At 31.5% G+C, this 57,671-nt stretch carries 68 protein-coding genes (1 of these 68 running past the window's edge); 65 read left to right on the forward strand and 3 right to left on the reverse strand.

What is annotated here, in order from left to right; translation table 11 throughout:
• From BUA82_RS17525 to BUA82_RS17535, 3 genes are all read left to right on the forward strand, one after another.
• Window positions 1-842, forward strand: an 842-nt coding sequence (locus tag BUA82_RS17525) for a Mu transposase domain-containing protein (RefSeq protein WP_423230463.1), incomplete at its 5' end; no start/stop codon positions are given.
• Window positions 839-1,597, forward strand: coding sequence for an IS21-like element helper ATPase IstB (gene istB, locus BUA82_RS17530; protein ID WP_073011422.1), 759 nt, complete (start codon window positions 839-841; stop codon window positions 1,595-1,597). The genes BUA82_RS17525 and istB, both read left to right, overlap by 4 nt.
• The gene (locus BUA82_RS17535) at window positions 1,597-2,034 is read left to right on the forward strand and encodes a hypothetical protein (RefSeq protein WP_073011425.1); all 438 of its coding nucleotides are present in this window, start codon (window positions 1,597-1,599) and stop codon (window positions 2,032-2,034) included. Before istB ends, BUA82_RS17535 begins: the two co-directional genes overlap by 1 nt.
• Window positions 2,035-2,102: 68 nt before the next feature.
• On the opposite strand, the gene BUA82_RS17540 is transcribed toward BUA82_RS17535, so the two are convergent.
• From BUA82_RS17540 to BUA82_RS17550, 3 genes are all read right to left on the reverse strand, one after another.
• Complete coding sequence (locus BUA82_RS17540) at window positions 2,103-2,600, reverse strand: zf-HC2 domain-containing protein (protein WP_073011428.1); 498 nt, start codon at window positions 2,598-2,600, stop codon at window positions 2,103-2,105.
• A 115-nt stretch (window positions 2,601-2,715) separates the two neighbouring features.
• Window positions 2,716-3,240, reverse strand: coding sequence for a zf-HC2 domain-containing protein (locus BUA82_RS17545; protein WP_073011431.1), 525 nt, complete (start codon window positions 3,238-3,240; stop codon window positions 2,716-2,718).
• A complete protein-coding gene (locus tag BUA82_RS17550) occupies window positions 3,230-3,718 on the reverse strand; it encodes an RNA polymerase sigma factor (RefSeq protein ID WP_073011434.1) in 489 nt (162 codons plus the stop codon). The genes BUA82_RS17545 and BUA82_RS17550 overlap by 11 nt, the downstream gene beginning before the upstream one ends.
• Before the next feature lie 280 nt (window positions 3,719-3,998).
• Between BUA82_RS17550 and BUA82_RS17555 the strand changes: the two genes are divergently transcribed.
• From BUA82_RS17555 to BUA82_RS17855, 62 genes are all read left to right on the forward strand, one after another.
• Window positions 3,999-4,469: a hypothetical protein gene (locus BUA82_RS17555; protein WP_073011438.1), complete on the forward strand. Its 471-nt coding sequence runs from the start codon at window positions 3,999-4,001 to the stop codon at window positions 4,467-4,469.
• 311 nt (window positions 4,470-4,780) lie between these two features.
• Entirely contained in the window at window positions 4,781-6,001 is a 1,221-nt protein-coding gene (locus BUA82_RS17560) for a hypothetical protein (protein ID WP_073011441.1), read from the forward strand.
• 17 nt (window positions 6,002-6,018) lie between these two features.
• A complete protein-coding gene (locus BUA82_RS17565; protein ID WP_073011444.1) occupies window positions 6,019-6,357 on the forward strand; it encodes a DUF3969 family protein in 339 nt (112 codons plus the stop codon).
• A 107-nt stretch (window positions 6,358-6,464) separates the two neighbouring features.
• On the forward strand, window positions 6,465-6,773 hold the full coding sequence (locus tag BUA82_RS17570) for an HNH endonuclease (protein WP_278321599.1): 309 nt from the start codon (window positions 6,465-6,467) through the stop codon (window positions 6,771-6,773).
• 179 nt (window positions 6,774-6,952) lie between these two features.
• On the forward strand, window positions 6,953-7,093 hold the full coding sequence (locus BUA82_RS20840) for a hypothetical protein (protein WP_178140775.1): 141 nt from the start codon (window positions 6,953-6,955) through the stop codon (window positions 7,091-7,093).
• A 345-nt stretch (window positions 7,094-7,438) separates the two neighbouring features.
• The gene (locus BUA82_RS17575; RefSeq protein ID WP_073011450.1) at window positions 7,439-7,702 is read left to right on the forward strand and encodes an HPr family phosphocarrier protein; all 264 of its coding nucleotides are present in this window, start codon (window positions 7,439-7,441) and stop codon (window positions 7,700-7,702) included.
• A 17-nt stretch (window positions 7,703-7,719) separates the two neighbouring features.
• Window positions 7,720-9,735 (forward strand): BglG family transcription antiterminator, encoded by a 2,016-nt coding sequence (locus BUA82_RS17580; protein ID WP_073011455.1) that lies wholly within the window; start codon window positions 7,720-7,722, stop codon window positions 9,733-9,735.
• Between the two features lie 32 nt (window positions 9,736-9,767).
• On the forward strand, window positions 9,768-10,058 hold the full coding sequence (locus tag BUA82_RS17585; protein WP_207650316.1) for a PTS sugar transporter subunit IIB: 291 nt from the start codon (window positions 9,768-9,770) through the stop codon (window positions 10,056-10,058).
• A 101-nt stretch (window positions 10,059-10,159) separates the two neighbouring features.
• Complete coding sequence (locus BUA82_RS17590) at window positions 10,160-11,467, forward strand: PTS ascorbate transporter subunit IIC (RefSeq protein ID WP_073011459.1); 1,308 nt, start codon at window positions 10,160-10,162, stop codon at window positions 11,465-11,467.
• 73 nt (window positions 11,468-11,540) lie between these two features.
• Entirely contained in the window at window positions 11,541-12,386 is an 846-nt protein-coding gene (locus tag BUA82_RS17595; protein WP_073011462.1) for a sugar phosphate isomerase/epimerase family protein, read from the forward strand.
• Window positions 12,387-12,390: 4 nt separating this feature from the next.
• Window positions 12,391-13,020 (forward strand): dihydroxyacetone kinase subunit DhaL, encoded by a 630-nt coding sequence (dhaL, locus tag BUA82_RS17600; RefSeq protein ID WP_073011465.1) that lies wholly within the window; start codon window positions 12,391-12,393, stop codon window positions 13,018-13,020.
• A 13-nt stretch (window positions 13,021-13,033) separates the two neighbouring features.
• Entirely contained in the window at window positions 13,034-14,032 is a 999-nt protein-coding gene (locus tag BUA82_RS17605) for a dihydroxyacetone kinase subunit DhaK (RefSeq protein ID WP_073011468.1), read from the forward strand.
• Window positions 14,033-14,092: 60 nt separating this feature from the next.
• Entirely contained in the window at window positions 14,093-14,938 is an 846-nt protein-coding gene (locus BUA82_RS17610; RefSeq protein WP_073011471.1) for a class II fructose-bisphosphate aldolase, read from the forward strand.
• A 13-nt stretch (window positions 14,939-14,951) separates the two neighbouring features.
• Window positions 14,952-16,286, forward strand: a complete 1,335-nt coding sequence (locus tag BUA82_RS17615) for an L-fucose/L-arabinose isomerase family protein (protein ID WP_073011475.1) — start codon at window positions 14,952-14,954, stop codon at window positions 16,284-16,286.
• 14 nt (window positions 16,287-16,300) lie between these two features.
• Complete coding sequence (locus BUA82_RS17620) at window positions 16,301-18,475, forward strand: beta-galactosidase (protein ID WP_073011478.1); 2,175 nt, start codon at window positions 16,301-16,303, stop codon at window positions 18,473-18,475.
• Between the two features lie 19 nt (window positions 18,476-18,494).
• Window positions 18,495-19,292, forward strand: coding sequence for an HAD-IIA family hydrolase (locus tag BUA82_RS17625; protein WP_073011481.1), 798 nt, complete (start codon window positions 18,495-18,497; stop codon window positions 19,290-19,292).
• A 19-nt stretch (window positions 19,293-19,311) separates the two neighbouring features.
• Complete coding sequence (locus BUA82_RS17630; protein ID WP_073011484.1) at window positions 19,312-20,475, forward strand: iron-containing alcohol dehydrogenase; 1,164 nt, start codon at window positions 19,312-19,314, stop codon at window positions 20,473-20,475.
• A 130-nt stretch (window positions 20,476-20,605) separates the two neighbouring features.
• Entirely contained in the window at window positions 20,606-22,042 is a 1,437-nt protein-coding gene (locus BUA82_RS17635) for an NAD(P)/FAD-dependent oxidoreductase (protein ID WP_073011487.1), read from the forward strand.
• 19 nt (window positions 22,043-22,061) lie between these two features.
• Entirely contained in the window at window positions 22,062-23,324 is a 1,263-nt protein-coding gene (locus BUA82_RS17640) for an NAD(P)/FAD-dependent oxidoreductase (RefSeq protein ID WP_073011491.1), read from the forward strand.
• Window positions 23,325-23,343: 19 nt separating this feature from the next.
• Window positions 23,344-23,712, forward strand: a complete 369-nt coding sequence (locus BUA82_RS17645) for a DUF1667 domain-containing protein (RefSeq protein WP_073011494.1) — start codon at window positions 23,344-23,346, stop codon at window positions 23,710-23,712.
• Between the two features lie 586 nt (window positions 23,713-24,298).
• A complete protein-coding gene (locus tag BUA82_RS20390) occupies window positions 24,299-25,012 on the forward strand; it encodes an HNH endonuclease (RefSeq protein WP_207650317.1) in 714 nt (237 codons plus the stop codon).
• A gap of 18 nt (window positions 25,013-25,030) precedes the next feature.
• Window positions 25,031-25,477 carry an SMI1/KNR4 family protein gene (locus BUA82_RS17655; protein WP_073011497.1) on the forward strand — a complete coding sequence of 149 codons (447 nt, stop codon included), beginning with the start codon at window positions 25,031-25,033 and terminating at the stop codon, window positions 25,475-25,477.
• Between the two features lie 427 nt (window positions 25,478-25,904).
• Window positions 25,905-26,114 (forward strand): YxiG family protein, encoded by a 210-nt coding sequence (locus BUA82_RS21275; RefSeq protein WP_423230465.1) that lies wholly within the window; start codon window positions 25,905-25,907, stop codon window positions 26,112-26,114.
• Window positions 26,115-26,299: 185 nt separating this feature from the next.
• On the forward strand, window positions 26,300-27,274 hold the full coding sequence (locus BUA82_RS17660; RefSeq protein ID WP_073011500.1) for a D-2-hydroxyacid dehydrogenase: 975 nt from the start codon (window positions 26,300-26,302) through the stop codon (window positions 27,272-27,274).
• Between the two features lie 281 nt (window positions 27,275-27,555).
• Entirely contained in the window at window positions 27,556-28,170 is a 615-nt protein-coding gene (locus BUA82_RS17665) for a sugar O-acetyltransferase (protein WP_073011503.1), read from the forward strand.
• 78 nt (window positions 28,171-28,248) lie between these two features.
• Window positions 28,249-28,683, forward strand: coding sequence for a GNAT family N-acetyltransferase (locus BUA82_RS17670; RefSeq protein WP_073011507.1), 435 nt, complete (start codon window positions 28,249-28,251; stop codon window positions 28,681-28,683).
• Between the two features lie 245 nt (window positions 28,684-28,928).
• Window positions 28,929-29,684 (forward strand): class I SAM-dependent methyltransferase, encoded by a 756-nt coding sequence (locus BUA82_RS17675; RefSeq protein ID WP_073011510.1) that lies wholly within the window; start codon window positions 28,929-28,931, stop codon window positions 29,682-29,684.
• 54 nt (window positions 29,685-29,738) lie between these two features.
• Window positions 29,739-29,924: a hypothetical protein gene (locus BUA82_RS17680; RefSeq protein WP_178140776.1), complete on the forward strand. Its 186-nt coding sequence runs from the start codon at window positions 29,739-29,741 to the stop codon at window positions 29,922-29,924.
• 138 nt (window positions 29,925-30,062) lie between these two features.
• Window positions 30,063-31,016: an SDR family NAD(P)-dependent oxidoreductase gene (locus BUA82_RS17685; RefSeq protein ID WP_073011512.1), complete on the forward strand. Its 954-nt coding sequence runs from the start codon at window positions 30,063-30,065 to the stop codon at window positions 31,014-31,016.
• 89 nt (window positions 31,017-31,105) lie between these two features.
• The gene (locus tag BUA82_RS17690; RefSeq protein ID WP_073011514.1) at window positions 31,106-31,765 is read left to right on the forward strand and encodes a class I SAM-dependent methyltransferase; all 660 of its coding nucleotides are present in this window, start codon (window positions 31,106-31,108) and stop codon (window positions 31,763-31,765) included.
• A gap of 168 nt (window positions 31,766-31,933) precedes the next feature.
• Complete coding sequence (locus BUA82_RS17695) at window positions 31,934-32,899, forward strand: amidohydrolase family protein (RefSeq protein WP_073011516.1); 966 nt, start codon at window positions 31,934-31,936, stop codon at window positions 32,897-32,899.
• 17 nt (window positions 32,900-32,916) lie between these two features.
• Window positions 32,917-33,621 (forward strand): 5'-methylthioadenosine/adenosylhomocysteine nucleosidase, encoded by a 705-nt coding sequence (locus BUA82_RS17700; protein ID WP_073011519.1) that lies wholly within the window; start codon window positions 32,917-32,919, stop codon window positions 33,619-33,621.
• A 121-nt stretch (window positions 33,622-33,742) separates the two neighbouring features.
• Window positions 33,743-34,210 carry a pyridoxamine 5'-phosphate oxidase family protein gene (locus BUA82_RS17705; protein ID WP_073011521.1) on the forward strand — a complete coding sequence of 156 codons (468 nt, stop codon included), beginning with the start codon at window positions 33,743-33,745 and terminating at the stop codon, window positions 34,208-34,210.
• A 54-nt stretch (window positions 34,211-34,264) separates the two neighbouring features.
• On the forward strand, window positions 34,265-34,789 hold the full coding sequence (locus BUA82_RS17710; protein ID WP_073011523.1) for a GNAT family N-acetyltransferase: 525 nt from the start codon (window positions 34,265-34,267) through the stop codon (window positions 34,787-34,789).
• A 228-nt stretch (window positions 34,790-35,017) separates the two neighbouring features.
• The gene (locus tag BUA82_RS17715; protein WP_073011525.1) at window positions 35,018-35,737 is read left to right on the forward strand and encodes a hypothetical protein; all 720 of its coding nucleotides are present in this window, start codon (window positions 35,018-35,020) and stop codon (window positions 35,735-35,737) included.
• Window positions 35,738-36,428: 691 nt separating this feature from the next.
• Window positions 36,429-36,980 (forward strand): GrpB family protein, encoded by a 552-nt coding sequence (locus tag BUA82_RS17720; protein ID WP_242949000.1) that lies wholly within the window; start codon window positions 36,429-36,431, stop codon window positions 36,978-36,980.
• Window positions 36,981-37,052: 72 nt separating this feature from the next.
• Window positions 37,053-37,859 carry a sugar nucleotide-binding protein gene (locus tag BUA82_RS17725; RefSeq protein WP_073011527.1) on the forward strand — a complete coding sequence of 269 codons (807 nt, stop codon included), beginning with the start codon at window positions 37,053-37,055 and terminating at the stop codon, window positions 37,857-37,859.
• 106 nt (window positions 37,860-37,965) lie between these two features.
• A complete protein-coding gene (locus BUA82_RS17730) occupies window positions 37,966-38,430 on the forward strand; it encodes a pyridoxamine 5'-phosphate oxidase family protein (RefSeq protein ID WP_073011532.1) in 465 nt (154 codons plus the stop codon).
• A 174-nt stretch (window positions 38,431-38,604) separates the two neighbouring features.
• A complete protein-coding gene (locus tag BUA82_RS17735) occupies window positions 38,605-39,462 on the forward strand; it encodes a PhzF family phenazine biosynthesis protein (protein ID WP_073011535.1) in 858 nt (285 codons plus the stop codon).
• 88 nt (window positions 39,463-39,550) lie between these two features.
• Window positions 39,551-40,033 carry a hypothetical protein gene (locus BUA82_RS17740; protein ID WP_073011539.1) on the forward strand — a complete coding sequence of 161 codons (483 nt, stop codon included), beginning with the start codon at window positions 39,551-39,553 and terminating at the stop codon, window positions 40,031-40,033.
• 80 nt (window positions 40,034-40,113) lie between these two features.
• Window positions 40,114-40,554 carry a hypothetical protein gene (locus BUA82_RS17745; RefSeq protein ID WP_073011542.1) on the forward strand — a complete coding sequence of 147 codons (441 nt, stop codon included), beginning with the start codon at window positions 40,114-40,116 and terminating at the stop codon, window positions 40,552-40,554.
• A gap of 51 nt (window positions 40,555-40,605) precedes the next feature.
• Window positions 40,606-41,298, forward strand: coding sequence for a DUF1905 domain-containing protein (locus tag BUA82_RS17750; RefSeq protein WP_073011546.1), 693 nt, complete (start codon window positions 40,606-40,608; stop codon window positions 41,296-41,298).
• A 22-nt stretch (window positions 41,299-41,320) separates the two neighbouring features.
• Complete coding sequence (locus BUA82_RS17755) at window positions 41,321-41,695, forward strand: VOC family protein (RefSeq protein ID WP_073011549.1); 375 nt, start codon at window positions 41,321-41,323, stop codon at window positions 41,693-41,695.
• Window positions 41,696-41,859: 164 nt separating this feature from the next.
• Window positions 41,860-42,639, forward strand: coding sequence for a CPBP family intramembrane glutamic endopeptidase (locus BUA82_RS17760; RefSeq protein WP_073011552.1), 780 nt, complete (start codon window positions 41,860-41,862; stop codon window positions 42,637-42,639).
• A gap of 75 nt (window positions 42,640-42,714) precedes the next feature.
• Complete coding sequence (locus BUA82_RS17765; protein WP_143148660.1) at window positions 42,715-43,005, forward strand: hypothetical protein; 291 nt, start codon at window positions 42,715-42,717, stop codon at window positions 43,003-43,005.
• A gap of 70 nt (window positions 43,006-43,075) precedes the next feature.
• A complete protein-coding gene (locus tag BUA82_RS21035) occupies window positions 43,076-44,257 on the forward strand; it encodes a GNAT family N-acetyltransferase (RefSeq protein WP_242949001.1) in 1,182 nt (393 codons plus the stop codon).
• A gap of 88 nt (window positions 44,258-44,345) precedes the next feature.
• Window positions 44,346-44,810 (forward strand): GreA/GreB family elongation factor, encoded by a 465-nt coding sequence (locus BUA82_RS17780; protein WP_073011559.1) that lies wholly within the window; start codon window positions 44,346-44,348, stop codon window positions 44,808-44,810.
• 157 nt (window positions 44,811-44,967) lie between these two features.
• Window positions 44,968-45,333 (forward strand): hypothetical protein, encoded by a 366-nt coding sequence (locus BUA82_RS17785; protein ID WP_073011564.1) that lies wholly within the window; start codon window positions 44,968-44,970, stop codon window positions 45,331-45,333.
• A gap of 406 nt (window positions 45,334-45,739) precedes the next feature.
• Window positions 45,740-46,288: a phosphotransferase-like protein gene (locus BUA82_RS17790; RefSeq protein ID WP_073011567.1), complete on the forward strand. Its 549-nt coding sequence runs from the start codon at window positions 45,740-45,742 to the stop codon at window positions 46,286-46,288.
• A 202-nt stretch (window positions 46,289-46,490) separates the two neighbouring features.
• Complete coding sequence (locus tag BUA82_RS17795) at window positions 46,491-46,898, forward strand: GNAT family N-acetyltransferase (RefSeq protein ID WP_073011897.1); 408 nt, start codon at window positions 46,491-46,493, stop codon at window positions 46,896-46,898.
• Between the two features lie 236 nt (window positions 46,899-47,134).
• Window positions 47,135-47,272 carry a hypothetical protein gene (locus tag BUA82_RS20845; RefSeq protein ID WP_178140777.1) on the forward strand — a complete coding sequence of 46 codons (138 nt, stop codon included), beginning with the start codon at window positions 47,135-47,137 and terminating at the stop codon, window positions 47,270-47,272.
• A 921-nt stretch (window positions 47,273-48,193) separates the two neighbouring features.
• Window positions 48,194-48,724, forward strand: coding sequence for a GNAT family N-acetyltransferase (locus BUA82_RS17805; protein ID WP_073011573.1), 531 nt, complete (start codon window positions 48,194-48,196; stop codon window positions 48,722-48,724).
• 136 nt (window positions 48,725-48,860) lie between these two features.
• A complete protein-coding gene (locus BUA82_RS17810) occupies window positions 48,861-49,334 on the forward strand; it encodes a GNAT family N-acetyltransferase (RefSeq protein ID WP_073011576.1) in 474 nt (157 codons plus the stop codon).
• A gap of 371 nt (window positions 49,335-49,705) precedes the next feature.
• Entirely contained in the window at window positions 49,706-50,182 is a 477-nt protein-coding gene (locus BUA82_RS17815; RefSeq protein ID WP_073011579.1) for a hypothetical protein, read from the forward strand.
• Window positions 50,183-50,374: 192 nt separating this feature from the next.
• Window positions 50,375-50,881, forward strand: a complete 507-nt coding sequence (locus BUA82_RS17820) for an HIT family protein (RefSeq protein WP_073011582.1) — start codon at window positions 50,375-50,377, stop codon at window positions 50,879-50,881.
• A 238-nt stretch (window positions 50,882-51,119) separates the two neighbouring features.
• Complete coding sequence (locus tag BUA82_RS17825) at window positions 51,120-51,515, forward strand: GNAT family N-acetyltransferase (RefSeq protein ID WP_083600014.1); 396 nt, start codon at window positions 51,120-51,122, stop codon at window positions 51,513-51,515.
• A 78-nt stretch (window positions 51,516-51,593) separates the two neighbouring features.
• Window positions 51,594-52,016 (forward strand): DUF3788 domain-containing protein, encoded by a 423-nt coding sequence (locus BUA82_RS17830; protein ID WP_073011586.1) that lies wholly within the window; start codon window positions 51,594-51,596, stop codon window positions 52,014-52,016.
• 522 nt (window positions 52,017-52,538) lie between these two features.
• Window positions 52,539-52,991 (forward strand): hypothetical protein, encoded by a 453-nt coding sequence (locus tag BUA82_RS17835; RefSeq protein WP_178140778.1) that lies wholly within the window; start codon window positions 52,539-52,541, stop codon window positions 52,989-52,991.
• A 387-nt stretch (window positions 52,992-53,378) separates the two neighbouring features.
• The gene (locus tag BUA82_RS17840; protein WP_073011594.1) at window positions 53,379-54,050 is read left to right on the forward strand and encodes a response regulator transcription factor; all 672 of its coding nucleotides are present in this window, start codon (window positions 53,379-53,381) and stop codon (window positions 54,048-54,050) included.
• A 1-nt stretch (window position 54,051) separates the two neighbouring features.
• Entirely contained in the window at window positions 54,052-55,065 is a 1,014-nt protein-coding gene (locus BUA82_RS17845; protein WP_073011597.1) for a sensor histidine kinase, read from the forward strand.
• A 195-nt stretch (window positions 55,066-55,260) separates the two neighbouring features.
• Window positions 55,261-56,028 carry an ABC transporter ATP-binding protein gene (locus BUA82_RS17850; protein ID WP_073011600.1) on the forward strand — a complete coding sequence of 256 codons (768 nt, stop codon included), beginning with the start codon at window positions 55,261-55,263 and terminating at the stop codon, window positions 56,026-56,028.
• Window positions 56,021-57,671, forward strand: the 5' portion of a protein-coding gene (locus BUA82_RS17855) for an ABC transporter permease (protein ID WP_073011604.1). 326 nt of this gene lie beyond the right edge of the window; 1,651 of the gene's 1,977 nt are visible here — the first part of the coding sequence; it begins with the start codon at window positions 56,021-56,023; its stop codon lies beyond the right edge, outside the window. Before BUA82_RS17850 ends, BUA82_RS17855 begins: the two co-directional genes overlap by 8 nt.

Here is a 57,671-nt window from a genome sequence, read left to right on the forward strand (position 1 = left end):
CCAATGCTTGTCTACCCATGAGACCCAGAACAAAAGGGAAAATTGAAAAGCCATTTCAGTATTTAGAAGAGCAGTTTTTTAAAGGTAGCAGCTTTTACAGTATGGATGATCTAAATGAGAAGTTAAAAGAGTTTATGAATACTTGGAGTAAGAGAATCAATGGAACAACAAAAAGAGCTCCTATTGAAATGTATGAGGAAGAAAAGAAATTTTTAGGCCCGTTGAAGGAAAAAATCATTGTCGATTCAGAATTAGAAACAAGAACCGTAAGTACCGATTCTTTCGTTACAGTAGATACAAACAGATATAGCATCCCTGTAAAGTATGTGGACAAGTTAGTTAAAATAAGGATTGTTTATGGTTATATACTTGAAATTTATGATTTCGATTTGAGACTTATCAAGAAGTATAAAATAATTCAAGGAAGAAATATGAAGCTTGAGGATAAAGAAGACTATAAAGCTATTGCACAAAAGGTTCCATCCTCAATTCCAGAAATACGAAGGGTTTTTGAGAAAACCTTCGTTTACGGTAGTGAGTTCTATAAACTTACTTCTAAAATAACAAAGCAACCACATTTTCACGCAAGAGAGCTTTTAAAGCTCACGGAGTTATACTCAATTGAAGACCTAGATATTATACTAAAACACTGCATTGAGTCTAATATACTTAAAATTGATGGAGTTAAAGCACTAATTAAGGACAAATATCTAGAACTGATAATCGAACATGAAAAATTAGAACTTAAGCTTAAAGAAAGTAAAAAGGATAGATACAGCCTAAAAAATGAAAAGGCTATAATTAGAGACCTTTCTTACTATGACAAAGGAGGTCAAAATTGAAAATCAACAAAGGCATAGATATAGAAATTCAAAGGCTTCTAAAACAATTTAAGCTTCCAGATATGCATAACAAATACGAGGAGGCCATAGAATCGGCTATTAAAGAGAAGTTAAGTTATAGAGAGTTCTTGTACAATCTCCTGATCTTAGAAGAACAAGGAAAGAAGGAAAGGTTAAGAATAAGAAACATTAAGAAGGCTAACTTTGATGGGAATAAAACACTCGATGATTTTGACTTCGCATTTTCTAAAAGTATAAACCAAGATAAAATAAGAGATCTTGCTACACTAAGATTCATAGAAAAAAGAGAGAATATAGTTTTTGTAGGGCCTCCTGGTGTTGGTAAAAGTCATCTTTCAGAAGCCATTGGAATGAGAGCCTGTGAAGAAGGAAAAACAGTTCTTTTTGCTAATGCAATTGACTTAATGGAGGACTTATCTAGTGCGGTGAGAAATGGAGCTTTAAAGCAAAAATTCTCGAAGCTTTTGAAGATAGATTTGTTAATAATTGACGACATTGGTTACTTAAAAATGGATAAAGAAAAAGAGAGCCTATTTTTTCAGCTAATCCGACAAAGATATGAAAAAAAGTCTCTCATTGTAACAACAAATTTACCATTTAACCGTTGGGATGATATATTCACCAGTGAACTTGCAGCAGCTGCAGTTCTAGATAGACTCCTACATCATTCTCACGTTATAAGTATAACAGGTGATAGCTTCAGGGTAAAGCAGAATTTTAGGGAGGGACAATAATGGCAGATATTAAGGTGGATTTCCCCGAGTTTGTTAATATATTCAACACTCAAGGGAAGGATGCAGCAAGGCTATTGGCCAGGGAAAAGTACAATCGTAGCTTTGAATACATACAAAGGAAAGTCCGATACGAAAGTGACTACTATTTTGATAGGACATTAAGGAAATATAAAAATAAAGATAAAAACATAATTGAAGCAGATTTTATGAGTCTTGATGAGCTAGACAACTATGGAAATCAAGCAGCTGTGACTAAAAATACAGAGCCCCTCCCGGGGCTTTGGAAAGATCAAAGCTTTGAGCAGATAATCAATGATCTCATTAAAGATAGAATATTAGAATTAAGCAAATATATCTCTATTAACCATGAAACAAAGCAACTCACTGTTAAGTCCAAAACTATAAAAAACGATGGTCTTAGTTTAATTATAATTTAACTGTGAGGGGGGTCAAATTTCAGTGTAAAAGGGGGTCAATTTTGCTTGACAATCTACAATAGGCTCTATCAGTATTTAATTATATTATTTACTACATAAACTAAAGAATAAATAAACAAACAAACACATATAACAAAAATTGCTATCATCCATTTTTTCTTTGTTTTTTTATACCATGAAATGCTTACTATTGCACCCAATAAAGGCAATAAAAATCTAATAATTATAATGATCATAAGTATAAAAAATAATGTCAGTGTAAAAAAGCCTTCACCCAAATTTGCTTCACTATAAAATACAGAAATTATAAAAGTAATAATACTAAGTATAATACATAGGAGTAAAATGCTCGCAGATTTCTTATGTATCCCTTTTAAATAATTTATTCTTCTTTCTTCAAAAGAATCTAAATGAATTACAGAGGTCATACTCTCATGCTCTTTTTTGCAATAAACACAGTTATCAAGGTGTTTACTCACTAATTCTTTACTCTCATTACTAAGGATACCTTCAATATAATTTGGTAGTAAATCTTGAACAATTTCACAGGAAATGCTTTCTTTCATAATAATATCCACTCCTTTCCTTTTCATTAAGATACAATCTTGGCTTTAAGAAAAGTAAATTGTGTCTTTTATTTGTATTAATAACAGCTAATTTAAACAAAGATATTCTAATTGATTAACAGACCCATAGGATAGAGAAAAATTGCCATAGTAGAAAGGATACTTGAGTAAGGACCCATATTACCAAAAATAAAATAATTACATTAGGCCAGAATTTTTTTTCTTTTTTAGGAATTGTGTTCTTCCATATGACGGCAATAAGTATTGCTAGCAATGGTAAAAAGTATATTCCTACATATAGAATTATTACTGGTACTAATTGAAAAAAACTGGAGTGAGTGTATGTTAATTTAGAATAAGAGCAAAACGCAGCTATACTTACTAAAGTAACTCCCAGTATAATGACTGTGATAAAGGAAAAAATTAATTTCTTTCTCAAGGTTTTTATGGAGGCACTCTCACTAATAACAACATCTCTTTTTTCTTCTGAAATTTTACAGAGCTTTTTATATTCATTTTGACACTGCTGACATTCACTTAAATGCTTATTAACACATATATTAGTTTCTTTACTTGCAATGCCATCTAAATATATAGGCAATAAATCTCTTATGGTATTACATGATAAATCACAACTCATCCTGCATCCTCCTAATAATTTTTGATTTTCCCCTAAAAAATGTAACCCTAGCCCAATTTTCTGTTTTATTAAGTATTTCTCCAATTTCCTTAAAGCTTAAATCACCTGTTAACCTAAGGTACATAACTTCCTTAGTGATACCGTCTAGAGCTTGTATATTTTTATAAATTTCTTTTTTACCTTCGGAGGAAATAATTAGTTCTTCTGTAGAGCATGTACTAAATTCCATATTATTATCAAGAGGTGTTGTCTTGTTTTTATTTTTCTTTTCTAATTCTTGATATAAAAGATGCTTGGCAATCTGGCAAAGCCAAACTGAAATTTTACATTTGCCATTATATTTATTAAGGGATTTCATTGCTCTTATAAAAGTTTCTTGTGTCAGCTCTTCTGATAAATCTGCATCATTTATATAACTATACAAGAAACGATATACTGTTTGGGCTTGTTCCCTATAAATCTCCTCTATACTCTGCACTATTTCATCCCCTATACTATATATCCGTTTTTTTGCAATTTCGTTACAAAGTAAATATCTTTTAAAATAATAATATTATAAAATATACAATAAAGTAAAATTATTGGATGTATACAAAGAACAGAAAATGGTTAGAAGTATCTGTTTCCCTTTCCAATGAAAAGTAGAATAAATGAGCAAATTTGGAGGTGGTTAGAAAATAAATATGAAATATGGATATTGTTAGTATATAATTATGGTAAATATTTGTATTTTTAATGAAAGTAAGAGGAGCGTAACAATGGATACTAACAATATAAAAATAATGGTTAATCCTCAAATTACAGCAGATCAACTATGGGATTTTTACGTAAGAAATGATATTTGTGAGGTTGGTTTTGGAAAGGAAACTTCTGCAATACCTTTAAAACATAGCAGTTTAATTGTAGGTGCTTTCTATGAGGATAAGCTAGTTGGAATTGCTAGAGCTATGTTTGATGGACTTTCAGCAGCAGTTATGGAATTTTGTATGGAGTTAGAATTGCAAGGTAATAATCTTGAATATTGCAACGGTTCCCTTATAGAGAAGGATGATTTTGATATTGGAAAGCATATGGGAGATATTTTCCTTAAAGAATTGAGAGCTATGGGAGCGAATTTTATATTTCTTTATATTGTTCAGAATTGCGAAGAAAATTTTTATAAATCTTTAAGATTTAAAGAAAATAAAGGACACTTATGCTACTGTATAGATGAAAGGTCTTATGTTTAGAAGTTATTAAATTTAGAAATTTCTTACCATTAGTTTTCTATGTATATTGCAATAATGTAAAGGCAGTAGATATTTGAGGAATTTTCTTATCTATACTTTATAATGAGGATATGAAATAAAGCTTGATGCTACTAACAGAAAAGTAACAATTTTAAGAGAATGGCATCAATAATATATTATTAGTCTTTAATTTAATTGGATGCTATATTATAATTATTACATATAGTGGGAAAAATAAAATTGAATAATAAATTCAATAACTATGTTAAATATGTGATGTTATCATATAAATCGAGGAGAGAACTGAGGCTATGGTTATACGGGTAAATATATCGGAGTTAGAAAGTAAAGCAAAGTATGCAGACTCTCTTGCAAAGGAGTTAAAGTTAAAGGCTGAAGAAATTAATAATATATACTATAATCTAGGTGGAAAAGTAAAAAGCAGGAATGGAATAGGACAATCTATACTGAACCATAAAACGAAAATAGAAGCTGCATATGAAAAGATGTATAATATTAGTAAGTTCTTGTTTAAAGCAGCAGAGAACTATAGAAATGCAGAAACACAGGTGGAGGATAAAGCTAAAAGTCTTGAAGCCATGTTTAACTTTAATAATTATAATGTAATGGATTCTCTAGCAGGACTAGACATAGATGCGATTAATGCTTCAGAAATAAGCAATATAGATAACTATAATGTAGGAACAGAATATAGTACCGGAAAATCAAAATCTTCTGGATTCTTAGGTGGCCTTTTTTCAGCAGGGTTAGGTATAGGAGTTTCTATAGCGAAAAATCTATATTATGATCCAGCAGCAATGGCTATAGCAGTATCATCTAATTTCTTAGAGAATTTAGGGGTTCTTTCTAAAGGAACAGCACAATCTCAATACTCAAAAATTAAGAGTTTGGAAAGAAATGCTGAAGAGGCCTTAATTAATAAATACGTTTCTAATAAAGCGTCTTATTATGGAGCAGCTACTATAACAGACTTCGTGTCCATGGGGATTGGCATGGCAAAAGCAGCATTAGGACTTAAACAAATATTTGCTGGTATGAATGGAGTTGGCACTGGTATTGTAGGAGCACCTCTTACGGGAGGAAGTTCCTTCGTAATTTCTGTAGCAAGTGCAACTGCTGTGGCGGTAGGATTAGTGCAAACAGGATATGGAACATCGGTGTTCTTTAGCAGTAGGAACAATTTTAAGAATAATTATGAGAAGTTTAAAGAGGCAATTTCTGAGGGGGCTACTGAGACTGGTGAAAGTAGTATTAGAAGTATATATGATTCAATAAAAAAAGCACCTCAGTACCCAGAAGGATTTAAAGATGCTTCTAATGGAACTAGGAAAGTTAGTGTTAAAAATGGTGATGTCTTAGATGAATTAAGAAAAATTGAATCTGGACAGTGGAAAAAAGTATATAAAGATGGATATGATGCCAATGGAAAGAAAATATCAATTCATTATTTTCAAAGTCAGTCAGGAAAAGTTTTTAATGTAAAAGTTAAGCCAGGATGGAGTAATAAATAAAAGAGAGGGACTATTTAATGGATGAAATAAAAATTAGTATAAAGAATAAAATTGAAATTGAAAGATTTATATTATTAAGTATAATAGGACTAATGGATTCATTGATTGCTGGAGCAATATCAATAGAAGAGTGCGAGAGGTATATTTTTTCACCGTATTCTATAGAAAAACTGAATAATCTAAACCTAAATGAGAGTATAGTAGAATTGGTAGAAATGGGGTGTGAATTAGAGGATATTGAATCTCTTATTCCAGAAAAATTAAATAAATCAATAGATGAAATTAAATTAAAGGCAATTGACCTATTAATCAATTTACCTAAAAGTGAAGGAGAAATAAAAAAATGGATTGATTAATATGAAATAAAATTAAATAGTTATTTAAAATTCTGGAAGGATGAATATGGCAGGTAAAATTCACCCTGTATCATATCAGGAGTTAAAGTTGATAACAACGGATTTCTATTTTTGAATCAAAGTATGATATGTATTTAGAACCAAGTGATTATACTAAATCAAGGACTACGCATTTTAGGCGAGCAAGTAAAGATTTATATAATTCAATACAAAAGGATTCAAAACTGGCTAGTCAATTTACAACTGAAGAAATTAACTTATTTAAGGAAGGGAAAGTGCCAGAAAATTATACATTGCATCACCATCAAGATACAGGAAGAATGCAATTGGTAGATAGTAATTTGCATAGTAAAACAGCTCATGATGGAGTATATCCCATGCACAGTATGTTGTTGGAGCAATTAAATGATTCATAAGTAAAAATACAATAAAGTGGTACTTACAAAACTATTTAAAAACTATTAAATATGATTATTTGGAATTAAAAGTCATACAATTGATTAAAGAAGGTAATAGAATAATATTAAAGATAATTTAGCTGTTGCTGGTACACTTTGTACTGGCAACATTTTTTAGGTTAAGAAATAGTAAGTTCATGAAAATTATACAAGGAAAAAATTTAGAAAAGGGCATTGAAGCCCCCCTCCCCTTTGTCCATGAAAATCTATATGGACAAGGAAAGTTGGAAGTGGTAAAGATGGTTACCGAGGATTTAAAAAAGTTAATAGAAGAGTAGATAAAATGCAGAGGGCTGTACTAAGTTTAGTATTGCTCTTTTTTTATATAATTTCATGGAAGATATAGATATGTAACAAGCGATTTCGTGGAACTTATATACTTTACCGTTATGGGTGGCATACTTTTAAATATAGTGAAAAGTATGATTTTATAATTATTTCATTTTAAAGTGAAGTGATTTAAACTGGTATAATGTCGAATAAAGTGATAATTTAGTATTAACAGATATGAAGGTAAAGGTTTTCTTAGTTGCAAAACTTATAGTATGATATTAAGTTTATAAGAACCTTAATGTTAGCATAATTAGCACTTGTTGAAGAAAAATATAAATGGAGGATTATAAATGAAAGAAATGTTAGTAACAATAGTAAATGACACTGGTTTACATGCAAGACCTGCAGCGCAATTTGTTCAAAGAGCACAAAGATTTAAAGCTGATATAAGTGTAAAAAAAGAAGAGATGTGTGTTAATGGTAAAAGTATGATAGGAATATTAACATTGGGTGCTAATAAAGGTTCCCAAATAAAAATTATTGCAAATGGAGAGGACGAAGTAGAGGCTGCTAAACAATTAGCTGAATTTGTAAACAGTGGGCTTGAGGAATAGTGATAGGAGGATAATTCATGGTTTGTTTAAATTCAAGGCAGATTGATATTATTGAATGGTTAATAAAAGAGTTTACACCTGTTTCCATAAAAGAAATGGCATTAAGTTATGAGGTTAGCTCAAGAACAATTCGTTATGACCTTGAATTAATTGAAAATTGGTTAAGTGAAAATAAAGCAACTTTGGTTAAGGTTCCTAAAAAGGGAATAGAGCTAAAGAGCATTTGTGAAAGAGATGTTTTATTGGAAAAATTAAAATTTCTATCAGTAGAAAATCGAGTGCTTTCAGATAAAGAGAGAATTAAGTACGTAGTTTTAGAATTATTAATGAGTGACATACCTTTAACTATAGAAAATATAAGTAATAAGATATTTTTAAGTAAAAATACAATAATGAAAACTCTTAAAGATATAAATGTATATTTAAGCAGATATAAGCTGGAACTGTCCAAAAGTACAAAGGGTGGTTTTTACATTAAGGGAAGCGAAAAGAAGATTCGCAAGCTTCAATTATCTATATTTTTAGATGTGTTAGATAGCAATAATATCTTAAAAATATTAAGAGAAACAATTGAGTATGAGGATATAAGTGATTTGATACTCAATTATAATAACTTTATTGAAATCGATGACATGAAAAGGTTTTCCGAACATTTAATCTTAATTCAAGATAAGTATAACTATTTTTTTACAGATGTAGATTTCATAAAATTAATTTTTTATATAGCAATAATGGTTAAAAGATTCTATAAGGGTAAGAAGATTGAAAACACTAGCAATTTATTAAAAGATACCATTGAATACAATATGTCAAAAGATTTGATTAACAGGATATTTGAATCTAACGCTGTTAATTGTGAAGATGGAGAAATAAATGAACTAGCAAAATATATAATTGAATCAAAATCCTTTAATACAATAAATGAACTTAAAGAACTATCCGTTGAAGAAGTTGCTGATAAAAAAACAATTGAAATTACACAAAGGCTAATAGGTTACGTTGAGGAAAAGATTAATGTTGATATTAAAGATGATACTCAGTTATTTAATGGGCTAGTACTTCATCTGAAAAGTGCAGTAGCCAGAGTTCAGAATAACTCTCAGATAAATAATATATATACAGACTATATTAAAGTAAATTTTCCCTTTGTATATCAAGTTGTAGAAGAAGCAATAAGAAAGATGCCTGATATTTTTGGGGTAGATGTCAGTGATGATGAAATTGCTTATATTGCACTTCATATTCATGCTGCTTATGAACGAATAAGTGAAAAATCATCAAGGTACACAGCACTGCTTATATGTCCAGAAGGTATATCTTTTTTAAGTATTTTATCAACAAGAATAAAAAGAGAAATTCATAATTTGAATTTAATAGAAACCTGTTCTGTATATGATTATAAGCAGTTTAAGAATAATATTGATTTTGTTATTTCCACAATTCCATTAAGTATTGAAGAAACGGATGTTGTAACAGTTAGCCATTTTATGACTAATGATGACATATATAAGATAAAGCAAACTATACTACAGTTAAATAAATTTAGATTTATCTATAAGTTTAGCTATGACAACATAGAAAGGAAGATGCTTATGTTGAAGGATATACTAAAAAAAGAATCAATTAAGCTTCAAGTTGAAGCGGATAATTGGGAGGAAGCAGTTAGAAAAGCAGGTGATATTTTAGTTAATGAGAATAAAGTTAAGGACTTATATGTTGAAAATATGATTCAAGCAATTAAGGATTTAGGACCATATATTGTAATTATGCCTGGTATAGCATTTGCACATGCAAGACCAGATGAAACGGTAAATGAAACATGCATGAGTATGATTACTTTGAAAAAACCAATAGAGTTTGGAAGCAAACAAAATGACCCTGTTAGTATTGTTTTCGCATTTGGAGCAAATAGCCAAGGAGAGCATCTAAAAGCTCTTCAGGATTTAGCTAAATTTCTATCAGTAGAAAAGAATTTTCAAATGTTAATTAACACCAAAGATATTAATGAAATTTATAATAGAATCATTAATTAATAGCTATTAATAAAAAATTAGGGGGAATTATAATGGCAAAGAAGATTAAGGTTTTAGCTGTATGTGGTTTCGGAGTAGGAACAAGCTTGCTTCTAAAAATGAATATTGATGATGTTTTCAAGAAAAATGGTATAGATGCTGATGTAACAAATGCGGACATTACAACAGCTGCATCATGCCCAGCAGACATAATTTTTACATCTAATGAGCTTTATAATCAGCTTGAAAGTAAAGTAGAAATACCTTTGATTAAGATCGATAACTTTATGAACTTAGATGAGATTGAGGAAAAAGGAGTTCCTGCTATTAAAAAATTACTTTAAGTTAAAAACTAAAAATAATTTTTGTTTCTTTCTTAGTAAATAAAACCTAATATCTAAAGATTTTAGGATTTATTATAAAAATATTAAAAGGGGGTTATTATATGGGAATTATAAGTTACTTAACAAACAACATTTTCAAACAACCGCCAATTTTATTAGGATTAATAGCAATGGTAGGCTTACTAGTCCAAGGGAAAAGCTTCAGTGACATAATAAAAGGTACTTTTAAGACAATCATAGGAGTTATTGCATTATTTAAAGGTGTTAATATTATTGCTTCAGCAATTTCACCATTAGCAGGTGCATTTTCAACATTATATGCTCTACCACAAGGAAATCAGTTTAATCCGGATGCATGGGTGAATTTCATTGGTGAACATGGAAGCGAAATCGGTATTGTAATTCTTTTAGCATTTATAATCAACCTAATTGTTGCAAGAATATCACCCATGAAGAATATATTCTTAACAGGCCATATATTCTTTTGGATGTCATATATATTTGTAGCAGTGGGGATTGAGGGAGGTCTATCAGGAACAGGATTAATTGCATTTGCTACCATATTCCTATCAATTTATATAATCGTAGTTCCAGCATTGATGAGACCTTTAGTTAAAAAAGTAACTGGAAGTGACAAATTTACAATTGGCCATTCAACTTCTATATTCTGTTTCTTAGGTGCTGGAATAGGCAAGTTATTAGGTGACAGTAAAAAATCTACTGAAGATTTAAAAGTTCCTTCATATTTAGAATTCTTTAAAGAAACTACTATAGCTACATCTTTAATTCTATTCTTTACTTACATAATTGTAGGCTTGATTATTGGTGGAGAAGCTAGAGTAAAAGTTTTTGGTTCAGCTGTAGGAACTATAGGAACTATAGGCGGTATGCAATATGATTTATTTACCTTCAGTTTAATGGCAGGATTAACTTTTGGAGCAGGTCTTACAGTATTACTCACAGGCGTTCGTCTGATGCTTGGAGAAATTGTTCCAGCCTTTAAGGGTATATCTGATAAATTAATACCAAACGCAGTTCCAGCATTAGATATACCAATGGTATTCCCATACGCACCAAATGCATTAACAATTGGTTTTTTAGTAAGCATGATTACAAGTATATTAACTATAGTAATAATGGCTTCAACAGGTACTATGACATATGCAATAATTCCTCTTACGGTTGCATGTTTCTTTGATGTTGCTCCAGGTGCAATTTTTGCTAATGCTTATGGTGGCCGTAGAGGTGCAGTAATTGCCAGTGCTGTAAGTGGTGTATTAATGGTTCTATTAGTTAGCTTAGCAATGCCAGCTTTATTTAATACAGTAGCAGGATTTAATCAGGCCTTCGGTGGTAATGATTTTTCACTATGGTCAATAATAGCATCATTCTTCTCTAAGTTATTTTAAGCAATGTTAATATAAAAATATGACATACACATTGTGTATGTCATATTTTTACCAAAATTTGCGGAGGTGCAGTATGAAATTTGGTATACACTTATCAACATTTACAAGAGAATGGTCTGAGGATGTATTAGAATATGTACCTGTAGTAAAGGAATATGGATATCATGGATTTGAATTACCCTTAATGTCACCAGAGGAAATTGATTTAATAAAGGTGAAAAAAATGTTAAATCGATATAAACTTCAATGTACCTGTGGCACAGGAATGAATCCTAATAGAGATATATCATCAGAAAATATAGAAATTAGACAAAATGGTATAGATCATCTTAAAAAATGTATTGATATCTGTAGTGAATTAGAAAGCGACTGCCTGGGGGGAGTACTTTATGCTCCTTGGGGTCAGCTGAAAATGAGAAGTGAGGCAAAGGATAATATAAAAATGAGCCTTGAAGCTTTAAGTGATATGGGTGAATATGCAGGAAAAAGAGGAGTTGTACTAGCAATTGAAATTTTAAATCGTTATGAATCTTATTTCGTTAATACAGTAAGTGAAGGAAAAGCGTTTCTAAAACAAATTAATAATAAAAATATTAAACTTCACTTTGATACCTTTCATTCTAATATAGAGGAAAAAAATATGTATGGTGCTATTGTGGAAGGTGGTAAGGATATTTATCACATACATTTCTGTGAGAACAACAGAGGAGTTCCAGGCAGTGGAAATATTAATTGGAATGAAGTTAAAAGAGGTATTTGCGATATCGGTTATGATAGATGGATTACTTTGGAAAATTTCGTTATGGCTGAATGTGAAGTAGGCAGAGACGTTAATATATGGAGATATATAGAGAAAGATGGTAATACTGCAGCATGTGAGGGCATTAAGTTTATGAAAAATTTATTTGGGGAGGTATAGTAGAATGTTAACATCAAATGAAGTGAAGGAAATGTTAATAAATATTGCTGATATGTATATAGAAAAAAAGGAAGAGTTATCAAAATATGATTCTGTAATAGGTGATGGTGATCATGGAATCACTATGGCAAGAGGAGCTAAGGCAGCAAAAGAAAAGTTAATTTCTATGGAAGAAGGAACATGCAGAGAATACTTTAAAGCTTATGGTAGAACTTTAGTATCTACTCTTGGAGGAGCAATAGGGCCTTTATTTGGTTCAATCTTTATAGAGTTATCTAAGGCTTGTAAAGGTACTGAAACCTTTGACATAAATGAATTAAGTGATGGAATAATTGATGCTGAAATAAAGGTGTGTGACTTAGGTGGAGCAAAAGTCGGAGACAAAACAATGGTGGATGCCATTCATCCTACTGCAGAAGCTTTATTAAAATCTAAAGAAGCTGGAGATGATTTGAAAGCTGCTATTAAAAAGGCAGTAGAGGCTGCAAATTTAGGCGTACAAGCTACAATTCCATTAATAGCTAAAAGAGGACGTTCAAAATATCTTCAGGAAAAAGCTATTGGACACCAGGATGCCGGTGCTACATCTTTTTATTATTTCATTAAGGAAATGGATAAATATATAAATAGATAAAGGAGTGGTAAAGTTGAAATCTAAAAAAATTATTAATGATGTAGATAATATAGTTTTTGATACAGTAGAGGGTTTTGTTAAAGCATATAAACATAAAGTAATAAAACTTCCTAATAGTAATGTAATTGTTAGAAAGAATCTAGAAGCAGGAAAAGTTGGGGTAGTAATTGGAAATGGCTCTGGTCATGAGCCAGCTTGTATTGGCTTTGTTGGTAAGAATATGCTAAGCGCAAATGCTTATGGTGGAATATTTGCAGCACCAGGACCAGACACACTATATGATGCAATAGAGGCAGTAGATAGTGGATGTGGTGTTTGTGTACTTATTTCAAATCATGCTGGAGATGTAATAAATTCAAAGATGGCCATAGATATGGCAAAGGATGATGATATAAATTGTAAAGGCGTAATTCTATATGATGATATAGCTTCTTCACCAAAGGGACAGGAAGAGGAAAGAAGGGGCACGGCAGGGACATTGTTTAGCTACAAGATTGTGGGTGCTTATGCGGAAGAAGGTCATAGCCTTGATAAAGTAGTAAAAATGGCTGAGAAGGTTAGAGATAATACTAGAACATTAGCAGTGGCAACTATATCAGGAACATCACCTATTACTGGTTATAAAATGTTTGAAATTGAAGATGATGAAATAGAAATAGGAATGGGGGTACATGGGGAAGCTGCTGCTCACACAATGAAAATATGCACAGCAAAAGATATTGCAGAGGTTATGTGTGAAAAATTAATAGAAGATAAACCTTATTTAGAAGGTGATGAAATTACTGTATTAGTTAATGGATGTGGACAGACTACTTATATGGAACTTTTAATTTTCTATAATGAAGTGGAAAAAATACTTAATGATAAAGGTATAAAGGTTTATAAGCCAGCAATAGGAAGCTTCATTACCACACAAGAGATGGGTGGGATAGCTCTTGCATTTTGTAAGCTTGACGATGAAATGAAAAAAATGTGGGAAAAAGAAACGGATGCACCAGCCTTTAAGATTTAAAAGATTCATTTAATTCTTAATAAGATATAGTTATAAAATACAGGATAAGTAGGTGGATATATGAATTTAGTTTCAATGAAAGCTTTACTATGCAAGGCAGAAGAAAAAGGGACAGGTATTGCAGCAATTAATGTAAGCAACATAGAAACAATTAATGCTGTTATGGAAGCAGCAGAAAGGGTTAATTATCCGGTTATACTTCAGGTTGCGCCAATACAATTGAATATACAAAAAATTTCTTATAGTGAAATAACTGAAATAGTAAAAATATTAGGTAATAAATACAATATTGAAGTTGCACTTCATTTAGACCATGCAGAAACAATTAATGAATGCATAGAAGCTATTGATGCAGGTTTTACTTCAGTAATGTATGACGGGTCTAATGTATCCCTTGAAGAAAACATAGAAAACTCAAAAAAAGTTGTAGACTATGCAAAAGATAAGGGGGTAACTGTTGAGGCCGAGCTGGGTAGGGTTGCAGGAGCGGAGTCAGGAGCAGATGATTCAATTAAAGGACTAATGACAATCCCAAAGCTTGCTTCATTTTTCGTAAAAAGCACAGGGGTTCATTGTTTAGCAGTTTCCATTGGAAATGCTCATGGACATTATAAATATGAACCAAAGCTTGACTTTGAAAGATTAGAAGAAATAAGAACACAGGCGAAAATTCCATTAGTACTACATGGAGGTACAGGCATACCTGATACGGATATACAAAGAGCTATAGAATTAGGAATTAGAAAGATTAATTTCTTTACAGAGATAGATAATGAATTTGTTAATGGTTTTATAAATTCATATGAAAAGAATAAAAATATATATATGATGGCAGCTCAAGAAGCAGGAAGGCAGAGAATGCTTACAAAGGCAATAGAAAAAATTAAGTTATGCATGAAGTATTAAAAGGAGGTAAACTATGAAAATTGGATTATTATCACTGGGTTTTCCAAACTTTAGGTATGATATTGCACAAGATTATCTAAGAATTTCCATAGAAAGATTAAAGAGTAACCAGTATGAGCTTGCATATAAAGAAAATATTCTAATTGAAGAAGAAAAAATAGAAAAGGCATTAAATGATATAAAGAATGAAAATGTGGATTTGTTGATTATTCAGTGTGGCACTTACTCCTTTGGAAGTGCAATGATAAAGGTTATTGAGCTTTTTAGAGAAACACCATTGCTATTATGGGGTTTTAGAGAACCGTACATTGAAGGCTTTAGAGGCTTACCACTAAATTCACTATGCGGACTAAATATGTTTGGAAGCTTTCTTAAAAAGGCAGAAAAGGAATACAGTTATGTCTATGGAGATGTTAACGAAGATAAGGTTTACGAAAAAATAAATAGAGTAATAAAGGCAATTGATGTTAAAACAAAATTGAAAAAAAGCAGATTTTGTATTATAGGTGGAAGAGTTCCAGGATTCTATCTTTCAAACGTTGATGAGCTTCGTTTTAGATTTGAAATAGGACCTGAAATAAAATATTATTCTTTAGCTAGCCTTTTACAAGAGGCAAATGAAATAAATTGGGAGAGGGTAGAAGAAGAAGTTGCAAAAATGAAAAATGAAGCAGCTATTGAAACTACTGATGAAATGCTTGAAAAATCAGCTAGAATTTATTTAGCAATAAAGGATTTTAAAGAGGCAAATAAAATAGATGCATTTACTATTAAGTGTTGGCCTGAATTTCAGTCTCTATATAACTGCAGCGTATGCGGTGTTGTAGCTAGATTAAATAATGAAGGCATTATGACTTCCTGTGAGGGGGATGTAACAGGGCTGGCAACAATGTATATTCAGCATCTAATTACAAATGAGCCAAGTTTCTTTGCTGATTTAGTTAATGTTAATGAAGAAGGTATTGCAAAGGTATGGCACTGTGGTCCAGCTCCAATTTGCCTTGCCAAGGATAAATGTACAGTAAAGTATATTGAACATCCAACTATTAAGAATGGAATGGGTTTTGCTACTGAGTTTAAAATGAAACAAGGAAGATTATTAATGTTAAAGCTTAAAGAAGGAAAAGAAGACTATGTTTTATTTATGGCTAAAGGCACAGGGGTTGAAGAAGACAGGGATTTAGTTGCAAATCAAGCAGATATAAAGTTTGATACACCATCGCAAAAGGTTATAGATATCATAATGGAAAATGGAATAGAGCATCATTATGCAATTGTATATAGGGATATAGAACAGGAACTAATGGAAGTATGCAAATGGATAGGAATCAAAGTACTTAAGTGTTAGTAGGAGGGAAAAGTATGGAACAAGATAGATTTATATATGCAGCTGGATACTATCCGCTAATGCATGAAAAGCAAGATTGGGAAAAAGACTTAAAGCTAATGAAACAGTCAGGAATACAGTTAATAAGGACTGCAGAGCTGTTTAATACTTGGGATCGTATTGAACCAGAAAAGGGTAAATTCAATTTTCAGTTTTTAGATGATTTTTTTGATTTATGCGTAAAATATGAACTGAAAATATTATTAGGTACAGGTACAGCTTCGCCACCGTACTGGATTCACAAAGAGTACCCAGATGCTAATATTGTTAATAATCATGGAGAACAATATCCTAACAATGTGTCCTATACCTGGGCTTGTATAGATCATAAAGGGTATTTAGAAGAAAGTGAAAGATATATAAATGCATTGATAGGTCGTTATAAAGATCATCCAGCGCTTTATGCATATCAAATTCATAATGAAATTGGATTCCCATTTATGCCTTTAAAGAATGGAGATATAGATATTTATTGTTATTGCCAAAATACACAGAATAAGTTTAGAAGCTGGTTGAAAGATAAATATAAATCACTTGACCAGTTAAACTATGCATATAGATGGGGAGCTACAAATACATGCCATACAACCTGGGAGGAAATTGAACCTCCAAAAACCAAACCTACAAGCTGGTCAAGCGTAACTAGATGGCTTGATTGGAGACTTTTTTCAATGCAAAACTATGTTGATTTTGTAAGTTGGCAGGACAAGCTTATAAAGAAAATGGATTCCAAGCACCCGACAACCACAAATATTTTCTTCTTAAAATCTCAAGATCCATTGGGAGTTTTAACAGCACTAGATCAATTTGAAATGGCAAAGGTTGTTGATTATATAGGTTATGATTTATACCCTGGAAGTGGAAATAAATTAGAATCTACACCAGAATTTTCATCAATGTTTTTGGATATGGCAAGGAGCACATCAAAGCCCCTTGGAAAGGACTACTGGCTTTTGGAGACTGAAAGCGGTCCAATTAATGGTTGGGTAATGGGGCCAAGTAGAAATGTTAAGGGCTTTGATTTAATAAGAAATGTATTTGAAGCTGTTGGGCATGATGCTAAGTTAACATTATATCAGGGATGGAGGGAATGGGATTTTCAACCGCTTCATTGGGGAGCTATTGTAGACTTAGATGGTAATCCTACTGAGAGAACAAAGGCAGCAGAAAAGATCGGTTCCATATTAAAGGAGAATGGAAAAGAAATTTTTCAAGCTAAGAATTGTGTAGGCGAAATTGGAATACTTATTTCAAAGGAGAATTCTATAGTTCTTAATGGTATGGGTCAGGAAAAATATCTTATGGATGCTATGAGAGGAGCATATAGAGTATTTTGGGAAAAGGGCTATACAGTTGATTTTGTAACTCCTGAGCATCTGCAAAATGGTTATGCAAATAAGTATAAGGTTATTTATATGCCCCTAATGGCTGTTATAGATGAAGAATTAAGTAAGAATTTAGATAGCTATGTAAAGCAAGGTGGTATGCTAATTGGAACTCCAAGATGCGGTATGTTAGGTAAATATGGTTGGTACAATCATCAAATTCCATGCTTTAACCTATCAAAGGTGTTTGGAGTAAAAGTTGAAGATACCTATGCAGCTACCAATCCTAATGTGACATTCAATCATAAAAATTATTGCGGCTGCTGGCATAAAGAAGTAATATCCATAGAACCACACAATACAGAGGTAATAGCTAGATTTGATGATGATACCCCAGCAGTTACACTTAATTCCTATGGCAAGGGCTATGGTTTATTTTTTGCAACACACCCAGATGGTGCTTATTTGGAAAAGCAGTCTTATTTATTGTGGGATGTAGTTGACAGTGTATTGTTAAAACAGGGAATTGAACCAAAGTTATCTTTAGACTATGCAAATAGAAGCTGTAAGGAAATAGATGGACATTATCTTGAGGGTGAAAAATGTGGATATGTAATTATAACAAATTATGTTTCAGAGAAGCATCCTAATTTCTTTATTAATGGTAAGAAGAATGTGAGGGTAGCTTTAAAAATGAACAAGGATTACAGTAAAGCAGTAAATATAGTAAACGGTGATGTTTATCAATTAATACGTGAGAATGAAACATTAAAATGGAATATTACTATAGATAAAAATGAAGTTTTATTATTGAAAATAATATAGTGGACAGGAAGGTGATTTAATGAAGGATATTACAGAGATTAAGTGCTTTGTATTGGATATGGACGGTACTTTTTACTTAGGCAACAGGTTAATAGATGGAGCACTTGACTTCCTTAAAACATTGAAAGCACAAAATAAAGAATTTCTGTTTTTAACAAATAATTCATCAAAAAATAAGTATGCATATGTTACAAAGCTTAATAATCTAGGATTAGACATTGAACCCAATCGCATATTTACCTCTGGTGAAGCAACAACTATATATTTAAACAGTAAAAAAGCTGGTGCAAAGGTGTTTTTATTGGGAACAAAAATGCTAGAAGAGGAATTTATTAATGCAGGTTTTAAACTAGTAAAAGATAGAAGTCAGCGTCCGGATTTTATTGTTCTTGGATTTGACACTACGTTAACTTATGAAAAGCTATGGATTGCCTGTGATTTTATAAGAGATGGTGTTGAATACGTTGCTACACATCCTGACTTTAACTGCCCCCTTGAGGACTCTAAATTTATGCCAGATGCAGGGGCTATGATTGATTTTATAAGTACCTCTACAGGAAAAAAACCTTATGTTGTAGGAAAGCCTAATAAAGCAATAATAGAAGCTTTATGTGAAAAATATGCTTATGATAAGGAGGATATAGCCATTGTAGGAGACAGGCTATATACAGATATAAAAACAGGAGAGAATGCAGGTATTACTTCCATTTTAGTATTATCTGGTGAAACAAGCATTGAAAGCTATAATAATTCAGAAACAAATGCTGATTTTGTATACCCTTCACTAAAAGAGATAAACGAAGAATTAATAAAATAGCATATTGAGGAGGTAAGCCATGAAGGAATTTCAATTTTATCTTAGTACAGCCGTTGATTTTGGCTGTGGAAAGATTAAAAACTTAAGAAATTATATAAAACAATATAATGCTAAGAATGTAATTGTTGTAACAGATAAAAATTTACAGGAAATAGGTCTTCTTGAACCAATTATAGAAGAATTACAAAAGTGTGATGTTTTATATAAAATTTTTAATAAGGTTGAGCCTAATCCCGAGATTCATATAATTGATGAGGGTGCAGCTTTTGCAAAAAAGGAATCTTCCAATATGATAATTGCGGTTGGTGGAGGAAGTAGTATAGATACAGGTAAGGGGATATCCATAATGGCTGTAAATGAAGGAAGTGTATATGACTATTTAGATGGTAGAGGAGAAAATAAAAAGGAAATAAAAAACCAACCTATACCTTTAATAGCTATACCTACTACTTCTGGAACAGGTTCAGAGGTTTCAATGTATTCAGTTATAACAGATGAAAACACAAGAATTAAGGATTCATTAACCAGTGTTTTAATATATCCAAAAGTGGCAATTGTAGATCCAGAAATGACTATTAAGTTACCGCCAAGGGTTACAGCACATACTGGGTTAGATGTATTAGGTCATGCCTTAGAAGCATACACTTCATCAATTCAAAACCCTTTAACAAATGTATGGGCCTTAGAAGCCATTAAGCTTGTGTTTGAAAATTTACCTGAGGCAGTAAGTAAAAACACTATACAATCAAGGGAGAATATGGCTTTTGCGTCTGTTATGGCAGGAAGTGCTATGAGCCATTGCGGAGCAACAATACCCCATGGATTAGGATGTCCATTATCTGGACACTGTAACCTGCCACATGGATTAACTGTAGGAATATTGCAGATTCCAATGATTGAATATAATAAAGAGGTATTGAAGGATAAATTCTTAGATGTAGTAAAATATGTAAATCCTACAATAGAAATCTCAGAAAATATGGCAGCAGATAAACTTATAGAAATGATAAAAGATTTATTTGTAAAAATAAGTGTAGAGGAAACCTTGGATAAGAAATTAATAGATGAGGAGACCATAAAAGCAATGGTAAAAGATGCAGCAATACATGGTTGTACAGGTTTAAATATAGTGCCATTAAATAATGAAAATATCCAAGGAATTTATAACAAAGTTATACAATAATAACTCTGGCTTATAAATACAATTATATTAAAAGTTATATAATATTAGGCTAAGTATAGGAGAGCCGTAACCACAAGGTAATTTACCTATTGTTATGGCTTTTTTTATTTAAATTTAGGAGGGAAAATCTATGTTTGATGTAGCAATTATAGGTGCGGGTGTTATAGGATGCAGCATAGCTAGAGAACTTACAAGATATAAGCTTGAGGTATGTATTATTGAGAAGAAGAGTGATGTTGCGGAGGGAACAACAAAGGCTAATAGTGCAATAGTTCATGCAGGATATGATGCAGAGCCTGAATCTTTAATGGGAAAATTAAATGCAAAGGGAAATTCAATGTTTGATAAACTATCTGAGGAATTGGATTTTCCTTTTAAAAGAAATGGTTCTTTAGTTTTATGTTTTGATAAAGAAGATATAGACAAGCTATATAACATTAAAGCAAGAGGGGAAAAGAACAAGGTTCCAGGACTAAGGATATTAAGTAGAGAAGAATTAATTAAGATGGAACCCAATTTGTCAGATGGCATTGTAGCAGCACTTTATGCATCTACAGGAGGAATAGTATGTCCATATGAAATGACAATTGCCTTGGCAGAAAATGCCTATGATAATGGAGCAAAATTCTATTTTGACAATGGTGTTACTGAAATAGAAAAGAATAATGGATATTTTAAGGTAAAAACAGATAAAGGTGACTATAAGGCAAAAATAGTTATAAATGCAGCAGGAGTATATGCTGATGATATAAACAACATGGTTAGCCAAAACAAAATCCACATTATACCAAGAAAAGGCGAGTATTGTTTATTTGATAAGGCAGCAGGAAAAATGGTTAAGAGTACAGTGTTTCAGCTTCCAACTAAATTAGGTAAGGGAGTACTAATAACTCCAACTGTTGATGGAAATCTTTTAATTGGACCAAATGCAACTGATATTGAAGAAAAAGAAAGTCTTATAACAACTGAGGAGGGTTTAAATGATATTCTAAATAAAGCAAAAATGTCAATTAAACAAATACCAATGAGACAGGTTATTACTTCATTTGCAGGGTTAAGGGCTCACAGGCCTGAACATGATTTTTTAGTTAGTGAGGCTTGCGATGTTTCTAATTTTATTAATGTGGCTGGAATAGAATCACCTGGATTATCAAGTGCACCTGCAATAGCAGAGCTGACAGTTGGTATTGTAAAGGAAAAGTTAAATCCAGAAGTAAACAAAGACTTTAATCCAATAAGAAAAGGAATTCCTAAATTCAGAGAAATGAGCAATGAAGAAAGAAAAGGACTTATTGCTAAGAATTCTTCTTATGGAAAAATTATATGTAGGTGCGAAACAGTTACTGAGGGTGAAATTATTAATGCTATAAGAAGATCATTAGGAGCAAGAACATTAGATGGTGTTAAGAGAAGAACTAGAGCTGGAATGGGAAGGTGCCAGTCAGGGTTCTGTTCAACTAAAATAGTAGAAATTCTTTCAAGAGAACTTAATATTTCTCCAATGGAAATTACTAAATACGGTGGAGATTCAAAACTACTTATAGGTAGAAATAAAAAAATAAAGTAAAGGAATTGGAGGATATGATATGCTAAATTACGATATAGTTATAATTGGCGGAGGGCCAGCAGGTTTAGCTGCAGCTATAAAAGCTAGAGAAGAAGGAATAGAAAATTTAATAATTTTAGAAAGAGATAATGTTCTTGGAGGTATTTTAAATCAGTGCATTCATAATGGATTTGGTCTTCATACCTTTAAAGAGGAATTAACAGGACCAGAATATGCTAGAAGATTTATAGATAAGGTTGCTGAAATGAAAATTCCATATAAGCTTAATACTATGGTGCTTGATGTGAATAAGGACAAGATTGTAACAGCTGTTAATTCTGAGGATGGGATTATAGAAATTAAGGCAAAAGCTATTGTACTTGCTATGGGATGTAGAGAAAGACCAAGAGGTGCAATAAATATTCCTGGAACCAGAGCTTCTGGAATATATACTGCTGGAGCTGCTCAGAAGTTTGTAAATATAGATGGGCTTATGCCAGGAAAAGAAGTCGTAATTTTAGGATCAGGTGACATAGGACTTATTATGGCTAGAAGAATGACATTAGAAGGTGCAAAGGTAAATGCAGTTATTGAATTAATGCCTTATTCTGGTGGATTAAAGAGAAATATCGTTCAATGTCTAGATGATTATAATATACCACTTAAGCTTTCGCATACAGTTACCAATATAATAGGAAAGGATAGAGTTGAAGGAGTTACCGTTGCTAAGGTTGATGAGAGTAGGAGACCTATAAAAGGTACCGAGGAATTTATAAAATGTGACACCCTCCTTCTTTCAGTAGGATTAGTACCAGAAAATGAACTTTCAAGAAATGCAGATATTGAATTGTCCGATATAACAGGCGGTCCAATAGTAAATGAAAGCTTACAAACCAATACTGATGGTGTGTTTGCATGTGGAAATGTTCTCCATGTACATGATCTTGTTGATTATGTTACATCTGAAAGCTATAATGCAGGGAAAAACGCTGCTAGGTACATAAAAGGAGAAACCTTTGAAAATAAGAACAGTATTGAAATAGAAGCAACCCAAGGTGTACGATATACTGTTCCAAAATATATCGCCCCTAATAGCATTGAAAAAAGTATTGAACTACGATTTAGAGTTGGACAGGTGTATAAGGATAGCTATATTTCTGTATATTTTGATGATGTACGAGAAGTGCATAAAAACAAAAAAATACTTACTCCTGGTGAGATGGAGACTGTAATACTTACTAAGCAAATGTTTGAAAAGTACACTAATTGTTCAAAAATTATAGTAAAGATTGAAGAAGAATAATTTAAAGGACGTGTAGATAATGAGTAAAACAAGAGAATTAACATGCATAGGCTGTCCAATGGGATGCTCTTTAGCTGTTGAACTTGAAGATAAAAATGTAATAAAAGTCACAGGGAATCTTTGTAAAAGAGGAGAAATATATGGTGAAAAGGAATGTACAAATCCAACTCGTATTGTAACCTCAACTGTATATGTTCAGGATGGAGAGATAGATGCAGTATCAGTTAAAACCCAAAATGATATTCCCAAGGATAAAATTTTTGAAGTAGTGGCTGCTTTAAATGAGGTTAAGGTTAAGGCTCCTGTTAAGGAAGGAGATACTATTGTAGAAAATATTGCAAACACAGGAGTTAATATTATTGCTACAAAAAATGTTCAAGCAAAGTAAATAAGGAAAAGTATAAAGGGCTGTACTAAATTTAGTATGGCCCTTTATTTAGTGTGACCAGATGGGTGCAATCTAACGGGTGAAAGTCCCGAGTGGGGGTTGATAGTACCAAGCACATGGCCAAGAGCAAGGGTGTCCACCGTGAGGGGAATCTGAAGGAATCTGGAGGCAAACTTCTGGTATGAGAAACAGAAACTAAATGTGTGGACTGTACTTCAACTGAAAGAGTATGCAATAGTATTTCTATCATTGAGAGACAATCTGTAAAAGGTAGAATTAAGGTGTTTATTGTTAATGAAGATTTAGGATTTCCACCTTTAAAACATAGCAGTTTAATTGTAAGGCTTTCTATGAGGATAAGCTAGTTGGAATTGCTAGAGCTATGGGAGCGAATTTTATATTCCTTTATATTGTTCAGAATTGCGAAGAAAATTTTTATAAATCTTTAGGATTTAAAGATAATAAAGGACACTTATGCTACTGTATAGATGAAAGGCCTTATGTTTAGAAGTTATCAAATTTCTTAGAGAATTTAGGGGTTCTTTCTAAAGGAACAGCGCAATCTCAATACTCAAAAATTAAGAGCTTGGAAAGAGATGCTGAAGAGGCCTTAATTAATAAATACGTTTCTAATAAAGCCTCTTATTATGGAGCAGCTACTATAACAGACTTCGTGTCCATGGGGATTGGTATGTCAAAAGCAGCATTAGGACTTAAACAAATATTTGCTGGTATGAATGGAGTTGGCACGGGTATTGTAGGAGCCCCTCTTACAGGAGGAAGTTCCTTCGTAATTTCTGTAGCAGGTGCAACTGCTGTGGCGGTAGGATTAGTAGAAACAGGATATGGAACATCGGTGTTCTTTAGCAGTAGGAACAATTTTAAGAGTAATTATAAGAAGTTTAAAGAGACAATTTCTGAGGGGAAAGATAATGCTGGAAGGATGAATATGGCAGGAAAAACTCACCCAGTTTCAGGTGTTAAATTTGATAACAATGGATTTCCTATTTTTGAATCAAAGCATGATATGTATTTAGATCCAAGTGATTATACTAAATCAAGGCGTACGCATTTCAATAGGGCAAGTAAAGATTTATATAATTCAATACAAAAGGATTCAAAACTGGCTAGTCAATTTACAACTGAAGAAATTAATTTATTTAAGGCAGGGAAAGTGCCAGAAAATTATACATGGCATCATCATCAAGATACAGGAAGAATGCAATTGGTAGATAGTAATTTGCATAGTAAAACAGGTCATGATGGAGGATTTAGTATTTGGGGACCAGGTAACAAATAAAGAAAGGAAAGATAAAAGATGAATAATGAAATAGAATGGATTAATAAAAATGAAGAATTAGATGAGAATGAAATAAAGTATGTTGAGGATATACTTTATATAAAATTTCCTGAAGATTATATTAGTTGTATTAGGAATAATGATGGAGCATATCCAGTACCAGATACATTTAATATTCAAAATGACGAAGAAACTCTAAACAACTTGTTAAGTTTGCATAAAGATAAGGGGAATTTTCTGTTGCAAGTATACGAAAATGTGAAAGATAGAATGTTAGAGAAAATTATTCCTTTTGCTAGAGATCCATTTGGAAATCTGTTGTGCTTTGATTATAGAGATGATGTTCAACCTACAATTGTATTTTGGGAACATGAAAGGGCGTTTAATAATAAAGAAAATGCTATTAGTTTTATATGTAATACATTTTCTGAGCTTTTGAATATGTTACATGAATCAGAAGAATAGTAGATGCCCTTACTGCAACCAAAGACTTCTTGATACAGAGTATTTTGTTGGAGCAATTAAACGATTCAGATGTAAAAATACAATAAAGTTGAAGAAGGTAAATTAAAATTGAATAAAGAGAATAGAGGAAATAGAATCCTCATGAGAATCTACCGCTAGTAATGACAATAAATTTTAACTCTATGTTTAAAAAAGCGCTTGAAGACAGTCTGTTTTAATATTATTAATTAAAGATTAAAATAAGCAAAAGAAGTGTTAGAAGTAGTGTAGGATATCTATTGGGATATATTTCTAAAAATAATTAGGCTTGATATAATGGTGGTAACAAAGAGTTGCCACCTTAAATTTTTATGAATCCAACATTATAAATCATACAATAACATTTAAAGTTACTGTTATTGAGAATAGGAAAGAAGCAAAATAGGATATTAAATTTAAAGGCGTATCTTCATACCACTTTTATGAGGATAGTGAGGAACAAAGGATTAATACTATAGAGCCAGATGATGGAGATTATTTGGAACTAACATCAATACAGTTTTTTAAAAATGGCGTAGGGGATATAACAACTAAATCAAAAGCAGAAAAGTGGGCAGAGCAATATTATTCTAATGCAAATTTTGTTTTAGAAATATAGAATTCAATGTTGTTTATAGAGGCAAGTAATATTATTATAAATGACGTTGAATATGAAGTGAAATATCCGAACAACTAATTAATTAAAGCGCTTATAGAACTTGTTTTATTAGTTTTATAAGTGCTTATTAATTAAAATTAAGATAAAATATGAATATAAGTATAACCTTGATGGAGGAATTATAAATGAAAATAGTAGTATTAGATGGATATACATTAAATCCTGGTGATATAACCTGGGAAGGCTTTGAAAGACTTGGACATGTAACAGTATATCCTCGTACAGATTATACTCTAAATGGAGGGAATTCAATATTAGAAAGAGCAATGAATGTAGATGTACTCCTCACAAACAAAACTCCATTGTCAAGAGAAATTATAGAGCAGCTTCCTAACTTAAAATACATAGGCGTGCTGGCCACAGGCTACAATGTGGTAGATGTAGCAGCAGCTAAGGAAAAGAATATAGTAGTGACTAATGTTCCTACCTATGGAACTGATTCTGTTGGACAAACAGCCATTGCACTCCTTCTTGAGATGTGCCATCATATAGGTGCTCATAGCCATTCTGTACTGAAAGGTCAGTGGGAAAACCATGAAGACTGGTGCTATTGGAACTACCCACTTATTGAGCTTTCAGGAAAGACTATGGGAATTATTGGTTATGGCAGAATTGGCCAATCCACAGGAAGAATAGCTCAAGCATTAGGTATGAAGGTTCTGGCTTTTGACTCATATCAAAATAAAGAATTGGAAAGCGAAACCATGGAGTATGTAGAACTAGATACTCTCTTATCTAATTCAGATGTTATAGCTCTTCACTGTCCTTTGTTTGAAAGTACAGAAGGAATAATAAACAAGAACACCATAGCTAAGATGAAGGATGGTGTGATGATTGTAAATAACTCTAGAGGTCAATTAGTAGTTGAGCAGGATCTAGCTGATGCATTAAACGGTGGAAAGGTTTCTGGTGCAGCGCTGGATGTGGTTTCAAGTGAGCCGATAAAAGGTAATAATCCATTGCTAAAGGCTAAGAACTGTATAATAACACCACATATATCCTGGGCAGCAAAGGAATCAAGGCAGAGACTTATGGATATCTCTGCTGATAACTTAGAGAAATTCCTCGCGGGTACACCTGTAAATGTTGTGAATAAATAACTATTAAGATATAACTGAAGTTAAACCAAAAGCCACTGATATTGTACTATATCAGTGGCTTTTACATTTACTATGTATTGAAAATATATGTAATATAACCATAATTAGTATATAATAAAGGTAAGTGTTATAGTGTGTTTTCATTTTAAAAGGAAATTTGATATGAAAAGCTATTTGAAGGAAAATAAATGAAATATGGTAAAATAATTGGATTAGGTAATATAGCAACTATAGTATGATGAAGCGAAATCAAATAATATGATTGAAAGGTGGAGACAACCATGAATCAGAAAGATAGAATGCTGGCTGGGCTGCCATATAAAGCGTGGTTAGATGGATTAGCAGAAGAACGAATGGAGAATAAAAAGAAGATTTATGAGTATAATCACTGTTTACCAGATGAAGGTGAAAAAATTGATAAATTAATAAGAGATATACTTGGAAAAGCAGGTGAAAGCATACATGTTGAAGCACCCTTTCATTGTGATTATGGGAAGAATATTGAAGTTGGAGATTGTTTTTTTGCAAATTACAACTGTACCATTTTAGATGTGGGAAAAGTAATAATAGGTAATAATGTACAATTTGCTCCCAATGTTTCCCTATATACAGCAGGACATCCGATACATCCTGATTCTCGAAATTCTGGATATGAATATGGTATTGGTATAACAATAGGAAATAATGTTTGGCTTGGTGGAAATGTTGTTGTAAATCCTGGAGTTCACGTTGGAAATAACGTTGTTATAGGTTCGGGAAGTGTGGTTACCAAAGATATTCCGGATAATGTGATAGCAGTAGGAAATCCATGTAAGGTTATTCGTGAAATTACAGAAGGAGACCGTAAGTATTATTATAAAAATTACGAGTTTGATGTTGATGATTACAAGCGTTAGTTCCTTATGCTTATAGCAGTTATGACTCGGAATATTTTACTATGAAGAAGTTATCTGATTAGAAGGAAGGTATTAGTATTGATATTATTTAAAAAAATTACAAGAGAAAACTTTTGGGATTGTATTGAACTTTCTGTTACAGAAGAACAAGTTAATTTTGTCACATCTAATGCAGTTTCAATTGCACAATCTAAGGTTCAGCCAGAGTGTATACCCCTTGCAGTATATGACGATGACTTAATGGTAGGATTCATAATGTACTGCATTGATGAAGATGATGGCGAATATTGGATTTACCGTATAATGATTGATAAACAATTTCAATCAAAGGGATATGGCAAAAAAGCTCTAGGCAAACTTTTAGAAATTATTAAGCAAGATAAAACTCACAATAAGATATTTCTTGGCGTACATAAAGAAAGTGCATATGCTGTGAAATTGTATAAGAGTTTCGGTTTTGACTTTAACGGACAAGTATTTGATAGTGAAAATATAATGAGATTAGATTACTGATAACCCAAGAATTTATCTGGTGTAGCGACTAGTAGAGGGTTAACTTTACTGAATTAAATGAATTCTAATATTTATTTTATCCGATAGCTAACCGCCCCTAACACCCACACTTCTTTAAGTGCAGGGATAAGGGGCGCTAAGCTCCTGGATAAGTTCTTCTAAGCTTCAGCTGGAGTAAGTATTCCTTTTAAGCAAACTCCATCTGAAGCTAAGAATCACTTGATGATAAGGGAGGTTATATTTATATGGATAAAAAGTATACAGAAGTAAATTCCAATATTATTGATCAGTGGGTTGAGAAAGGTTGGGAATGGGGACAACCTGTTAGCCATGAAGCTTTTATAAAAGCAAAAAATAATGATTGGTTTGTATTATTAACACCTACCAAACCTGTACCAAAGAAATGGTTTTGTGAAATGAAAAATGCTGAAATACTGGGGTTGGCTTCTGGCGGTGGTCAACAAATGCCTATATTTACTGCATTAGGCGCAAAGTGTACGGTATTTGATTATTCGGAAAAACAATTGCTAAGGGAAAAAGAGGTAGCAAAAAGAGAAAACTATGAGATTAAAACAGTTAAAGGGGACATGACAAATCCTTTGCCCTTTGAAGATGAATCCTTCGATTTAATTTTCCATCCAGTTTCTAATTGCTATATTGAAGAGGTTCTTCCTGTTTGGAAGGAATGTTATAGGGTGCTGAAAAAAGGAGGAATTTTATTAGCAGGGTTAGATAATGGCATTAATTATATTTTCAATGATGAAGAAACAATGATAGTCCGCAAACTGCCATTTAATCCCTTGAAGGATAAAGAATTATATGAGGACTCAATAAAAAATGACTGGGGTATTCAATTTTCACATACTATTGAAGAGCAAATTAGTGGTCAATTACAAGCAGGATTTGTACTTACAGATATATATCAAGATACAAACGGTATAGGAAGGCTTCATGAATTTAACGTCCCATCTTTTTATGCCACAAGAGCAATTAAAAAGTGAGATTATGAGATTAACATAAGGTAAATATATTCTTCAAATTATAGGAGGTATAAGATGGCTGAAGTTCTTGTACATGAGATGCAATATTACGGTGGAAAAGTACCTTCTGATATAGAGTTAGTCAATTATAGCGATGAATATTACCATGATTATCGGCACATTTGCTGTGATTGCTTCCGTAGTTTGAGTATTGCAACAAATTTAAACCCAGTTCATTTTATACAAGAGAAGAAATCATGAAAAAGAAATCTAAATAGAAATATAAGAGAAAATCAGTAAACTATTGGAAATAGGAAAGGAGTTAACGCCAAGGGTGATGGTTATCACTGCCTCATAACAGTCTGAACCATTGAGTTAGGGAAAAGAGGAAAGGAAATTATGAATGATAAAATAGTAATAGTCACCGGTGCAAATTCAGGTATAGGTAGGGAAGCAGCAATCCGGTTTGCAGAAGAAGGATACACGGTTATTATGGCTTGCCGCAATCTTGAGAAAAGTAAAAAGGTACAACAGGAAATAATTGAACTGACAAAAAATAATGGTGTAGATTTACTTAAACTTGATGTATCTTCCTTTATGTCAATAGAAGATTTTTGTTCTGAGTTCAAAGAAAAGTATAAAAAGCTGGATATATTAATTCATAACGCTGGATATTTCAATCATGGTGAAAAAAATTATCAGCTTAGCCCTGATAATATAGAACTATCATTTGCTACCAACGCATTTTGCCCATTTCTAATGACCAAATTGTTGACTGATATGCTTAAAAAATCGGAGGATGCAAGAGTTCTTAATGCTTGCACTACTAATATCAGGCACTTCTTTGACCCAAAGCGGAAAATAGACTTTGATAATTTGCAGGGAGAATTTATGGATAGCAGGCCTTATAATATTTACAAAATGTATGGTGACTCTAAAATGGCATTATTGATGTTAACATTCAAAATGGGGGATATATTTAAAAAAGATGGTATCCAAGTAAATGCAGTTCAAATACCTGCGATAAAAATGTCAAAAGAAACCATGGAAAAATTCAAATCAGTGTGGAGAATTGCCGCAATGGTTCAAAATATTCATAGCTCTTCGCCAGAGACCATGGCAGATACCTACTTTCATATATGTACTTCCGAAGAATTTAAAGATATTACAGGTAAACTTATCAACGATAAAAGGGAAATTATGCAATCATCGCATTATACCAGGGGATTAATGCAAGAAGTAAAGCAGCTTTTTGATAAGGGTGTCTACCCTAAATATGCTGATAATATAGAAAATATTGAAAGAGTGTGGGATTTAGCTGTTAAATTGACTAAATCTATGATGAAAATATAAGACTAACAGTCACGACGGGTTTTTCTTTTTATTACTATTTGCTTGTACTATTCGTGTACAAAAATATATTAAAATTTTGAGGTGAAAATATGATAGATAGATATGAAAAGTGCAAGGTTAAGTGGAATAAAGTATTTGGGAAAAAAGAAATAACTATTCCTACTAAAATTGACACTGGTAATGAAGTAATTAATAAAGCACTAGACTGGACATGTTTTGAAACACATACTATTTTGGATTTTGGTTGTGGCAATGGTAGCATGCTTTTTTATTGTGCCCTACGTGGTACTAAAAAACATATGGGGATTGATTTATCATCTAGTGATATTGTACAAGCAAAAATCAGGCAACAAAAAATGAATTTTGGATTGTATGATTTTATAGAAGGAGGTATAGAGGTATTATCTGATATTGAGAGCAGTTCTGTTGATGCAATTATTTTATCTAATATAATTGATAACTTATATCCAGAAGATGCTAATAAACTTATGAGTGAAATTAAAAGGATACTAAAAAATGAAGGGAAAGTATTCATAAAGGTTAATCCATACATTAATGATAAACAAATAAAAGAATGGAACATAAAAATCATTAATAAAAATTTGCTTGATGATGGATTGTATTTGTGGAATCAAAACACAGAAGAATGGAAGTGCTTTTTACAAGGTTTTCTAGTCCTTGAAAATTACCAAGAGGTTTATTATCCGGAGCATGATCAATATAATAGACTATTTTTAATGGTTAAGTGATCTTATATGAAACGTATTTGTATCTATATTAATACCAGTAACAAGATATAAAATATTCACATAAACAAATCTTTAAATGGAAAAAAGAAACCTAAAATATATAAGAAATATTATTTTTTATTACCTAATAACTGCAAAATTTTATGAATCAATATCGGGAGGAGAACTATGAAAGACAAGTTTATTAAAGCTTTAGAAAGTAATAACCTATACGTAGTGAGGAAGATTCCCAAAAGTGATTTGCATAATCATATAACAAGAGGCGGTAATAAAAGATATATTGAAAAATGGGTAGATGTTTCTATAGCAAAATGTCCAAAGCTTAAAGATTTAGGGGAAATGAATAAATGGATTGCAGAAAATATAAAGCCTCTGTGTCAAGGAAGGTTAGGGTATGAAAAACGTATAGAAGCAGCTTTTGTTCAGGCTAGAATGGATGGTATTAAAGTGCTTCATATGAGTGTAAGTATAGGTGAAGAGCAATTTTATGATAATTCTGTTGAGAATCTTGTGCAAGCAGTAAAAAGAATACATAAAAACTTTGCTCCAGAAATTAGCTTTATACCAGAGATTGCATTTTTATCAAATGTATCTCCTGATGAAATTAGTGAGAAATTAGATGAATTTTTAGATCAGGATTATTTTAAGTCCATTGACATGTTTGGAGATGAATTTGTTGCACATAAATTTAAAAAGGTTTATAGAAAAGCTAAAGAAAAAGGATTGATTTTGAAAGCTCATGTTGGTGAATTCGGAACAGCCGATCTTGTTAAGCAGGCTGTTGAAGAGTTGGAACTTAATCAAGTACAGCATGGAATAGCGGCAGCAAACTCTAAAAGTATTATGAAATGGTTATGTGATAATAAGATACAACTCAATGTATGTCCAACAAGTAATGTTTTACTCAGCAGGGTTGATGACTATAAAACACATCCAATTAGAAAGCTATATGATAATGGTGTTAAAGTAACTATAAATACTGATGATATGATTATTTTTGACCAAAGCGTTTCTGAGGAATTTCTTAATCTATATAATTCAGGTTTATTTAATGCTATAGAATTAAATGAAATAAGAGAGAATGGGCTGGCGCTGAATAATAGTGACTATGATTATGCTTTAGCCCTCTATTAAGATGGGAGATGAATTTTATGAGAATAGGGGTAATAGGGCCTACAGAGAAAGAAATAATGCCTTTTATAAGTAAAATATCAAATAGTAAAATAAGTGAATATGCCATGTTAAAGTTCTACTCAGGAGTTTATGAGGGAATTGAGGTAGTATCAGTACTTTGCGGAGTGTGCAAAGTAAATGCTGCTATTGCTACGCAAATTCTAATTGATAAATTTGAAGTTACTCATATTGTATTAACAGGTGTTGCAGGAGCGCTAAATAGGAATCTTGGTATTGGAGACATAGTTATTTCCAGTGAGGTTTGCTATCATGATGTGGCGCGTGGAATCTTAACAGAATACCATCCCTGGATGGAAGACATATATATTAAAGCTGATACTAGGCTAATGAAGTTATGTAAAGATGTTGCAAAGTCTATATTAAACCCAATCCAATGGCATATTGGAAGGATTATTACTGGTGAAGCATTTATTACCCATAATGAAAGAGAAAATTTAATAGAAAAATTTGATCCGCTATGCGTTGATATGGAAAGTGCTAGTGTCGCTCATACCTGTTATGTGAATAATATTCCTTTTATAATTATTCGTTCAATGTCAGATAATGCAGATGAAAATGGATCAGAAGCATTTGAAAGCAACATGGAAAGGGCAGCACTAAATTCCATAAAATTAGTTGAAGGACTTCTTAAAAAGCTAGGTAGATCTTTAAATGAAGAATAAAGATGAATAATACACTTTAGAAATTTACATCCCTGAATTCTTATATTTTGTAGAATATTAAAACTCATTAAATCACTGAAATTACTTATGAAGCTTAGAATCACTTGATGGAGGGAATAAAATGATAAATTATTTCAATGAAGCTATTTTGGTTATGAATGAACTATATGGAAAGGATATACCTATGTCTCTTGCAACAGTGAATGATGATAAAGCCAACATAAGGGTTGTGGATGTCTACTACAAGGAAAATGCATTTTATGCTACAACATATGCATTAAGCAATAAAATGAAAGAAATTTTAAAGAACCCAAATGTTGCATTGAATCACAATTTGTTTGTAGCTCATGGTATTGGTAAGAATATAGGCAATCCGCTAGATAAACAAAACAGTGAGTTAAGAGAGGAATTAAAGAAGGCGTTTGTTACATTTTATGATAAACATGTGAATGAGCAAGATGAAAACACTTGTATTTTAAAGGTTTCTTTGATTGATGCTCTTGTTTTTGCCAATGATTATAAATATTTCATTAACTTTGAAGAGCAAACAGCAACACGAGAAAAATGTGTAGTTGATATTGTGTTTTGATAAAAAATAATTAGAATATACAGTAACTATATTTATTTAATTGGAGGAAAAGGAATGAACAGATTAAAATTGGTTTTACCTACGCCAGAGTATGAAGAAAAGCTTATGGATTATAAAAGAGAATTTATTGAAAATGGAGACAGTATGGACGGTTCTGCGGGTTTGAATAATGCTGAAACTTTTGAAGAATGGTATTCTGTATTTCTTGATAATTTGAAAGAAGAAACCGTAAGAAAGGGGTTAGTTCCTGCCACTACATATATGGCTATTTCTACTGATAACGGCCGATTAATTGGAATGATTGATATTAGACATATATTAAATGAGTATCTGTTAAATTACGGTGGTCATATTGGGTATAGTATTAGAAAATCAGAAAGGAAACAAGGATATGCCACTGAAATGTTAGCATTAGCCTTGAAAGAATGTGCAAAACTAAATATTAAAAAAGTGTTGATTACTTGTGACAAAGAAAATATTGCATCGGTAAAGACAATGATAAACAATGGAGCGAAGATAGAAAATGAAATACCAGAAGGAAATAGAATTACTCAAAGATATTGGATAACTTTAGATTAAAAAGAATAAACAAAATATAATATTTAATATTTTTGATATAAATACTATTAATATTTGTTTTGGATATGCCATTCTCCTGTGGCAAATAATTGAATATTAATGAATAAAATTACATTTTTATTGACACATGGTAAATTGCCCTTTATACTATAATATGTATTTTGTAACATATTATAGTATAAAATCCATGCAGAAATATATTTTGCGTGTAAAGGGGGATTTCAAATTTTGAAGAAATTAATATCAAGTATTTTAATAGTTTCCCTTGCTATGTCTTTTTCAGCTTGTGGAAAAAGTCCTAAAAAAGAAGTGGATAAAGGTACAGTAAGCACTACTTCTAAGACAGAAGATAAGGATTCAAAATCAGATAAGAAAATTGATTTAGGAAAGAGTGAAGGAAACATCTATAAGAATGAGTACTTCAATATGACCATCAACATACCAGATAAGTGGATAGTGGCAGCTGATGATGAAAAAAATGCTCTTATACAAAGCGGTAAGCAAGTGGTTGCTGATAATGATAAAGATAAAGAAAAACAACTGGATTATAGTCTTGAAAAAACAGTATATCTTTTAGCTATATCTCAAAAAGGATTAAGTGTTAATGATACATCAAATCCAATTTTTATGGCATTGGCAGAAAAGTTAGATTTAATGCAGGGTGTTGTTATTTCTGATGGTAAAGGATATTTGGAGCAAGTAAAAAAGGGTTTGCTAGCTGTAAATCAGATTCCTTATAAGTTTGATAAGGAAATTTATACTCAGAAAGTTGCAAATAAGGATTTTTATGTTTTAGAAGCAACAGTTAATAATGGAGATGTAAAAGCAGTTCAAAAGTATTATGCAGCAAAAATGGGTAACTATGTATTAGCATTTATTGGTACAAGTTATAATGAGGACCAAGCAAAGAATATTGAAACTATAATTAAGTCAACTTCTTTTAAGTAGAAAAATATTATTTTATATAAAGTTTATCCGCATCGATGCCATAGAAAATATATTTATGTGGATTTTTTTATAAATAAAGTTGAAGTTACTGCTCTATGTGAAAAATTACAATAGAAATATTAGTATAAGTAATAGAATATACCATATTACAAATACAAAATATAATAAGTTTAGCAGTGATAATTTACAAAATATATTATAATTGAAAGAGCTCAAATAAATTTATAATCATAGAGATGAATAAGGAAAGCAAAAATGACTGTACTAAATGAATGTTTAGTGCAGTTATTTTTTATAGTACTATATTTGAAAATATATGTAATATGACCAAAATAAGTATATAATAAAAGTATGTAATTTTAAATACTACTATTAAATTCTATTAATCAACGAATATATAAAATTATGGGAAGAAGCACAAAAGTATTTTAGAGAAAATTCTATTACGTTTATTGAAGTTTTTCATGTAAAAGATAACTTGGCATGCCAGGAATTTTTTAATTAAATAAATTTTGAATATTGGTATTCAGTATATGGACTATCTTTTGAAGGAGAAAAGTTTTGTGAGTCGAGTATCATTGTTTCAAAGTATGAGGACAAGTATTATGAGGATAAAATCAGACTTGAAAGCAAAGCATTTTCTATTATTGAAAAGTATTTTACGAGAAAAATGTACAGATGAGGTGATGGTGTGTCAGGCAATTCAAAGGATATAGAAATATCTCCATATAGGGAAATTGAAGTAGTCCCATATAAAACAGAGTGGAAGAAGGATTATGCTAATGAGGAGAAAAAGATAAAAAATGTATTTAAAGATGAACTTATAAATATTCATCATATAGGAAGTACAGCTATTCCAGGAATATGTGCCAAACCTGTTATAGATATCATGGTAATCGTAAAAGACATATGCAAAGTAGATATGTTGAATAATGAAATGTTAACTATAGGCTATTTTTCAAAGGGCAAATATGGAATAAAAGGCAGAAGGTTCTTTGTAAAAGGACAAAATAACAGAACACATAATGTTCATGTTTACCAAACAGGACACTATGAGATTTTAAGACAATTGAATTTTAGAGATTATCTCATTGCACATCCTAATGAAGCAAAGAACTACCAAAATTTAAAGAAAGAACTATCTGAAAAATTTAAGTTTAATATTGATAAATACAACAAAGGTAAAGATTCATATATAAAAGATATTATTAACAAGGCGGATCAGTGGGCAAAAATTAAATAGATTAATTCGCACTTTTTTATGAATGGTCTTAATGAAAGAAAACTGTGATTTTAAAAAGGAAAGGAGTTCAAAATGGAAAGAGTTTTAATACTTGGAGCAAGTGGATTAGTAGGAAAAGCTTTATTAAAGGAATTAAATAAGAAATATGATGTTTATGGTACCTATAGCAGCAATAAAATAGATTCGGTAAATTCCGTTTACTACGATATAAGCAAAGTAAATGAGATAATTGATATTCTTAATAAAGTTAAGCCTACAAAAATAGTGTACTGTTTAAGGGGAGATTTTCATACTCAAATAGAGCTTCTTAATGAGCTTGTAAAATATTTATTACCCATTAGTGGAAAACTTTATTTTTGTTCTACTGGAAATGTTTTTGATGGGGATCCAACTAAACCTCATTTAAAAAATCACGAACCAATTGCTGAAAGTGATTATGGTAAGTTTAAGATAGAGTGTGAAAAAATATTAAGAAAAGGTTTAAATGACAATGGTATAATTTTAAGACTTCCAATGATATGGGGGAAAGACTCACCAAGGTTAAATAGTATTCTAACCGCATTAAAAGTTAATGAAAAAGTTGATGTTTACACAAATCTATATCTGAATAATAATACAGATGAAATGTTAGCAAAACAAATAGGTTATATAATTGGAAATGATTTGAGAGGAATATTTCATCTTGGTAGCAGCGAAGTTATAAATCATTATGAATTTATAAAAAAAGTTATTACTAATTTAGAATATAAGGATGTAAAATTTAATGAAGAAACGCTTCCAGGAGAAAAGTATTATTTAGCTGTTTTACCCACTGTTGGGGATCTGCCTAAAGAATTTAATTTTTTAAATGAGTATGTTATTAATCAAATAACAAGTTAGGTATTTCATATAAATGAATCTTTAAATACAAAAAAGAAATCTAAAGAAAATAAGTCATAGCAGTATTATATTATGGCTTAATTATATAAGAAAGAAAGGGATAACTATGTTTAAGGAAATGAGAAGAAAAGATAGGGAACTTGAGGTTACAGAAGCAATAGAGATATTGAAAAATTGTGATTACGGTATTTTATCAACAGTAGGTGAAAATGGGTATCCATATGGCGTACCAGTAAGTTATGTTTATATAAATAATTCAATATATTTTCATTGTGCTGTAGATGGACATAAATTAGATAATTTAATGCACAATAATAAAGTATCTTTTTGTGTAGTTGGACAAACTTGTATCTTACCTGACAAATTTAGTACAAATTATCAAAGTGTAATCATATTTGGAATAGCAAATGAAGTTTTTGATAATGAAAAAAATACAATTCTTTTGGAAATATTAAACAAATATTCCCCAGATTATATAGAAAAGGGTGAAGCGTATATTTCAAACTCAAGCACAAAAACAAAAGTAATAAAAATAAGTATTGAGCATATTTCTGGTAAAGCAAGAAGATAATTTATGTCAGTTTGCTACGCATAAAGTATCACGCTTTTCGTAAATAACGCTCAACTGCAAAAGATATAGATAATTTGTGAGAAACTATATTTCCCATATGAAGAAAATTTATAATAAAATAATATCAAAAATAGAAGTTAGCATTTTATAGTGTAAAATTCAGGAGGAATTTCAATGTTATATTATGTAATCGATGCCTTTACTGAAACAAAATTTGGTGGAAATCCGGCTGGGGTAGTTATACATGAAAATTTAAATGAGAATTTTATGCAAAAGTTTGCTGCTGAGGTTAGATTTTCAGAAACAGCCTTTATTAAAAAAATTGATTATTTAAATTTCGAAATAAGATTTTTTACTCCAACTTCGGAGGTTGATCTTTGTGGACATGCTACCATTGCTTCTTTTAAGGCTTTATTGGATAGTGGAATTATTAATGACAACAACAGATATTTTATGAAAACACTTGCTGGAACATTGCCTGTTTATGTTAACGATTCATTTATAATGATGGAGCAAGCAGAACCAAGGCTTGGAAAGACCTTTAAGGACTATCAAACTTTGTCTAAAATATTTAAAGTTAATAATAATGATATTGGTGATATGAAATATAATTTAGTGCCACAAGCTGCAAGCACCGGATTTTGGGATATAATGCTTCCAATAAAATCACAAGATGCATTATATGCTCTTAACCCAGATTTTAAAGAACTTGCTAAGTATTCAAGTATAAATGATGTAGGAGGAGTTCATGCATTTACTCTTGATACTAAAGAGGGAGTAGCATTATGCAGAAATTTCTGCCCTCTATTTGGAATTGATGAGGAAGCTGCTACTGGAACTTCAAATGGCGCTTTAACATATTATCTATTCAAAAACGGTATTATAAACAATTTTGACTGTGATTACATCTTTCTTCAGGGGCATAGCATGGGAAGACCTTCTAATATAATTACAAAACTCATTAATAAAAACAACCCAAGAATTATGGTTGGAGGGAAAGCAGTGATCTTAACAAAGGGTGAATTAATTTAAGATTCCTCATGAAAAGTAGAGAAAATATACCGACCTGCTTAGTATGAATTAATTTTGAATAATAGTTAATTTAGAATTGAGGTGTTTTATGGAAAAGAAGAATAAAATTTTATGGATTACTGGAATTGTTATAGTTGCAGCTATTGTAGTATTAATTACTATTAATCCCTTCAAAAGAGATGTATGGGATATAAATGCTGATAAGTTAAAAAACTCATTTAATGCTATAAGTGGCAATGCGGTTATTGATGATTTGTCACAATGGACACCATTTGAATGGGATACACTCTATAGTTTTACACCATATACAACAAAGGATAAAATATACGAAGTCATTGGATATAAGTGGGATAACATAAGCGAAACTGTAAACGAAAGTATGAACCAAATTGTATTTGTTAAGGATGGCAAGGTAGTTTGTTATTTATATGGCTATCCTGAAAATATTAAATTAGGATTTAACTTTGGGAAATATGAAGGTAGTCATATAAAACTTACATCAGAACAAAAATTATCCTTTGAAACTACAATTTCTTATAATGGTGTAAGGTATTTCTATTATATTAAATAAGTATGTCAAACAGTAGTTAGTTGGGGTTGTATTATATTGGGAATGACTAATATGTTGTTGAATATGAAAGGAGAATGAAAATGGAAAATGTTCGTATTTACGAAATTCCTTCTTGTAAAATGGTATCCTCACAATGTGGCATGTTTGGTGATGGCAAACTTGAACAATTTAATGAATGGTTCAGCTCATTACCAAGAACGATGTTTCCAAAAGATTTTATGTTTTATGACAATGAACAAGGAGGATTTATATGGTATTACATGTACAGTGAAGGGATGAATATACCCGATGATTTTAGTATCATTGATTTCCCAGGCGGTCTATATGCTGTCGCTTCTGAGATAGATGGACAGGATTCTTCAGAAGTTATAAGTGTAATAAAAAATTTCATTAAAGAAAAAGGCTGTTTTGAGGAAGATGCCTGTCGCACATATTTAGGCAATATTCCAACCCCTCCATCTGCTTGTGAAGCCATGGGATATGAGCAAATGGATTATTATGTACCAATAAAAGTTAAATAGTATATATCAAATGAGCGTAATTCTTTTAAGTACTTCATAAGGAGAAAAATTATGTGTGAATATAGATTTGATTTCATAGTAAATGATGAGCAGCTTTTAAAAGGGAGAACATTAATTGATTTGCCATTCAATGTATGGGAAGTATTTGGTGTTAAAGGGAGTGTTTCAGTTAAAGCAGTAATAAATCAAGTTGAATTTAAGTTTAATCTTTTACCTAGGGGAAATGGAAATTATTCGTTTTTTCTAACTGCTGCAATGAAAAAAACATTAAGTATTCAAAAGGGTACCTTGTTGAATATTTCAATAAGTATCGTAAATGATAAAGTGAAAAATGCAGTAGATATAAATAGCAACGACAAATCTAATAAGCTATATCACAAAATTGATAGCATATCTTATGTTTCACAACCTACCCCATTAATGTGTGGGCAAGCATGTATAGCAATGTTGGCAGGTACAAGCATTGAAGAAGTAGCAAAGGTGATGGGCACAAGGAGTTCTACTTCTATAGGGCAGCTAATAGATGCTTTAGATTATTATAAAATTAGACACTCAGAAAAAAACCTTAGATTATCAAAAAAGAATCCATGTTACTCAGATATAAGCATTCTTACTGTACATATGCCAAAATATACTCACTGGGTACTATACTATAAAGGTAAATTTTACGATCCGGAATTGGGAATTTTAGATGAATGCCATCCTGAAGGGAAAATTACATCTTTCCTTGAAATAATTCATTAAAATATTGTTGTGGAGGTATATTATGAAAAGAGCAATGATGCAAGTTTATGTAAAAGGTAGCGGAGAGGCTGTAGAGCTTTATTTAAAGGCTTTTAATGCCACCTTGGGTTTTAACGTAAAAAGTTCTGATGACACATTTTATCATGCAGAACTTAATATTTGTGGTAATATCTTAGCAATAGCTGAGGCCAATGATGATATGGATAAAATTATTACAGGCAACACAATGCAGTTTTGCTTTCATTATGGCGAAGGAAATGAGGATATGGTTACACAAGCTTATGAGGTACTTAAAGAGGGTAGTGAAATCTTATTTCCCTTAGGTCCTTGTGATTTTAGTCCATTGTTTACAGATTTTATTGATAAGTTTGGCGTTAGATGGTGTCTGTTCGTATAATTGATTTCACAGATTATGAGCATAGAACAAGAGAACCTAATCCCAATTTACCGCTTAGATTATGAGCATAATGTGTAAGATATTAATGTCTTTTTTTAAAATTAGACTAAGAATCACTTGATTAATATAAAAATGAAATATTAATTACATTTTGAGGGGGATGTATGGACAAACGAATAATCAGAAATTATTTATTTGGAACTTTTTTAATAACTTATATAATGTGGGGAAGTATTTTTGCTGCAAATCAAATAGGATATCTTAAATATGGTACACCTATTTCAATGATATTATTTGTAATTGGAGGCAATGCACCACCAATTATAGCCTATGTGGTATTGAAAAAAGAGCATTTAATAAGTGGATTCAAAGAATTTTTAAGAGAGGCATTTGCCATTAAGCAGAAGCCAAGGTTTTATGCTGTGTTGATAGCTTTCTTAGTGCTGTATTTTGGAGTCCCTGCTCTTATGCAAGGAATCTCAACAGGGGCAGAACTTTATATTGGTTTTCTATGTATTCCCTTGATGATTATATTTGGTGGCTTAGAGGAACTTGGATGGCGATATATTTTGCAGCCTGCATTAGAAATACAATTTTCCTTTGGAATTGCAACTTCACTTACGGCATGTATTTGGTCAGTATGGCATCTGCCCTTATTTTTCATTACAGGAACAGTACAAAAGAACTTGAGTTTTGGCTTATTTACTATTATGGTATTGGGGATGTCATTTGCTCTGGCAACAATATTTTATATAAGCAAAAGTATTTGGCTGTGCATTCTATTTCATAGCATGACAAATGCACTTGCTTCATCGTGGATTATTGAAGAAAGTATAAAAATAAAGGGCTTAACTTCCTTGTCTATGATTATCTTATCATTCTTAATAATTATTTATTACAAAAAGAAAATGGATATACACATGATGAATAAATTAGAGGTGTGATAATATATTGCTTTATACTGATTCTATTTCAGCAATTATAGACTTTGATAGATTTCAATATATATATATCCAGAATTGGATATATCAAGGGCAATACTTTCCTTTGCGTTAGATAATAACTGTTTAAGGATGGATGCAGTAAAGGAATTCATAGATGGTTACAATCAGTTTGGAAATATTACTGCTGATGATATAATTCGTTCATTAAAGCTATTGTATTGTTTAGAGAGCTTTTGGTGGCTTAATAACGATAGTTTTAATAATGAAGGTCCACCAAGAAGGTTTGCTGACGAAATGGTGTGGTTATCAATTAACTGGCTAAATCTAGAGAAAATATTGGGAGAACTAAAAAACGATAACGGATGATTTTATATAAAGTGAGCAGAACTAGAGGGCGTTAAGACAATAACTGATATAAAAAAGAGAGGATAAAGATATGGAATATAAAATTATACATTTACCAAAAGAGAAATGGAAGGGAACTATAATTCCAATAAAGTATACAACAGATAAATATTATGATGTTATAGTAAATAAAACAGATAAAGGATTTGCTATTGACATAGAAAAGAAAGACTTTACAGAGCCAGTAACTCATTCACCGGAAGAATATGATTTTCCAGATAAGTTATATAAAGATCACTGGGAGAATGCTTATGCTTGGGGAGTTTTAGTTAATGATGAATTAGTTGCTGCAATTGAAACTGATGAAGAATTATGGTCTAATCGTCTAAGGATTACAGAACTTTGGGTAGATGAAAAATATCAAAAGCAAGGAATAGGACATGCGCTAATTGAAATGGCAAAGGAGCAAGCAAGAAGAGAACGTCGTCGAGCTATTATACTAGAAACACAATCTTGTAATGTTAATGCAGTAGATTTTTATCAGCATGAAGGCTTTAACTTGATTGGTATGGATACTTGCTGCTACAAGAACAATGATTTACAAAGAAAAGAAGTAAGGTTAGAATTTGGATGGTTTCTAGAAGAAAAGAAAAGGTTAAATCGTGATGAAATAGAAATTAGAATGGAAACCAGGGATGATTGGTACAATGTAGAGTTAATGGCACAGCATGCCTTTTGGAATAAACATCATCTTGGATGTGACGAACATTACCTTGTGCACAAATTACGTCAAGATAAAGACTATCTTCCAGAACTAAGCAGAATAGCAGTAAAGGATGGAGAGGTAATAGGATGTATAATGTATTCAAAGGCACGAGTTGTTGATGGTGCAGATACACATGAAATTATAACCTTTGGCCCTCTTTGTGTAGAGCCTAAATGGCAGGGCTGTGGAGTTGGCGAGCTGCTATTAAGGGAAACAATGAACTTAGCTGCAAATAAAGGGTATAAAGGTATTGTAATTTTTGGAGAACCAGATTATTATCCTAGAATAGGGTTTAAAACCTGTGACAACTTTAATATTACAACTGCTGATGGTAAAAACTTTGATGCATTTATGGGAATTGAATTGGCAGAAGATAGTATGAAAGGCATAAAAGGAAAATTTTACAAATCAGAAGTTTTTGAAAATCTTCCAAAGGAAGAAGTGGAAGAATATAATAAAAAGTTCCCACACCTACAAAAATTAAGATTTCCAGGACAATGGGATTAATCATCATTTGCAGCAGCTATGGAGAATTTTCCATAAGCAACGGAGGTTTTATAGATGGACTCTGCTATAATCAAGGAGGAAGTTATTAATGAATAATATACTAACAGAAGAAAATATGAAAAAATTAAAAGAAGAATTGGAATATAGGATGACCACAAAAAGAGCTGAAATTGCAAAGGAAAAAGCAGTAGCTGCTGCCCATGGTGATAGATCAGAAAATGCAGAATACAAAGAAGCTTGTGCAAACTATAGGGAGAATGACAATAGAATTCAATATTTATTAACTATGATTACAACAGCAACTGTAATAGATGATAAAAATGTGGATAAATCAGTATTGGGGATTAATAGTAAAGCTAGGATTAGGTTTGTTGAGGATGACGAGGAATATATAGCAACATTAGTAACTACTTTAGATTCAGATCCTGCTAGTATGAAAATCAGTATTGAATCAGATTTAGGAAAAGCATTATCAGGTAAAAAAACTGGTGATATAGTTGAAGTTAATTCTCCAGGTGAAAAATATACAATAGAAATATTAGAAATATTATAAGAAGTAAGAGCTAAGAGGTAAAAAATAAGAGGTAAGAAAATAGGTAAAAGGTAAGAGTTTTTGAAAAAAATCCAGCAGGGCTGAATTTTCACTACAACTATTACTTCTTAGTTCTTACCTCTTACTTATATAAAAATTCCAATTGAGGTGAAATTTTATGGATAAATATACAAAAGAAGAATTGATAGAAGCACTACAAGTTGTATCCTCAACTATCAGTAAGTGTGAAAAAATACAGCCCAAATTTGCGGAGGGAACCTCTCAGCACACGCTCCTTAAGAACAGGATAAAAGCGATGTATATTTCAAAATCATTAATAACAGATGAAAATGTTATGGACAAATATACAAAACAGGAACTGATAGAAGCACTACGTCCAGTATCCTCAGTTATCAGCAAATGTGAAAAAGCACAGCTAAAATTTTCGGAGGGTACCTCTCATCACAAGCGCTTTAAGAACATAATAAAAGCCATGTATATCTCAAAATCATTAATAACAGATGAAATTATTAAAAGAGGTTAATTGATACTAAGAAGTATATCTGTGGAGAAGCAAAATTAGTATATAAAATTAAAGTAGTTTTTATTATTGAAAAAGAAAGAACAATTAGTGATAGATCTAAGGAATTAGTTCTAGAAATAAATAAAGGAGCTAATTTTAGAGCTGTTCTACTATGGAAGATGTAGAAAAGTGGCTATTATATATTGTAAACTAAAAAATAGCAGCTGTATTAGATGTTAAAATTATCTAAGGTAGCTGCTATTTTGCAGGTAAAAATACCGTATAATTAAGTAATAGTACTCTTACAAAATATGTTACAATGGAAATGTAAGTATTTTTTAGTACAAGATAAACAGTTATATGAAGATTATAAACATTAATTAGAAGTTTATGTGTATTGTATAGCAAAGAAAGGCTGGTAATTAATATGAGACAAAAGGTTATATTGCTTAATGGTCCTTCAAGTAGTGGAAAATCAACGCTATCAACTGCGTTGCAAAAAGCTCTCGAACATGAAACAGGTGAAAAATATGGCATCATCTCCATTGATGATTTTCTTGATATGAAAATAAATGAAGGAATATACGAAGATGATGTGTTTGAAATATCACCAAAACTTTGTAAAGCTGCTGTAGATATGGCCTCATCTCAAAAAAATATCATTATTGACCATGTGATTACTAGTAAACGTATTTTTAAGCAAATAATTAAAGCTTTAGAATTTTGCAATATATATTTAATTAGTGTCACTTGCCCCTTACAGGAACTAGTTAGACGGGAACAACAAAGAAAAAATAGATGTTTAGGTTCTGCGGCAGCTTCATTTCAATACTTATTTCCACAAGAAACTTATGATTTAACCATTGATACTTTCCAAAATTCTATAGAAGAGTGTACGTTACAGATTATTAAGGCTTTGCAAAATGAACCTAATGCGGTTTATATAGTTAAGAATAAAATCAAAGCAGAAGATTAACTATCGTAGAGAATATAATCTTGCTTACAAACTCTACTTTTAGATTGGATAATAAAATAGAAATTTGTTATTTAGGTAATAACTAATAGGTAAAAAGTAAGAGTTTATGAAAAAATTCAGCAAAGATGAATTTTCACCACAATTATTACTTCTTACCTCTTACTTAACCATAAATTTCAATTTGTGAGGAGGTGCTAGTGTGATGATTAAGTATAATGAAGTTAATTCATCAATGATTGAATCAATAAAAGAAATTTATAGAAAAGAATCTTGGAATGCTTATTTGAAAGATGATGAAAAATTAATCCGAGCGTTTGATAATTCGTTATATATTTTGGGTGCATTTGATGATCGTAAATTAATTGGTTTTATTAGATGTGTTGGAGACGGAGAACATATTTTAGTAGTACAAGATTTAATTGTTGACCCAGAGTATCAACAACGTGGCATAGGAACATATCTTTTTAATACTATACTGCAAAAATACTCTAAAGTAAGAATGTTTATGGTTGTAACTGACATAGAAGATATAGTGGATAATAAATTTTATCAGTCATTTAATTTTAAAAAATTAGAGGATATGAATATGATAGGATACATAAAAGCTTAATAAGAAGAAAGTTAAGTTTATTTACATACAATAAAAAAAGAAACTTTTTCAGAAGAGGAGTTTACTTAGATATAAATTTAGAGCAACTATTATCAAAGGTTATTATGGTAACTTGAAAAATATTGATAAGGGAAAGAGTTTTATGGACAACTTACAAAAGTATAGAAATATTAGACAAAGGCTTGAAATTGCGTCAAGCATTATTGCACTTATAATAGGTCTGGGAATAAGTTCTTTTGGGGGTTTACAAGAAGAAAATCATATCATTAGATACTGCGCTAAGCCTTGCTATTGTAGTAGGCATTTCTATTGTATTATGCAATGTCTCTATAAAAATTGCAGATAAATGGTACGATAAAAATAAGAATAACTAGAATGAAATTAACCTCTTTGGGTAATCAAGTCAATATTTGTTTTAATGGGATTTGCTGATGATAAATCTAATTAAGCAGAGGAAAACACTATATTTATCCGATAGCTAACCGCTCCTAATACCTCGATTTCTTTAAGTGGTCGTATAATGAGCGCTAAGCTCATGGATAAGTTCTTCTAAGCTTCAGGTGGATTAAGTATTCCTTTTAAGTAAACTCCACCTGAAGCTAAGAATCACTTGATTTTATATAAATCCTCAAGCAGGCTCAATATATAGAGGCTAGGATTTAAGAAAATAGGTTTGTGGAGTATGTATATGGAAAGGAAAAAATAAAAAAGTATTAAGGACTGTGCTAAATAAAATGAATGTTTAGTATAGTCCTTCTTTATAGTATCGTTATTGAAAATATATGTAATATAACCAAAATTAGTATATAATAAAGACAAGTACTTTAGAATAATATTTTTATCATCATCGTCAAATAAAAACATAGCTTTTATGAGAGGTTTGTAAAATGAGAAAAATGTCTTTGTGGATTGTATGCTTAATTCAGTTCATCGTATACTTCGTACTGTGCACCTTGTTCCTCACTAGCTTTCCCAGTACGCCTAAGTGGGTACCAGACACCACTGAGATGCAAATGTTCTGGGAACTGTGTAGGTTAAACGCACTTATATGGGTAGCTTTGAGTGCAGTATGTTCTGGTGTTGGGACAGCGCTTTATGCGCTGCTACGGCGGGCTATTGGTTATAGATATTAGTATCGATAAATTTTCGATTTAGGGTTGAGTAATATAAATTAGTAATTTGTACGGCAAATTATAAAAGAGGGTTATCATATTAAAAATGTAATTATAGTTACTTTAAATAAAAACATGAGGGAGATAATCTTTTAACGTTCTTTGTATAATAAGGAGGATTTTATGTTAATTAGATATAAAAATTTAACTATTAGAAATGCAACAAAAGATGATGCTGCTATTCTAAGCAATTGGTGGAATGATGGTAAAATTATGGCTCATGCTGGCTTTCCTAAAGGGCTTGGAACTACTCCAAATGAAGTTGAGTTACAATTATTACAAGATTCTGATGATGTGCGTCGTAGTTTGATGATAGAATCTGATAATATTCCAATAGGTGAAATGAGTTATAGAAACAAAGGAAATGGAACAGCTGAAATAGGAATAAAAATCTGTGATTTTTCAAAGCAGGAAATAGGGTATGGGAAAAGATTATTATCTATGTTGATTAACTTTTTATTTGAAGAGATTGGATATTCCAAAATTATTCTTGATACAAATCTTAACAATCGAAGGGCACAGCATGTTTATGAAGAACTTGGATTTAAAAAGGTAAAAATAAATATTGATTCTTGGAGGAATCAACTTGGAGAATTACAATCATCAATTGATTATGAAATGAATAACAATGATTTCATAAATTTTGCTAAATGAGCATAATACAAAGTTAACAAATTTCCGATTTATTATTGAGATTATTAGCATAATCTTTACTACACAATATTCTTATATTGTAATACATGAGGGGTATAAAACGTTTCACTAAATAGGAACTTGTGGAGGGAATATAGTGAATATAAGATTTGGAGAAGAAAATGACTATTTGCAATTAGCTGAACTGAAATGGCTTCATATGGAAGAAGATGATATGGATTATAACGAAATAAATTTGCTTGGTGTAGATAGACAAGTATTTATTTCAGAATATGTATCTTTTCTCAAAATGAATAGTAGTTATCAAATATTTGTCGCAGAAGAGGATGGAAGTATTATATCAGCAATGTTTATATGCATTATACCTAAATTACCAAAGCCTAATAGAAAATCAGAGAGTATTGCGTATTTAACCAGTGTCTATACAAGAAAAGAATATAGAAACAAAGAGATTGGAAGTAAGTTGCTTGCATTTATAAAAGATTACGCTATAAAACAAAAATGTGAACTTTTATTTGTTTGGCCCAGTGATAAATCAGTTCATTGGTATGAAAGAAATGGATTTTCAAACGAGAATGAGATTTATGAATGTGGTTTGCTTGGAGAATGACAAATTTCCGATTGAATCAATAAAAGAAATTTATAGAAAAGAATCTTGGAATACTTTAGAGGAATTAGAGAGAATTATTCATTGAATTAGGAGAAGAAATGAATATAGAGTTTAATGTTATTGCTGCTTTTGATAGCACTGAAGATCGTACTCTCTAATGGAACATATATCTTTATCTAAAGAGATACTCTTACATAGATTCTAACACAACAAAATTAGAGTAGTATTATTACATTAAATTACAGTATAACTGTGAAATAATGTGTAGCAAAGTTTGCTGATATGTCTTTTAAGAACCGAAGGAGCAATAATGTCAGCAGAAAGAAATAAGATGACTTAATAAGAGATATAAATTTATAGGAAGGTGTAAAATGAAGAAAGGTATTTTTTTTATTTTTTTGTTGTTAATGATGATTGTTTTGGGTGGATCTAGTCAAGTCTTTAAAAATTCATCTAATTCTCTAAGTATTACAAAAGATGATGAGAAAGAAATTCTTAAATACCTTGATACAAAGACAAATGATATTCTTGCACCTACAAGTGGAAAAGTATACAGTGCATTTTATATTTTAGGAACTGATAATGACAAGATATACACTTGGGTGATTAAAAAAGAAGAGATTATTGGGAGCTCAGTTTCCTTGCCTGTGGTTCTTAATGTTGAAACTATAGACGGTAAAATAAAAGTTATAAGTCATAAGTTTCCTAGAGATGGACATGATGGTGCTGAAGATATAAAAAAATTATTTCCTGAAAATGTGAGAGATATAATGTACGACAAAAATCATAATGAACGTATAATTCAATTGCAAGATATTATTGAAAATAGAATAAAACAACACAGATAAAGTAAGAAAGCTTGCTTGTTCTTTTCAATCAATTTAAATTCTACTTACGCTGGTAGAAGACTATATGAAAAATATGGTTTTAAAGATGTAACTGGAGAAATGTATTATAAGTTCATGTAGTTCTAATATTGTGATCATGAGAGGTATAAAACAATTCACTAAATAGTAATTTCGATAGAGAGGAGTATATGTATGTACGTAAAAAAATTGGATGAAAATGATGAATTATTATTAAAACAAAGAAGAGAAAAAATAAAAGAATTCCAAGAAAAAGGAGTATGCTTTTCATGTCAAAACTTTATTACTGGTGATATATTTCCTGATGATGGCTTAATTATTTATGAGGATGAATTGGTACGATGTCAATTTGAAAAGTTTCCAAGAGCAACTGGACAAACAATTATGGTTTCAAAAGAACATTATGAAGATATTTCTGAAATGCCACTTGATTTGGGAGTACACATATTAAAAATATCAGATGTTATTATAAAATTACATAAAGAGATTTTAGGTGCAGAAAAAGTATATATGTGTACTATATGTGATGGTAAAAGAAATCATTTGCATTTTCAGCTTTTCCCTAGGTTAAAGGGAGAAAAAATAGGTTATCAAAATTTTGTGAGAGAAGAAGGAATTTTAATGGATTATCAAGAAACAGCAGATTTATATAGAAAGGCTTTAAAAAATATCAAATTATAAGCTGTTACTTATACTGAACAAATCTCAGGTTTGATGAGGGGTGAATTAAATGAAATATATTATGGAAACAGATCGATTACGCCTTAGAAGATTTGAATTATCTGATGCAGAAGAACTGTACAAGCATAATCAATTCACGATGTTAAGAAAACAGAGTTATCTCAGCAATGCAAATCAGACCTAAAAGATTTTTATAATTTACATAAAGGCAAATAGTAATTTGATGAGGTTATATAGAATGGATTATAGATTAAATGAGAAAATATCAGCTTGGACTTTAGCAGATTTACGTCAATCGGTTGGTTGGAATAGAATGGAGCAAGAATTAGGAAATCCTAAACTACAAGATTTTCTTACAATTGCTTGTTATGATAATTCAGAATTAATTGGATATGTGTCTGTGGTGAGTAATGGGGTATTAGATGCATATATTCAAGATTTAATGGTTAGACCTGACTATCAAAATAAAGGAATCGGAACAGAACTGATGAATAAAGTAATTAGTCATATAAAAGAGAAAGGAATTTATATGATTTCTGTGATTTATGGTGAAGAAGGATTAAAAGGTTTTTATGAAAGATTTGGTTTTTATACAATGCTTTGTGGGCAAATGGAAACCTATAAAAGCAAATAAATTACAGTTTAACTAATTGGATAATCGGAGTTTGATTCTGGTAGTATATCTTTTGTATAAGAAGTGAGGGAGGGTACTATGTTTGAAAGAATATTAGATAAGCAAAAGAAACCATCTTTAGAAGAATTTATTTCCTATTGTGGGAACAGAAAGGATTTGCTTGTCAATCTTGATACTTTTTTAACTGAAGAAATGATGTTAGAAAGACTATTGCGATTTCCCTATGGTAATGAATATGGCTGGGGTATTAAATATTTTATAAAGAACAAGCATATTTGTGATGTATTCGCAGAAAAGGATGCTTTTACAGTTATGTTGAGATTAGATAATTCGCAATATGAAAAAGTCTATAATGGTTTATTATCATATACGAAAGAATTTATTGATAAAAAGTATCCTTGTGGGAAAGGCGGATATATACATTATCGTGTTTTGACTGTGGAGCATCTAAAGGATATTAAAATGTTATTACAGCTTAAAGCAAAACATAAGAAAGTATAGTGCAAAATCGTAAAATTTCAATTTAAGGTTAAGTATTATAAAATAAGAAATTTGCCAGAAGATGAATTAAAAAATCCATACTTTAAAAAAGGATATATTAGAACTGATAAGATGGCACTTAGGTACATTACAGGAATGATTGACAATGATTATGAGCAACTATACAATAAGGACATAGGTATGGAGATGATGTTGTCATATCTATCTCTAGGTATTTATATGCTTTTAGATTTATTGAAAAAGCCATTTCAATATAAAATTATAAAAATTTCACGAAGTGTGACCGATTGTAGAAAAGATTATTGCTCCAATCATTCCTGGACATATTTTGTAAAATTTCACTGGTAATAGGCTAACAGCAAGAGAATTTGGAATTAAGGCTTTGTGTTCTGCTGAAACAATCAATAAGCGAATTGCGGATGCAAGAATATTAGAGGTAGTTTTGGTGAAGACGATGATTAACTGTATGGTGACTGTTAGATTAAGTTAAGATTATAATAAAAAAATAGGAGGATGATGGAAATGAAAATGAAAAAACTGGCGATAATTAGCCTTTGCGTGGCTCTGCTCATAACAATATTTACTGGGTGTAGCTCCAAGCCGACAAGCACGGGCAATGGCGGTAATACCCCTAAAAAGCAAATACCTGACTTGGCTGGTGAATGGAAACAAGAAAATAGCAAATCTGATGACTCTTATCAAGCTGCAACAATAAGTGGTGATACAATTACAATTTACTGGGTAACTGATAAAGGCAACACAAAATCACTTTATTGGGCTGGTTCTTTTGTCGCTCCAACAACTGCTGACGAACCTTATACATGGACTTCGAAAAATGACCATAGTAAAACTGAAGGTGCTTTACTCGCTTCAAGTGATGATACTAAAACTATGACATATCAAAACGGCGTATTAAGCTATGAAGCTTCCGCTATGGGCACGACTACAACGGTTAAACTGAAAAAGCAACAATAATGACAACAAAAAGAGTGGAGGGTTTTCATGCATAACCTCCCCAAATAAGCATAATGTTACAGTTAATTCTAATTTAAGGTTAAGTAATATAAATAGTAAATTCGAAAAGAATATGGAATAATGAATAAAGTTACATTCATATGCTTAGGGGTAATAAATATAGAGAAAGCTATAAATATTAAAATGCATAGAACATTAATTTATAAAGGTTTGATGATAAAGACTTGCACTGAGATGATACTCAATGCAAGCCTTTTTTTATAGTAAATATATAATTATGAAATGCGTACTTGTACACAGCCTTAAGCAAAACTATAATTGATTATATAATAACTAGTAATGGTAGTAAGAAAGTAGACCAAACTAAAAACGTAGGGAGAACAGTAAATGTATAAGATTCTTATAGTAGAAGATGATTTAATAATTGCTAAAACAGTAAAAAATCATATAAAGTCTTGGGGATTTGAGGTAGAGTGTGTAAATGATTTTAAGGATGTGTTAGCGACTTTTGTTTCTTATAATCCTCAGCTTGTTCTTTTGGACATCGCCCTGCCATTCTTTAATGGCTATCATTGGTGCAGCGAGATTCGCAAGGTTTCTAAGGTTCCTATTATTTTTATCTCATCTGCTTCAGACAATATGAATATAGTCATGGCTATGAACATGGGCGGAGATGATTTTATAGCAAAGCCTTTTGATTTAAATGTTTTGACAGCCAAGGTTCAGGCATTGCTGCGCCGTACCTATGATTTTACAGGACAGACTAATTTACTTGAGCATAAAGGCTTGATACTTAATATTAGTGATTCAACTTTAAATTTTAGTGACAGAAAAATTGAACTTTCAAAGAACGAAAATAAGATAATGCAGATTCTTCTTGAAAATAAAGGCAAAGCTGTATCTAGGGACACTATTATGACAAGGCTTTGGGAAACTGACAGCTATATTGATGACAATACCTTAACGGTTAATATAACAAGGCTACGTAAAAAGCTTCAAGAGGCAGGACTGTCTAATTTTATTGCTACTAAAAAGGGTGTAGGATATATGGTGGAATGAGATGAAAAAAACAGAAACTCTTAAGCTACTAATGATTTATTTTAAAATGCAGCTTAAAGTGATTATTCTTTTAGGCTTGTTTTGGGTAACTTTTGCATTTGTGTTCTTTTTATATAATTTGTCTGTAGAACCAGTGGTCTATGCTATTGTGCTTAGTGCAAGCATGGGGACTGTTTTCTTTATAGTAGATTTTATAAAGCTATATAAGAAGCATAGTCTGCTTTTAGATTTAAAAAGCAGCATTACCTTAGGTTTTGATAAACTACCTGAGACTGAGGGTATAATTGAAGAAGACTACAGGGATTTGCTTATTTCTGTTTATAAGAAAAGCACTGAAACTGCCTACGCTGCAGAGATTAGCAGAAGCAATTTGGTGGACTACTATACATTATGGGCACATCAAATAAAAACTCCTATTGCGGCCATGAGATTAGTCCTTCAGTCAGAGGAAAGCGAGCAGAATGCAGAACTTTCCATGGAGCTTTTTAAGATAGAGCAATACGTAGAATTTGTATTGCAGTATTTAAGGGTTGAAAGTATGTCTTCTGATCTTTTATTAAAAAAATACAGTCTTGATGATATCGTTAAACAGGCAGTGAGAAAATATGCAAGAATGTTTATAAGAAAGAAAATAAAGTTGAATTTTAAAGAATTAAACTGTGAAGTTTTAACTGATGAAAAATGGCTTGTATTTGTTATTGAGCAGCTGCTGTCAAATGCATTAAAGTACACTAAAGAGGGAACGATTTCTATTTATATGGATAGTTGTTCAGAAAAGACTCTTATTATAGAAGACACAGGTATCGGCATAAGGGAAGAGGATCTCACTCGATTAGCTGAAAGAGGTTTTACTGGTTATAATGGGCGCTCAGACAAGAAGTCTACAGGACTTGGGCTGTATCTATGCAAGCAAATTTTAAACAGGCTTTCTCACAGCATAGCTATAGACTCAAAAGTTGATAAAGGTACAAAGGTAATGATTGATTTAAAAACTATTGAAGTGGGCGTAGAATAAGTTTTTACTGCAACCTTACAAAGACGTAAGGTTAGGGGAAGAAATGTAAGCCAAAGTTAAGGCAGTCATTTCTTCCTTTTGTTATACTGAACAGGATAAGAATTTAGGGGGTAACAGTCCTAAATGGGCTGTTACGGGCAGTTTGCCAATGGAAATGAACATTTTAAACTACCCGTGCTCCGAAGGAGGAATTTCATGCCAATATTAGAAGTAAAAAAACTTAAAAAAATATATACCAGCCGTTTTGGAGGAAATCATGTTCAGGCTTTATCCGATGTATCCTTTTCGGTAGAAAAGGGTGAATACGTAGCCATCATGGGGGAGTCAGGTTCAGGTAAAACCACGCTTTTAAATATTATTGCAGCACTTGATAAGCCTACAAGTGGTGAGGTAGTGTTAAGTGGGATAAGCAGTATGAATATAAAAGAAAAGGAAATTTCCAAGTTTCGCCGTGACAATTTAGGCTTTGTCTTTCAAGATTTTAATCTGCTTGATACTTTTTCATTGCAGGATAATATATTTTTACCTCTTGTTTTATCCGGCAAATCCTTCAGTGAAATGAACAGTCGTTTAAAGCCTATAGCAAAGAAGCTTGGTATTAGTGACCTTTTACAAAAATATCCCTATGAAGTTTCCGGCGGGCAGAAGCAGAGAGCGGCAGTTGCCAGAGCTTTAATAACTAACCCACAGCTTATTCTTGCGGATGAGCCTACTGGAGCTCTGGATTCTCATTCCAGCGATGAACTTTTACGACTATTTAATGATATAAACAAAGAAGGACAAACAATAATAATGGTTACTCACAGTACTAAAGCAGCCAGCCACGCAAGCCGTGTACTATTTATAAAGGACGGAGAAGTTTTTCATCAGCTTTATCGAGCTTCTATGTCTCATGAAGAAATGTATCAAAAGATTTCTGACACACTTACTATAATTGCTACAGGCGGTGGTAGATGTGAGTAAGATGTTCTATCAAAAGCTGGCTGTAACTAATATTAAAAAGAATGGAAGGACTTATTTTCCATATATCTTAACCTGTATCTGTACCATTGCTATGTTTTATATAATGCATTTTATATCAGTAAATGATGGACTAAACAGTATGTCTGGGGGAAGCCAACTTAAAATGATACTCATTTTAGGAACGTATGTTATTGGTTTCTTCTCCGTCATTTTTCTGTTTTATACCAACAGCTTTCTTATTAAAAGGCGTAAAAAGGAGCTAGGTTTATATAATATACTAGGCATGGAGAAAAAACATATTGCCAAAGTACTCACCTGGGAAACCTTTTTTGTATGCATTATAAGTATGACTTTGGGACTTTTTCTAGGAATTGCAGTAAGCAAGCTTATGTTTTTGGTACTTCTTAAGATTTTAAACTTTAAGGTACCAATGGGCTTTTATATATCCACTAATTCACTAATTAAAACAGTTATTCTCTTTGGTTTGATTTTTATATTAACTCTTATGAACAACCTAAGGCAGATTCATCTTGCAAAGCCTGTAGAGCTTCTTAAGGGCGGTGAGGTTGGCGAAAAGGAACCAAAGACAAAGTGGATTCTTACTTTAATTGGAGTTCTCAGCCTTGGAGCAGGTTACTATATTGCCTTAACTACAGAGTCACCTTTAGCTGCTCTTAATATGTTCTTTCTGGCAGTCATTCTTGTAATGATAGGAACCTGGGCGTTATTTACTGCAGGAAGTATTGCTCTTTTAAAGATGCTTAGAAAAAATAAGGGGTTTTATTATAAGACTAATAATTTTATAAATGTGTCTGGTATGATTTATAGAATGAAACAGAATGCGGTAGGACTTGCTAACATTTGCATTCTTTCAACTACTGTTCTTGTTATGGTATCTACAACAGTGTCCATGTATATTGGTATGGAAGATGTGCTTAGAACGAGATATCCAAGAAATATTTCAATAAGCGCAAAAAATGTATCTAAAGAAAAGGCAGAAAGCATTAATAATCTTATAAAAGAGCAGGCAGATAAAGATAATATTGCTGTGAAAAATATAGTCAAATACCGATCCTTGTCTCTAGCTATGATACAAGATAAGAATTCTTTCACAGATAACCGTAATGGTATGAAGAACATAAACAATTTAGGCTTTTTAGAATTTATACCATTAAGTGAATACAATGCTGTGGAAAATAAGTCTATTTCTTTAAAGGAAAATGAAGTGCTACTCTTTACTTATAGAGGGAAAATAGCTGAGGATAGCATTAATGTTCTAGGAAACGAGTTTAAAATAAAGGAACGCATAAATAATATGACAGTGGATGGAATAGCCTCTGCAGTAGTTAGTAATGGCTACTTTATTATCGTTCCTGATGAAAAGACAATTGAAAAAATATACACTTCCAGCACTGAAGCTGAAGGAAATATGGGCGAGTTGTCTTATTACTTTGCCTTTGATACTGATGGTAATGCAGAAAAGGAAATTGCCCTAACTAGTGAAATTAATAGCAGAATAAAGCAATTATCTATCGATGGATATTGTGAAGGTTTGGAAGAATCCAGAGAATCTTTCTTTTCCGTGTACGGAGGACTTTTCTTTTTAGGTATCTTCCTTGGAGCACTGTTTATTATGGCTACTG

It is taken from the genome of Clostridium amylolyticum (assembly GCF_900142075.1).
GTDB classification, from domain to species: Bacteria; Bacillota; Clostridia; order Clostridiales; family Clostridiaceae; genus Clostridium_AA; species Clostridium_AA amylolyticum.

What these genes read in the sequence shown, in the direction of transcription:
- BUA82_RS17535 (WP_073011425.1), top strand. Translation starts at nt 1,597, where the DNA reads ATGGCAGATATTAAGGTGGATTTCCCCGAGTTTGTTAATATATTCAAC.
- BUA82_RS17540 (WP_073011428.1), bottom strand. Translation starts at nt 2,600, where the DNA reads ATGAAAGAAAGCATTTCCTGTGAAATTGTTCAAGATTTACTACCAAAT.
- BUA82_RS17545 (WP_073011431.1), bottom strand. Translation starts at nt 3,240, where the DNA reads ATGAGTTGTGATTTATCATGTAATACCATAAGAGATTTATTGCCTATA.
- BUA82_RS17555 (WP_073011438.1), top strand. Translation starts at nt 3,999, where the DNA reads ATGGATACTAACAATATAAAAATAATGGTTAATCCTCAAATTACAGCA.
- BUA82_RS17560 (WP_073011441.1), top strand. Translation starts at nt 4,781, where the DNA reads ATGGTTATACGGGTAAATATATCGGAGTTAGAAAGTAAAGCAAAGTAT.
- BUA82_RS17565 (WP_073011444.1), top strand. Translation starts at nt 6,019, where the DNA reads ATGGATGAAATAAAAATTAGTATAAAGAATAAAATTGAAATTGAAAGA.
- BUA82_RS20840 (WP_178140775.1), top strand. Translation starts at nt 6,953, where the DNA reads ATGAAAATTATACAAGGAAAAAATTTAGAAAAGGGCATTGAAGCCCCC.
- BUA82_RS17575 (WP_073011450.1), top strand. Translation starts at nt 7,439, where the DNA reads ATGAAAGAAATGTTAGTAACAATAGTAAATGACACTGGTTTACATGCA.
- BUA82_RS17580 (WP_073011455.1), top strand. Translation starts at nt 7,720, where the DNA reads ATGGTTTGTTTAAATTCAAGGCAGATTGATATTATTGAATGGTTAATA.
- BUA82_RS17585 (WP_207650316.1), top strand. Translation starts at nt 9,768, where the DNA reads ATGGCAAAGAAGATTAAGGTTTTAGCTGTATGTGGTTTCGGAGTAGGA.
- BUA82_RS17590 (WP_073011459.1), top strand. Translation starts at nt 10,160, where the DNA reads ATGGGAATTATAAGTTACTTAACAAACAACATTTTCAAACAACCGCCA.
- BUA82_RS17595 (WP_073011462.1), top strand. Translation starts at nt 11,541, where the DNA reads ATGAAATTTGGTATACACTTATCAACATTTACAAGAGAATGGTCTGAG.
- dhaL (WP_073011465.1), top strand. Translation starts at nt 12,391, where the DNA reads ATGTTAACATCAAATGAAGTGAAGGAAATGTTAATAAATATTGCTGAT.
- BUA82_RS17610 (WP_073011471.1), top strand. Translation starts at nt 14,093, where the DNA reads ATGAATTTAGTTTCAATGAAAGCTTTACTATGCAAGGCAGAAGAAAAA.
- BUA82_RS17615 (WP_073011475.1), top strand. Translation starts at nt 14,952, where the DNA reads ATGAAAATTGGATTATTATCACTGGGTTTTCCAAACTTTAGGTATGAT.
- BUA82_RS17620 (WP_073011478.1), top strand. Translation starts at nt 16,301, where the DNA reads ATGGAACAAGATAGATTTATATATGCAGCTGGATACTATCCGCTAATG.
- BUA82_RS17625 (WP_073011481.1), top strand. Translation starts at nt 18,495, where the DNA reads ATGAAGGATATTACAGAGATTAAGTGCTTTGTATTGGATATGGACGGT.
- BUA82_RS17630 (WP_073011484.1), top strand. Translation starts at nt 19,312, where the DNA reads ATGAAGGAATTTCAATTTTATCTTAGTACAGCCGTTGATTTTGGCTGT.
- BUA82_RS17635 (WP_073011487.1), top strand. Translation starts at nt 20,606, where the DNA reads ATGTTTGATGTAGCAATTATAGGTGCGGGTGTTATAGGATGCAGCATA.
- BUA82_RS17640 (WP_073011491.1), top strand. Translation starts at nt 22,062, where the DNA reads ATGCTAAATTACGATATAGTTATAATTGGCGGAGGGCCAGCAGGTTTA.
- BUA82_RS17645 (WP_073011494.1), top strand. Translation starts at nt 23,344, where the DNA reads ATGAGTAAAACAAGAGAATTAACATGCATAGGCTGTCCAATGGGATGC.
- BUA82_RS17655 (WP_073011497.1), top strand. Translation starts at nt 25,031, where the DNA reads ATGAATAATGAAATAGAATGGATTAATAAAAATGAAGAATTAGATGAG.
- BUA82_RS17660 (WP_073011500.1), top strand. Translation starts at nt 26,300, where the DNA reads ATGAAAATAGTAGTATTAGATGGATATACATTAAATCCTGGTGATATA.
- BUA82_RS17665 (WP_073011503.1), top strand. Translation starts at nt 27,556, where the DNA reads ATGAATCAGAAAGATAGAATGCTGGCTGGGCTGCCATATAAAGCGTGG.
- BUA82_RS17675 (WP_073011510.1), top strand. Translation starts at nt 28,929, where the DNA reads ATGGATAAAAAGTATACAGAAGTAAATTCCAATATTATTGATCAGTGG.
- BUA82_RS17680 (WP_178140776.1), top strand. Translation starts at nt 29,739, where the DNA reads ATGGCTGAAGTTCTTGTACATGAGATGCAATATTACGGTGGAAAAGTA.
- BUA82_RS17685 (WP_073011512.1), top strand. Translation starts at nt 30,063, where the DNA reads ATGAATGATAAAATAGTAATAGTCACCGGTGCAAATTCAGGTATAGGT.
- BUA82_RS17690 (WP_073011514.1), top strand. Translation starts at nt 31,106, where the DNA reads ATGATAGATAGATATGAAAAGTGCAAGGTTAAGTGGAATAAAGTATTT.
- BUA82_RS17695 (WP_073011516.1), top strand. Translation starts at nt 31,934, where the DNA reads ATGAAAGACAAGTTTATTAAAGCTTTAGAAAGTAATAACCTATACGTA.
- BUA82_RS17700 (WP_073011519.1), top strand. Translation starts at nt 32,917, where the DNA reads ATGAGAATAGGGGTAATAGGGCCTACAGAGAAAGAAATAATGCCTTTT.
- BUA82_RS17705 (WP_073011521.1), top strand. Translation starts at nt 33,743, where the DNA reads ATGATAAATTATTTCAATGAAGCTATTTTGGTTATGAATGAACTATAT.
- BUA82_RS17710 (WP_073011523.1), top strand. Translation starts at nt 34,265, where the DNA reads ATGAACAGATTAAAATTGGTTTTACCTACGCCAGAGTATGAAGAAAAG.
- BUA82_RS17725 (WP_073011527.1), top strand. Translation starts at nt 37,053, where the DNA reads ATGGAAAGAGTTTTAATACTTGGAGCAAGTGGATTAGTAGGAAAAGCT.
- BUA82_RS17730 (WP_073011532.1), top strand. Translation starts at nt 37,966, where the DNA reads ATGTTTAAGGAAATGAGAAGAAAAGATAGGGAACTTGAGGTTACAGAA.
- BUA82_RS17735 (WP_073011535.1), top strand. Translation starts at nt 38,605, where the DNA reads ATGTTATATTATGTAATCGATGCCTTTACTGAAACAAAATTTGGTGGA.
- BUA82_RS17740 (WP_073011539.1), top strand. Translation starts at nt 39,551, where the DNA reads ATGGAAAAGAAGAATAAAATTTTATGGATTACTGGAATTGTTATAGTT.
- BUA82_RS17745 (WP_073011542.1), top strand. Translation starts at nt 40,114, where the DNA reads ATGGAAAATGTTCGTATTTACGAAATTCCTTCTTGTAAAATGGTATCC.
- BUA82_RS17750 (WP_073011546.1), top strand. Translation starts at nt 40,606, where the DNA reads ATGTGTGAATATAGATTTGATTTCATAGTAAATGATGAGCAGCTTTTA.
- BUA82_RS17755 (WP_073011549.1), top strand. Translation starts at nt 41,321, where the DNA reads ATGAAAAGAGCAATGATGCAAGTTTATGTAAAAGGTAGCGGAGAGGCT.
- BUA82_RS17760 (WP_073011552.1), top strand. Translation starts at nt 41,860, where the DNA reads ATGGACAAACGAATAATCAGAAATTATTTATTTGGAACTTTTTTAATA.
- BUA82_RS21035 (WP_242949001.1), top strand. Translation starts at nt 43,076, where the DNA reads ATGGAATATAAAATTATACATTTACCAAAAGAGAAATGGAAGGGAACT.
- BUA82_RS17780 (WP_073011559.1), top strand. Translation starts at nt 44,346, where the DNA reads ATGAATAATATACTAACAGAAGAAAATATGAAAAAATTAAAAGAAGAA.
- BUA82_RS17785 (WP_073011564.1), top strand. Translation starts at nt 44,968, where the DNA reads ATGGATAAATATACAAAAGAAGAATTGATAGAAGCACTACAAGTTGTA.
- BUA82_RS17790 (WP_073011567.1), top strand. Translation starts at nt 45,740, where the DNA reads ATGAGACAAAAGGTTATATTGCTTAATGGTCCTTCAAGTAGTGGAAAA.
- BUA82_RS17795 (WP_073011897.1), top strand. Translation starts at nt 46,491, where the DNA reads ATGATTAAGTATAATGAAGTTAATTCATCAATGATTGAATCAATAAAA.
- BUA82_RS17805 (WP_073011573.1), top strand. Translation starts at nt 48,194, where the DNA reads ATGTTAATTAGATATAAAAATTTAACTATTAGAAATGCAACAAAAGAT.
- BUA82_RS17815 (WP_073011579.1), top strand. Translation starts at nt 49,706, where the DNA reads ATGAAGAAAGGTATTTTTTTTATTTTTTTGTTGTTAATGATGATTGTT.
- BUA82_RS17820 (WP_073011582.1), top strand. Translation starts at nt 50,375, where the DNA reads ATGTACGTAAAAAAATTGGATGAAAATGATGAATTATTATTAAAACAA.
- BUA82_RS17825 (WP_083600014.1), top strand. Translation starts at nt 51,120, where the DNA reads ATGGATTATAGATTAAATGAGAAAATATCAGCTTGGACTTTAGCAGAT.
- BUA82_RS17830 (WP_073011586.1), top strand. Translation starts at nt 51,594, where the DNA reads ATGTTTGAAAGAATATTAGATAAGCAAAAGAAACCATCTTTAGAAGAA.
- BUA82_RS17835 (WP_178140778.1), top strand. Translation starts at nt 52,539, where the DNA reads ATGAAAATGAAAAAACTGGCGATAATTAGCCTTTGCGTGGCTCTGCTC.
- BUA82_RS17840 (WP_073011594.1), top strand. Translation starts at nt 53,379, where the DNA reads ATGTATAAGATTCTTATAGTAGAAGATGATTTAATAATTGCTAAAACA.
- BUA82_RS17845 (WP_073011597.1), top strand. Translation starts at nt 54,052, where the DNA reads ATGAAAAAAACAGAAACTCTTAAGCTACTAATGATTTATTTTAAAATG.
- BUA82_RS17850 (WP_073011600.1), top strand. Translation starts at nt 55,261, where the DNA reads ATGCCAATATTAGAAGTAAAAAAACTTAAAAAAATATATACCAGCCGT.